The organism is Calothrix sp. FACHB-168 (assembly GCF_963889195.1).
Lineage (GTDB): Bacteria > Cyanobacteriota > Cyanobacteriia > Cyanobacteriales > Nostocaceae > Aulosira > Aulosira anomala_A.
Window position 1 is genome coordinate 57672 of sequence record NZ_CAWPNJ010000002.1, and the last position, 57671, is coordinate 115342.

A 57671-nucleotide genomic window follows, 5' to 3' on the forward strand; every position below is an offset into this window, starting at 1 on the left:
CCGCACCAACTAAGGTGTGAATTTCGTCAATCACGAGGATAATATTGCCAACGGAACGAATTTCTTCGACGATTTTCTTGATCCGTTCTTCAAAGTCACCCCGGAAGCGAGTTCCGGCGACTAGCAAGCCCATATCGAGGCTGATGACTTGCTTGTCTTGCAATACTTCGGGTACGTCTTGGTTAATTATCCGTTGCGCCAGTCCTTCCGCGATCGCAGTTTTGCCAACTCCCGGTTCGCCAATTAATACGGGATTGTTCTTACTGCGACGACCGAGAATTTGAATTGCGCGTTCAATTTCTTTATCTCGCCCCACAATCGGGTCTATTTTGCCTTCCTGCGCTAGTTTGGTGAGATTTCTGCCAAATTCTTCCAAACTCAGTGGTTGATTGCGCTTTTGGCTACCACCAGCAGCGTATACAGTGGCATTTTCACCTAAGTAACGGATGACTGCACTGCGGATAGTTTTTAGGTCAACGCCTAGATTTTGCAATACTTTGGCGGCTACACCTTCGCCTGCTTCAGTTAAACCTAAAAGTAAGTGTTCTGTATTAATGTAATTGTGCCCCAGACTATGAGCTTCTTTAAATGATTGCTCAAATAGGCTTTTTACTTTAGGAGTAAAAGGAATTTCCGGTGGTACAAAACCAGAACCCCTACCAATAATTTTTTCGACCTCGCGGCGTGCTTCTTTGAGATTTACGCCCAAATCGGTCAGTACTTTAGCAGCAACCCCAGTTCCTTCTCCCATCAGCCCGAGGAGAATTTGCTCTGTTCCTACAAAGTTATGTCCCAGGCGACGTGCTTCCTCCTGAGCTAGCATTATTACTTTAATTGCTTCGGAAGTGAAGTGTTCAAACATAGCGGGTTCTTGCTCCCTTGCTGCTTGTACTTTAGGTGAAATACTCTTCACCCTTATCTAAAGTTTCATGTATTTTCTTAATGACAATGTATCTTTATTTAAAGTTGAATGACAGTAGTGAGAGCCGTAAGATTTCGGGTGGGGTTGCCGTCGTTAATTTTTGCCAGAGAATATTGGTGAGGTGAGAAGTTGTAATTATGACAGTGACCTCTTCAGTATGAACGTTTGACTTCTCTAGGCCTGGGCTGTGGGCTAAACTAAAAACTCATTACTTGTAATTGTAGGACTAACGATGGCTGAAGCATCTGGAGGTAAAGACCAACAGCATCCTTTGCAAAACCGCGATCGCCCCACTATTGATATTCTACTAGCTCAGGAGGCGACAGACTATAACTTAGCAGAACTTGCTCGGTTGAAAATTCGCTATCAAGGGTTTCCCGGAGCTAGAGAGATTCAAGAGGACTTAGATCAAGTTTTGCAACGCTGGGGTTTAACAGAAGCCGAATTATTTGCAAAAACTCGCCAAATTCACGACATAGGCGGAATTTATAAAAGTCGCGGGAAGAAGGAAGAACAGGATTGGAACTAAAGCAGGGGGCAGGGAGCAGGGGGAAAGAAATCAAAATTCAAAATAATCCCCCTTCCTTGTGACAACTGACAACTGACAACTGACAACTGACAACTGACAAATTCTAAATACTACTTTGCGAATGTTTTGACCCTGCCTCAGCATTTAATATTACCTGTAAACTTGTGAATAGTTCCTGAAATGTATAGGGTTTGGGTAAAAATGTGGTGATACTATCATCCAATGTTGCTAGTAATTCATGATTAGAAGTTAAACCACTCACCACAACAATCTTGACTTCGGGATTAATTTTTTGCAGTACCCGAATCGCCATTGGCCCGTCCATTGATGGCATCATCATATCGATTAAAACAACACTAATTTCTTTTTGATGTTTGGTATATAAAGCTACTGCTTCAATGCCATCTTTAGCGACTAAAACTTTGTAACCATTTTTTTCTAAAGCTGTTTTCGTAATTTCCCGAATTGATTCTTCATCATCAACAATGAGAATTAATTCGCCATTTCCTGCTGGTAATTCATCATAGCTGGTTAAGGCATTATCTATTTCTAGGTTTTGACTCGCCTGGAAATAAATTTGGAATTCTGTGCCTTTACCAATTGCACTCATCACTTTCACAAAACCATTGTGGCTTCTAACAATACCCATGACTGTAGACAAGCCCAAACCTGTACCTTGTCCGACTTCTTTTGTCGTAAAAAAAGGTTCAAAAATTCTGTCAATTATTTCTTGAGGAATTCCCTTACCTGTATCGGCTACGCTAATCGCCACATAAGGCCCTACTTGGGCATCCATATTCATGCGCGCACAGTTACTATCAACCCAGATATTTCTCGCCGAAATTTTCAGCAAACCGCCCTCTGGCATGGCATCACGGGCATTAATACACAGGTTTAATAATACTTGGTGAATTTGTGTGGCATCACCTGAAATATTCCACAGACTTTGTTGAGGAATATCTATATTTACAGCAATAGATTTAGGAAAGGTTTGTTTAACAATTTGTTCAATTTCGGCAATGACATTTTTTACCTGTAAGGTGATAAATTTACCTTCAAATCCGCGAGAAAAACACAACACATGTTTGACTAAATCTGCTGCCCGTTTAATATTGGTTTCCAGGATGGCGAGCCATTGCTTACTATTTTCGTCTGCTAGCTTAATTTCTAATAGCTGGGCAATCATTAACATGGGTGTGAGCGCATTATTTAGATCGTGGGCGATTCCACTAGCTAAAGTCCCAATACTCTCCATGCGTTGCGCTCGTAAAAACTGGGTTTCTAGTAGTTTTTTCTCGGTAATATCAGTGTTGACAATTAATATTGATTTTGGCTGTCCCGCCAAATCTGGCATAACTGTCCACCGACTAGAAACGATGATTTCTTTACCTATTTTAGTTTTTTGATATAAATCACCTTGCCACAAGTCATTTTTAGCCAAACTTTTGTGGATTTCTTGGAGTTGATATAGTGTTTCTGGTTTATACAGCAGGGTATTGGCATTTTTAGCGATCGCTTCTGCTTGCGTCCACCCATACAGATGTTCTGAGCCTTGATTCCAAAAGCGAATTTGGTTATTTAAATCTTGGACAATAATGGCATCTGTGGTGATATCTAACAAAGCTGCCTGTTCTTTGATTTTATCTTCTGCTTGCTTGCGTTCGTTAATTTCTGCCGCTAAATATTCATTTTGTTCTGTGAGTTTTTTTGTCAAATTTTGCAAGCGTAAATGAATTTTAATTCGCGCTATTACTTCCTCATTATCTAGGGGTTTGGTGATGTAATCTACTGCGCCTAAATTTAACCCTTTAACTTTATCCACTTGCTCTGCAAGGGCAGTTAAAAAAATCACAGGAATATTTTCCGTAACTGGATTGCTTTTTAACCGTCGGCAAGTTTCAAAGCCGTCAATCCCTGGCATTAAAACATCTAATAAAATTAAATCGGGTGAGGCATTTTCGGCTATGTTAATAGCGCTGATACCGTTGTCTGCTACTAATACTTTAAATCCTGTTTCTTCTAAATATTCCAGTAATAAGTTTAATTTTTGGTAATTGTCATCTACGAATAATATGACATTTTGCTTGTAACTACTAGCATCCATTCATACCTCAAAAAATACTTTTCAAACTTGACTAATTTATATTAAAATTCAAATTTTATTCTTGGACATATATGCCGAGTAATCAGCATCTATTATCTATATTACTGTGCTTCGTGTATCAAAAGTCAGTTGTTAAATTTTCCCAGACCCAGTAAATTAATTGTGGCCTATAGATACATTCTCTTTGATGGAACGCCCTATTTTATACATGGCCATTACTAACCACGGTTTTGGTCATACGACGCGCATGGCCGCAATCGCTGACACAATTCAAAAATTGTGCCCGGAAGTTCTCCTCATTATGGTGACTACTGCGCCACACTGGTTACTTGATTGCTATATTGACGGCGATTTTATTCATCGTCCTCGGGCTTTTGATTTGGGTGTAGTACAAGCAGATAGCTTGACGATGGATCGAGCAGCTACTTTAGAAAAGTTATTAGAAATTAAAAAAAATCAACATTCTTTGATCGCTGGGGAAGTTAATTTTATTCGGCAAAATTTTGTCCATTTGATTTTAGCGGATATTCCCTTTTTGGCTTCAGCGATCGCGAAAGCAGCAAATATTCCTTGTTGGTCGGTGAGTAACTTTGGCTGGGATTTGATTTACCGGGATTGGGGAGGAGAGTTTTTGGCGATTGCTGATTGGATTAGTGATTGTTATGCTCAATGCGATCGCTTATATCGCCTCCCATTTCACGAACCGATGTCAGCATTCACCAATATTATAGATGTGGGTTTAACAGGTGGTTCGCCGCGTTATGATGCTGATAACCTGCGATCGCATTGGCGGATTACCGCACCTGTAGAAAAAACAATTCTGCTCACCTTTGGCGGTTTGGGTTTACAGCAATTTCCCTACAATAACCTACAGCATTTCCCCGATTGGCAATTTATTGTGTTCGATCAATCTGCGCCAGATTTACCTAACTTGGTGAAGATTACCGACCGAAAATACCGCCCTGTAGATTTTATGCCGATTTGCGGGCGAGTTGTTTCTAAACCTGGTTACAGTACTTTTGCTGAGGCTACCAAATTGCAAGTACCGCTTGTTACAGTTACGCGGGAAGATTTTGCAGAAGCCGCTTTTTTAATCACAGGGTTAGCTAATTATAATCAGCATCAAATCCTTAGCCCAACTGAATTTTTTCAAGGTAATTGGGATTTTCTGCGTCAACCTCTATTACAACCCAAACTTTCTCAACCGATAGCCAAAGATGGTAATCAAGCGATCGCAGCTGCTGTCCTAGAATATTTTCAAGCTAGTCAATCACGAAAAAATCTCTCTTAAGAGTCAACAGTCAACAGTCAACAGTCAACCGTCAACCGTCAACCGTCAACGCTATTTTCAATTTAACAATCGCAAAACTCCGATTCGTGGGTGGAGTTTTTCATTAGTTCCGAATTATTGGACAATGGACAATTGACTCTTGACTCTTGACTAACAATGATTTCCCTAAAAAATCAAATCATTCTCATCACTGGCGCAAGTAGTGGTATTGGTACTGCTTGTGCCAGAGTATTTGCTAATACAGGCGCAAAATTAATTTTAGCGGCGCGGCGGCTGGAACGCTTACAGGAACTAGCTGATACCCTTAAGGAAGAATTTAATACTGAGGTTTATTTAATACAGTTAGATGTGCGCGATCGCGCTGCGGTAGAAGCTGCGATTTCTAGCCTACCTCCCGCCTGGGCTGATATTGACATTCTCATTAACAATGCGGGATTGAGTCGCGGTTTAGACAAGTTACATGAAGGTAGCTTTGCCGATTGGGAAGAAATGATCGATACCAATATTAAGGGCTTACTTTACCTTACCCGTTATGTAGTACCGGGGATGGTAAAACGCGATCGCGGTCATGTGGTAAATATTGGTTCTATCGCCGGACATCAAACCTATCCCAATGGTAATGTCTATTGTGGAACGAAAGCGGCTGTTAAAGCCATTTCTGAAGGATTAAAGCTAGATTTAATAGGTACGCCGATTCGCGTCACTTCCGTCGATCCTGGGATGGTAGAAACGGAATTTAGCGATGTGCGGTTTCATGGCGATACTGAACGCGCCAAAAAAGTTTACCAAGGAGTTACGCCCCTAACTCCTGATGATGTGGCAGATGTGATATTTTTCTGCGTCACGCGATCGCCCCATGTCAATATTAATGAGATAGTCCTGATGCCTGTAGATCAAGCTAGCGCTACACTAGTTAACCGACGAACATGAAGAGGTGAGGGGACAAGGGGGACAAATGCCCAATGCCCAATGCCCATTTTGCGATCGCAGGTAAAAACATCTGCGATTTTTTATTTTCACAAGTTGCAACTCATAATCATTTCGACTATGATTTATTTAGAGGGACGAAATAAATAACCCCAGAGATGGAAAGCCTAGTCATTATGTTTTTAGATACTGGCTTAGAGTAGTGTCTCTAAACTTTCAACATGATGCTTAAAATCTCTTGTTTATCTGCGTCTCTACGTGAGATTTATTTAAGTTTATTTAACAGCTAAAACAATAATTATTAACCTGATTTTCTTAATTTACCGGAGCAAATTATGAACATGATTCGCTTTGAACACATTAACCTTTCTTGTAAAGATATCGACGCCACGAAAAACTTTTATCAAACACTATTCCCAGATTGGTATGTAAGAGCCGAAGGGGTATTCAATGGCGATCGCTGGATGCATTTTGGTAATAACCAATTTTATCTAGCTTTGAATGACGATTCACAACAAGAGCGAGTGCATAAACCTTATGAAAGCATTGGTATTAATCATGTCGGCTTTGTAATTGATGATGGTGAAGCAATGCAAAAATTACTAGAAGCTAACGCCATTGATTACTACACAATGACAGCCGCCGAAACCAAGCATAGAATTTATGTCAACGATCCCGATGGTAATGAAATTGAGTTAGTTGAATATCATCCCGACTATAGCTTGGCTTAGTATGTATAGGCTGCGTTACCACTTCGTGGTAACGCAGCCTATTTTGGACTAATTCACATTATTCCTAATTGGCATTAATTATTTAAATATATCTAATGGTAGATGCAAAAATAATATTCTACTAAATTATATGTCATAAGGATGATCTACCAGCTTGCAATCTATCAAAATAAATCGATTGAGGCTAAGATGATGGAACAGAAGCTTCAAAGCGTCTATTTTTAGCGTTTTAAGACGCAAGGAAAAAGTTGACAAATATCATTATTAAAAACTAAGAGTAATTCTCAAATTAATAGGAATACGATTTAATTTCTGATTTAATTTCTAAAAATATCAGTGTAGCTTGCTTTAATTGTCAGTGGTAACGCACGAAAAGCTTTGCTGCAATGGAAAAATCCCACAACTAAACATGAAAATCTCTCTTCCCTGTGCTATATTACCTATTTCAAGCTCTGAGGAAGAATTTTGATGTATTTGTAGTTTTTGCAACGAAAAAAATTAATATAGGCTGTTCATATCTGCTTGTAATCTATTGAAAAGAAAGGTGTTCATAACCATATAAATTTATGTTTTTATGGCGATACGGGATATGTTTATAACCTCAAAATTAAAGAAGTCAGAGATAGACTCAACCGGGATAAACCCTTAAAAACTCCACCTGAAAAATATTGCCAAATCACAAATTCTCTCTACCCATTTTCATGGTGACTTTTGGCGATCGCAGATAAAAACTATTGAGTATAATATGCAAAATGACCATATCTTCGCATTACCGACTCTCGCACAGGTAATCGATCCCCATCCTTTGACGGTTAAACCCGATACTACTGTAATGGACGCGATCGCTTTTATGAGTCAGGCGCGAGATAGAAGTTGTATTTTAGATGATGGAAAGTCCACATCAATACTGAGTTCTTCCTATTCAGGACTCAATAATTATGTGTTAGTGACAGAACAAGCAAATCTACGAGGTATCTTTACTGAAAGAGACGTAGTCAGACTAATTGCTACAGGGGTAAACTTAGCAAATATTAAAGTTGCTGAAGTGATGACACAACAAGCCATCACCCTGCAATACAGTGCTGCTTACAATGCGGCGATTCCCCTATCTCTGATGCGTCAGCATCAAATTCGCCATCTTCCGATTGTGGATAAGCAGGAAAAATTACTAGGAATTGTCACTCACAACAGCCTGCGTCAAGCGCTCCAACCTGCTAATTTGCTGAAATTGCGCCTAGTTCGGGAGGTAATGCTGACTCAGGTGATTCATGCACCTCATACCGCCTCTGTAATCGATTTAGCTCAATTGATGAACCAGCATCAGGTTAGCTGTATCGTCATTGTCGAACCCCAAGCAGCAGACAACAGTGAATTACTTTACCCCATAGGTATCGTGAGCGAGCGAGATATTGTGCAATTTCGGGCTTTAAATCTGGATTTAGCCCATACACAAGCAATAACAGTCATGAGTTCGCCTTTATTTACTGTCAAGCCAGAGGATTCAATGTGGGCTGCTTATCAACAAATGCAACAACGTTATGTCCGCAGATTAGTGGTAACAAGCAATGGTGGCGAACTCTTGGGAATTGTCACTCAAAGCAGTTTTCTCAATGCCATCGATCCCTTAGAAGTATCGAGTGTAATTGTCACATTACAACAGCAAATTGCCGAAAAAAGTAATGAACTTGGCCAAGTCAGTCAGCAATTGCAGCAGTTAGAAGTAGAACTGTACCAGAGTAACGAGCGTTTAAAACTAGCGCTAGAGGCTGCTCACGCTGGCTCTTGGGATTGGGATATGGTGACGAATCAGACAATTTGGACACCTTACCATGAGATTATCTTTGGCTATCAACCAGGAACCCCAAACCGCAGTTATCAAGATTGGGCGGATCGAGTTCACCCTGAAGATTGGGAGCATATTCAGGCTTGTATGCAAAAAGCGATCGCCAATCGACAAAACTATATAGGTGAATATCGAATAATTCTTCCAGATAATCAGATTCGCTGGGTGAATTCTCGTGGTAGTTTTTATTATAATCTGCATGGGCAAGCAATACGCATGGTGGGGGTAGTAGATGACATCACCGAGCGCAAACTAGCAGAATCAGTCCTCAGTCAAGCCCGTGAAAAATTGGAAATCCGGGTAGCACAGCGAACTGCTGAACTATCTCAAGAAAAACAAGCATTTCGAGCGCTAGCAGACAATGCACCCGATATTATTGCTAGATTTGATGCTAATCTTTGCCACCTCTACGTGAATCGAGTGATTGAAGCCGAAACAGGCTTACCTGCCCATGAGTTTATCGGTAAAACCAACGAAGAGTTAGGAATGCCAGTCGCTCAAGTGGCTATATGGAACGCAACTCTCACAAAAGTATTTACCACAAGACAGCCAGAGGAAATAGAATTTGAATTTCCCAGCCCCAATGGTGTGAAATATTACCAAAGTCGTTGTGTGCCAGAATTTGACCAAAATGGCAACGTCGCGTCAGTACTCACAATTGCGCGCAATATTACCAAGCATAAACAAGCAGAACTGGCTCTGCGCCAAAGTGAAGCCAAATATCGCTGCATTGTGGAAACTGCCATAGAGGGTGTATGGGCTGTAGATGCTGAGGGGAAAACAACCTTAGTTAATCAACAAATGGCCTCGATGTTGGGCTATACCATCGAGGAAATGCAGGGAAAATCGCTGTTTGAATTTATGGACACACAGGGACAAGCGATCGCCTTACAATATTGGCAACGTCGGCAACAAGGCATTAAAGAACAGCACGACTTTAAATTTTGCGATCGCAATGGTTGTGATGTTTGGGCGATTGTCTCTGGAACTCCCATGTTTGATGAAAATGGTGAATATATCGGTGGTTTAGCCATGATTACCGATATTACAGGGCGTAAACAAGCAGAACAGAAAATGCGCGAACAAGCAGCCTTAATTGATATTGCCACTGATGCGATTTTTGTCACCAATCTGCACAACAAAATCTTATTTTGGAGCTTAGGATCTGATCGCTTATATGGCTTTTCTGTCGCCGAAGCTATTAAGAAGACAGCCCAAGAATTATTTAATGATGATGCATTTCAACTCGCAACAGCAATGAAAACTACTTTAGATAAAGGCTGCTGGCGGGGAGAATTGGAGCAACGTACCAAAGCAGGTACAAAAATTATTGTTGAGAGTCGTTGGACTCTGGTGCAGGAAGAATCAGGAGAACCAAAATCAATCCTGATTGTCAACACTGATATTACAGAAAAGAAGAGTCTAGAAAAGCAATTTTTACGGGCGCAACGTCTGGAAAGTTTGGGAACTCTAGCTAGCGGTATCGCCCATGACCTCAATAATATATTTACACCGATTTTGGCAATTTCTCAACTTTTACCATTAAGAATTCAAACAGTTGATAACAAAACCCAAGAATTAGTGGAAGTTTTAACTAAAAGTGCTAAACGTGGCAGCGACTTAGTTAAACAAATACTCATGTTTGCTAGAGGAACAGAAGGTAAACCCATCTGTTTACAAATTGGACATTTACTTTTAGAAGTAGCAAAAGTTATTACACAAACATTTCCTAAATCTATTGAAATTACCACCAACATTCCTGTGAGAACTTTGTGGATGGTGAAAGGCTATCCTACGCAAATGCATCAGATTTTTATGAATATTTGTGTCAATGCTCGTGATGCAATGCCCGATGGTGGAACTCTCAATATATATGCTGAAAATCAGTTTATTGATGAAATTTATACCCGGATGGATGTTAATGCCCAGGTGGGAAATTATGTGGTTATTACCATTGGCGATACAGGTATAGGTATTCCCCCAGAATTAATGGATCGGATTTTTGACCCTTTTTTCACCACCAAAGAACCTGGTAAAGGCACAGGATTAGGGCTTTCTACTGTGATTAGTATTGTCAAAAATAGTGGGGGTTTTGTACAAGTATTCAGTCAAGAAGGTAAAGGTACAAAATTTAAAGTTTACTTACCAGCCATAGAAGAAACGATCGATGAGCAGGTATCATCGACAACAATACCCAGAGGAAACCAAGAGCTAGTAATGATTGTCGATGATGAGGTAATGATACAATTAGCCACCAAAACATCACTAGAACAAGCTAATTATAGAACCTTGATTGCTAAAGATGGTATTGAGGCGATCGCGATTTACGCCCAGCATCAGCAGGAAATTAATTTAGTATTGATCGATATCATGATGCCGAGTTTAGATGGATTGACAGCTATCCGTACCCTCAAAAAATTAAATCCTCAACTCAAAATCATCGCCACTAGCGGATTACCTACTCACAGTCGGGAAGCTTTAGCAGCCGGTGCGCAAGAGTTTTTAGCCAAACCCTACACAGCCGCAGATTTATTCAGTACTTTATCTGAGTTAATCGGCAAAAAATTGCAGTAGTTGATCCATCGATTAACCAACAGATCGCCGTCACCCTAGAAGGGTGCGGCTAACCGAACAAAGCCTGCCTCTGCAGGCTAAAGAAATTGAGCCTGCAGAGGCAGGCTTTGTAGCTTTAGCCCCAGGCTTATAGCCTGCGGGCGATCTTTCGGGCAAGCGAGACAAGTATTTAGATCAACATTGAGGGCTTTAACCCACCATTCCCCAGCAGTATCCTTCAAGAAGTCGGGGATCTAGGAACTCGCACTCTTTAGCCCAATCGCCCCAGACCAGATTAAAATCAATGTGCTGGGCTATCTCAGCTACATTGAGATATCTGGAGTTTGTCATCCTGTGCTTACTGAACTACCAAAAATCAACGCTCTCAAACAACCTACCAGTTCCGCGTGGGTAGAACAAGCGATCGCTAATTTAGATATAATTCTGCTCGATCATTCCCACTGCGAACGCAAAGCTGCGGGGGTGGCGTTAAATTTTATGTTTCGCTACCCTTCCAATGCGAAAATGGTCAGAGAATTAACTGCGATCGCTCGTGAAGAACTAGAACACTTTGAACTCGTCAATCAGTGGCTAGAACGTCGCAACATCCCCCTCGCACCCTTACCACCACCACCTTACGGCGCAGGTTTAAAAGCGCAAGTTCGTCCCCAAGAACCAGATAGATTTTTAGATTCTTTACTCGTCACCGGATTAATAGAAGCACGCAGTCACGAACGCTTAGGATTATTAGCTACACACTGTCCTGAGCCAGAATTAGCTAAGTTTTACAAAGGTTTGATGGCATCTGAAGCCCGTCATTTCGGTACTTACTGGGTTCTAGCTGATACTTATTTTGACCGTGAAATTGTCATGCAACGGCTGGATGAACTAGCAATAGTTGAAAGCGAGTTGTTATCAACATTACACTCAGAGCCTAGAATTCATAGTTAGTGAACTAACGTACTTGAATTATGAAACTTCAGTTAACACACCTCAGACTACTTGTATCCAATTATAAAGAGACTTTTTTGTTTTACCGGGATCTACTGGGATTGAATGTAGATTGGGGTGATGAAGAAACTGGATATGCCGAGTTTAATACCGGATCTATTCAGCTAGCTGTATTCAAAAAAGAATTCATGGCTCAAGTCATCCCCAGCATCAATCAGCCTTCATCCTTTGCTAGCCAAGATAAAACATCCTTAATTTTTGCTGTCGATAACGTCGATGAAGTTTATCAACGCCTCAAAGATCGTAATGGTATCCTCATGGCTCCACCTACAGATCGTCCCGACTGGGGAATCCGCACAGCTCATTTTCGCGATCCCGATGGCAATTTAATTGAGATATACACCAACTTGGGCATCCTTAGTTAAATTTTTTTTGCCAGCTACTAGCCAATGTCTGAACTACAGCCAAATCAGAGTCCGAACTTTCGCCGCTTTGCTGACTGGTGTTTACACAAAGATAGCCTCTCACCTGAAGCCAGACACACAGTTGATCTACTATTGGAGAAAGTTATTACTTCTGATTGCTACCAAGCAGAGCAACAACTTGCAAGCCTTATCAGACTGAGGCTATACAATGAGGAAATTTCCGATCTAAGTCCATTATCTACATTGACCAATCTGGCTTACTTAGAGTTAACTAGGAATAACATTTGTGACATTAGTCCATTATCTACTTTAAGTAATCTGCGTCACTTGGCACTCAGTCATAATCAGATTGCCGATTTTAGTCCGTTATCTAAACTAACTAATCTAACTAAGTTATTTGTCTGGCGTAATAAAATAAATGTGGATCTGAGTCAATTTTCCTCACTTGTTAATTTGACTCTACTAGATGTTAGTTCCAATCAAATTTCCAGTTTGAGTCCACTATCTAACCTCATTAATTTAACTCAACTTTTCCTGAACTACAATCGCGAGCCAGAAGACCAAATATCAGACTTAATATCTGATTTGAGTCCGTTATCTGGTTTACAAAACTTGACAGTATTGCATCTTGGTGACAATCAAATTTCTGATTTGAGTACCTTATCTAAGTTAATTAACCTGAAAGAATTATCTTTAGGAAAGAATTTAATTTACGATGTGAGTCATGTAGCTAATTTAACTAATTTAACTGAATTACATATTGATGATAATTTAATTTCTGATCTCAGTCACTTATTTAAATTAACTAATTTAATTTCCCTAAATATCGGTAAAAACCAAATTCGTGATTTAAATACTTTATCTAGGTTAGACAATTTAATTAAACTGAGTATAGGTGATAATCAAATTTCTGATTTAAGTCCTTTATCTAAGCTAATAAATCTTAGAGAACTACATTTAGGTGAAAATAATATTTCTGATATTAGCCCACTGTTTGAATTAGCAAATTTAACTAAATTTACTACTGATGCAACCAGACAAATAATTGACAATACATACTTGTCATCTATTTGGAAACAGTACTATTTCTACTTCACTGTACCAATTGATAAAGAAAAAGCTACGTCAGCTATCAAATCAACCTATGCAGTTCTTGGGCTTCAAGAACCAGAAGTGATTTTTTATCCAGACCCTTATATAATTAGGAATAAATTGGATGAATTTAACTCTAACAAGCAACCTCTATGGGGAAAACCATTAGCATACGAAATATATAAATTTTGTGAAAGTATCGGCAACAGATTAAGTTCAGGATTGAAAGATTTTCTATACAGTGAAATTGCTAATCAATTACCATTATTACAGGAATTTAATACAGACTTCGATCCAAAATGGGAGTCAGATTATATTACTCCTAGCCAAATGCTAATAATGATTAGCAGGGGGCAAATATTGATGAGTAAATTTAATTATGTCCTAGATGATAAAGAAAAAGAAGCTTGGCAATGCCTAAATCAACTATTTGAAAATTGCGGCTGGATATTTCCCGGTGAAAAAGTGTGTGCATTGTGCGATCGCCCCCGGAAAATTTCTCTAGATACTGACAACCGCTTACACGCAGAAGGCGAACCAGCCATTGAATTTGCTGATAGTGGGCATCCTGGATACTACTATCATGGTGTGAAACTACCAGAGAAATACGGCAAACTTCACCCCCAGCAATGGGAAGCACAATGGCTTTTAGAAGAAGACAATGCTGAACTTAGACGCATATTAATCCAAGGTATAGGCTACGATCGCATTTGTGAGCAACTACAAGCACAAGTCATCGATTTTTGGCAAGAATACACCTTACTTCGCATTGATGCTGATGTTGATGTCGAGCCAATTCATCTTTTGAAAATGACTTGCCCTAGTACGGCAAAAATTCATACATTAAGAGTACCGCCTTTGATCAACTCTGCCAGAGTTGCGATTCGTTGGGTAAATTGGGATATAGATCCAGAAGAATTTTCTGTGCAAACTTGACTCTCTTTTTGCTCCCATTCAAAATTAAAAATTATTGAAAATTTTCCGATGAGAGATTATTATCGAGACTTTTTGATTCGTAACTGGGAGCAGAGCGATCGCACTAGCACTGCCGCAGTTATCAGTTATGTATTATCAGAATACGGTTTGGGCTGGGAACCAAACGGAGCCGATCGCGATGTGGTACAAGTTGAAGAATGCTACTTAGCCACAGGCGGCGAGTTTTGGGTAATTGAACACCAAGGGCAATTAGTAGGAACCGGGGCATACTATCCGGTAAATCGCGGTGAAAAAGCCGTAGAGATAAGGAAAATGTATTTATTGCCCAGCATTAGAGGTATAGGATTAGGGAAATATTTGTTACAACAACTAGAAGATGCGATCGCCGCTCGTGGCTTCCAGCAAATTTGGATTGAAACCGCCAGCGTTTTAGTAGAAGCAGTCAAACTCTACGAAAGCAACGGCTATCAACCAGCCACAGGAGTAGAAACCCCAAGGTGCGATCGCGTTTATGTCAAATACCTCAATCAATCGCCAAGGGTTGACGGTTGACGGTTGACGGTTGACGGTTGACGGTTGACGGTTGACGGTTGACTGTTGACGGTTGACTGTTGACTCATACCCAATGCCCCATGCCCCATGCCCCATGCCCTAATTAAAGAATTACTTAATCTTTTTCTCCAGCCCCATTGTCCTTTGTGTCAACGCAGTACTTCTCGCCATCTATGTGAATACTGTGAAAGACAGCTGCAACAATGTCGCATTCAAGACCCGAAAAGGTTTTGGCAACAACCTATACCCGTGTTTAGCTGGGGGGTTTATGGTGGTGCTTTAAAAAGAGCGATCGCTGTGATGAAATATGAAAATCAACCACAAATTGCTAAACCTTTAGGTCAGTGGTTAGGTGAAACTTGGTTATTAAATTCGCCAACTAGTCATCAAAATTTGCTAGTTGTACCTATACCACTTCACCCCAGTAAACAAAAAATCCGAAGATACAATCAAGCCGCACTCATCGGTCAAAGCTTTTCTCAAACAGCTGGGTTAAAATTCAAACTAAATGGTCTAGAAAGAGTTAGAGAAACTAAAGCGCAATTTGGTTTATCAGCATCTGAACGCGAAAAAAACTTGGCAGCAGCTTTTGCTGTTGGGCAAGAATTTCGCCGCAATCCTCCCACTGTACCAGTGTTGTTAGTAGATGATATTTACACTACGGGTGCTACCGCCGCAGCTGCGGTGCAAACACTCCGTGAGTGGCAAATTCCGATTGTAGGTTTGGTAGCCCTGGCTACCGCCATTAAAAATCAATAACTCAACAACGCCAGGGAAAGCTATTCTGCTAAATAACTCTATAATTGACCATATTATCCTGTTTTTATGGAAATTTTACTTTGATGATCGGTAAAGCTTTTGTCGCGGGTTTACAACGGGTAATTATTCTTCCTGCCACCTTATTGGCAATGAGCATCAGTACAAATGCTGCCTTGGCTCAAAATAAGTTATACAGTCCAATTCCTTTAACTACCAGCAGTTCTGAATTTTCAGATACGCTCTCAGATAAAGATATTCCCACAGGTCAGGGTGGATACGCTCGCGATTACGCCGTTAAGCTCAATAAAGGCGATAATTTAGCCGTTGATTTGTCATCAGATAACTTTGACTGCATTATTACCCTACTTTCCCCCAATGGTACGACCTTAGCCGAAAATGACGACGGCCCTGATGGTACGAGTAATTCCCTATTGTTTACCCGCATAGCAGAAACAGGAACTTATATAATTCGCGTCCGTTCTTTCGGAGAAACTGGCGTTGGTAACTTTAAATTAAAAGTCACAAAGCTACAGCCGATAAAGTAATTTTGGGCATGGGGCATGGGGCATGGGGCATTGGGCATGGCTATTTCTCCTGTGCTTCGTCTGCCCCTCTGCTTTCTCTGCTGTTGTTCAAAAAGCAGTGAGAACGCAAAGAAATAGGGCTTCAGTCCATTCTACAACTGCGCCATAGGTGTCACCAGTGTGACCACCTAATTTGTGGTTAAACCAAGCACTAGTGGCAGTAGCGATCGCTATTCCCGCAACTACCATTACTAATGCCAAAAATCTCTGCTGGTTATATAGTAAAAAGAGTAATCCACTGATGCTCATCGGTAACAACAGTCCCGGTAACAAATCTTTGTAAGATTGAATGGCTTGTTTGTGAATTGCGCCTTTACCGGTTGGTTTAAGATAAGGATAACAAGCGATCGCTAGCTGTTGTCCCCAGCGTCCCCAACCACAAGCAGCCATCAAGATTAACCAACGGTTTGTTTCTATCTCTGTTAAGGCTGTTGTTTTTAGCAATAATAGAGCGATCGCAGCCATTGCGCCAAATGCACCTGTAGCACTATCTGCCATCACCTCTAGCCTTCTTTCTGGGTCACCTACCGCCAAACCGTCAGCAGTATCCATTGCTCCATCTAAATGCAGCCCTCCAGTAATGGCGATACCCATACTGACTACTAAGGCACTACGAGTTAATATTGGTATACCCAAATAACTCATCCCAATATCACATAATCCTAAAATTCCCCCAATCAACAGCCCAATTAGTGGAGCCATCCGGGCAACTTGTGCAAATACCAACCCGTTGACAGTTGGCAACGGAATCACAGTATAAAATATCACAGCAGCTACCAAATCAAGCAGCAGCTTTTTACCAAAACGAAGCTGGTCAGTCATAGAATCTAAGGGATGAGGGGCTAGGGGCTAGAGGGACAAGGAAGCAATTGTACAGACGCGATTCATCGCGTCTCTGACCAATAACCAATGACAAAATTTAGTTTGTTGGACGATCGCTCACGAAAGTTGATATTTTTTAAATGTAGGGAGTAAACAGACAGTTGACCTCAAAATATTGCGCTGTTGCACCTCACTTACGCTCATACCCCATTTCCTTATGAGTCACCATCTACCCGACACCAAGATACCAGCTCCGTGCATTATTAACACGGGCATTATTGTGAATAAGCTCGACATCCGGCGATTGTTGGCTGACTTAGGCCGAGTCCACTACATCTACACCCAAGACGGACAATTACAAAGTGAGGGTGATGGGGATGTGATGGAAGTGTTTGCCAACCCGCAAAGGTCTACTTTAGTTGCTAACCATGCACTTTACCTGAATGTTCATAGTTTTGACTATTTGGAACTCAAACAGTCCGAACAACAGGAACCCTACTTTGATTTAATCCAAGAAGGCATGTGTTTGCGGCTGATTCCCCTCTCAACGCCTTTACAAGAGCGCAGAGAGCGCAATTTGAATGTTAGTGCCATCGAAGCCATGATGGAGCAAGTACTCGCCGCCAGATGGGATGCGGAAATTGATGACGATACGACCGATTCATTTTAAATTATTTAGCTTGAAAAGACTGTTGACGGTTGACTGCGATGCACTGAAGCTCTGTCGAAGTGTTGACCGGAAAGAGAAATTTTCAAGGCTGTCTAGTTTACGAATCTTTATAGATGAATTTTTTTTATGCCTTTGTGCCTTTGTGCTGGAAAATAATCTTTTACCTATTTCAACAAGAAGGCTCACACTGAACCCGATAGGGTCAGTGTTGAGATGAATTGTTGGGCGACGACGAATTGACCCACAACCAAATTAATCCGCAGGATTAACAGGGCAGGGGGTCGATGATAGCGCAGCATTAGCGAGTCCGCGAGCGTCGGAGTCGCCAGATTTTTGGCTTGGCAAAGAGTCGATCCAATCTTCAATCAGGTGGGTGACCGTCTTTTCCCTGTTTTGTGCATAAGCCTTGAGCTTGTTTAATCTATTCTCGGAAATTCTCAAATTCAATCTTCCAGTTTTCATGTAAAGACGCACAGTGTATGTCTTTATATGGTAATATAAAAATGGTCGTTGACCCTCCCGAATGTATGGACATCAGACAGGCTAACTTCAAAGTAGTCAGACTTGCCGCAGCAACATCAGAGATCGGGGAAAACGTGAGTCCTGCTGGTCAGCTATTGCTGTAAATCCAAGACGAACGTACCGTAGAAAATTAAAGCCTCGACTCCGCTCGGCTTTAACCCTGAGCGGAGCCGAAGGGTTAAACTGCCTAGGTCAGATGGGCGGCTGCCTGGGTTCTCCCTTGAGGAGATAAAGGTCGTAAGACCAGAGACGCTGTGTAAGACCATTATCGGGTTTAGTCCCGAATATCCTTGGATATCCCCAACGTGGCAACGGCGAATGAGACGGGAAGCCTACACACAACCGTTGGTCAGTGTAGGTACTTCACCACAAAGACCCAAGGGCATACAATCTTTAAATTAACGAAATCATATTAATTTTGCCTTGAGCGCTAATTTTTCTTTTCAATGTCTTGCTTGCTGTAGCAAGACAAAAGCTAGGGCTGGCGTATTTTTCACCCCTCACGGCCCTGTGGAAACCCCTAGATTTATGCCTGTGGGGACACTAGCAAATGTAAAAACTGTTACTCCAGCCCAACTTAAGGATACTGGGGCACAAATGGTATTGTCGAATACTTACCATCTCCACCTGCAACCAGGGGAAGGAATTGTTGCGGGCGGTGGGGGACTGCATAAATTCATGGGTTGGAACGGGCCGATGCTCACAGATTCCGGTGGGTTTCAGGTCTTTAGTTTGAGCGAGATGCGCAAAATTACGGAAGAAGGCGTAACTTTTCGTTCTCCCCATGATGGACAAATCATTAAATTAACGCCAGAACGCTCAATTGAGATTCAAAATACTCTAGGGGCGGATGTAATTATGGCGTTTGATGAATGTCCCCCATATCCAGCGACTCGCCAAGAAGTAGAAGCGGCTACTGAACGTACCTATCGCTGGCTAGAACGCTGTATAGCAGCCCATAAACGCAGCGATCAGGCGCTATTTGGGATTGTTCAAGGTGGGGTGTATTTAGATTTGCGATCGCAAGCAGCTTTAGCTTTAGCTGAGTTAGATTTACCAGGATATGCAATTGGTGGTGTCAGTGTCGGTGAACCGCCAGAACTAGTGGCGCAGATTGTCCAAAACACTGCACCATTATTACCACCAGAAAAGCCCCGTTATTTAATGGGTGTGGGTACTTATAAAGAAATGGCGATCGCGATCGCCTCTGGTGTTGATGTATTTGATTGTGTAATTCCTACCCGTTGGGCAAGACATGGAACAGCAATAGTTCAAGGCGAACGCTGGAATTTAAAAAATGCTAAATTTCGTGAAGATTTTGCACCATTAGATGAAACTTGTACATGCTACGCTTGCCAAAACTTTAGCCGTGCTTACATATCTCATTTAGTGCGATCGCAAGAAATTTTAGCCTACACCTTATTGAGCATTCACAACATCACAGAACTTATACGCTTTACCCAACGCATCCGCGAAGCCATATTAAGCGATCGCTTCGCCACAGAATTTGCTCACTGGCTAGATTGAGTAGAAGGGAGACAAGGAGGACAAGGGAGACAAGGGGGAAACAAATAACTATTGTACAGACGCGATTCATCGCGTCTCTGACAACTGACAAATGACCAATGACCAAACCATGTTAAGATACCTATCAATTATGAAAGCTGTGTTGGATAGGTGGATTTAAACGAATATGGAAGCAGCACTGTTGTTAGCAAAATTGCCGGAAGCATACCAAATTTTTAATCCTTTGGTAGATGTTCTCCCAGTAATTCCCGTTTTCTTCTTGTTACTTGCTTTCGTTTGGCAAGCAGCAGTTGGATTTAGGTAAGTTAATTAAGTTTTCATCTTTGGGACAGGTTGAAAATACCTGTCCTATTTTTTGGTAAGATTAGTTTTGCAAAACTTGATATTTCTTAATAATATGTAATCTTTTCATATAGACTTAAGTTAGTATATCAAGCCTGGTTAAAAAAATATCCAAGCCACGCTGCAAGATCCTCAGGTATTAGTTATGGGTAATATCAAATTTGTTAAAGAAGATAAAGAAGTAATAGCGGCGGATGGTGCTAATCTCCGGCTGAAAGCCATGCAAAATGGCATTGATATTTATACATTGTTTGGCAAAATGACAAATTGCGGCGGCTATGGCCAATGTGGTACTTGCATAGTCGAAATTACAGAAGGATTGGAGAATCTTTCCCCCCGTACAGATGTAGAAAACCGCAAATTAAAGAAAAAACCTGCAAATTATCGCCTAGCCTGTCAAACTCTTGTTAACGGGCCTGTAAGCGTCGTTACCAAGCCTTAGTCTTGCAAATCTATTTCCGATCAATCGGCATTTACCCCATCAGAAAATTTGGGCAAACTCTGTCATCTATGATGCTATTCTAATGTTGTTGACCGGAAAATCTAGGAGAGGCTTTCTTGCCATGCAAGTTAATGACCTGGGGTTTGTAGCGAGCATTCTGTTCGTACTAGTTCCCTCTGTATTTTTGATAGTTCTTTACATTCAGACTGCTAGCCGCGAAGGTAAAAAAGATAGCTAAAACCTTTTTTAACGTAACGCGAAAGTCCCCACCCTCAGCGCAGCAGGGTGGGGATGAATAGCGGTTGACGACGATTGCATCTATGACCATCATCAACCTTGCGGTTGATAAGGGAATAGATGTATGAAGAGTCAACACTCTTTATTTGGTAATGCTTTGATGTAATCTTGAATTACTTCAGACATAGAAACACCTAAATATTTAGCGTATTTCTCTATTTTTTCTTTCTCTTGTTTGGTGAGTCTTACTATAACTTTTTCTGTTCTAGCCATAATTTTCCGAAATATGTGTTGTTCTCATTGTATATACATATAGCCAAACATAAAAGGGAAGTGATTAGACTGTGGCTACAAGGCGAATGACTTTTCGGTTATATCCAAATACTCAAATAGAAAAAACTTTGCGGTATCATCGGAAATTGCAAAAAGACTTGTACAACGCCGCAGTCAATAACAGATTTACGCAATATCAAAAATTCAATCATTCTGTTAGTTATTTTGAGCAACAGAATTGTTTACCAGCATTCAAAGAAGTCTGGACAGAGTACAAGGAAATCAACTCTCAAGCTTTACAAGCAACTCTAAAACGAGTTGATTTTGCTTTTGAAAGATGGTTCAAAGGTTTAGGTAAACGCCCTAGATACAAATCAATTCGTCATTATTCAGGTTGGACATATCCGGCTAAATCTGGCTATTTTGTAGAATCCAACGGTGAAAATGGATACCTCAATCTATCCAAGATTGGACGTATTCAGATGCGTGGTCAGTCTAAGTATTGGGGTACTCCTACTACTTGCACTATTGTTTATCGCAATGGCAAATGGTACGCATCAATTACAGTTGACGTTTTAGATCAGGTTCTCAAACCAGAAGTTTTACCAGTTGGCGCAATTGGTATTGATTTGGGTTGTAATGCAGCATTATCAATTACTGATGGAGAAAATCATCAACAAATTGAGGCTCCCAAGTTTTTAAGGAATGCTGAACAGAAAATCAAACAAGCTTCTCAGCAGAAGAGGCGAAAACGCGCACCAAATAGAAATAAGAGAATCAAGGCTTCTAGAAGATATAAAAAAGCCCAGTCTAAGGTTAGTAAAATAACTCGTAAAGTTGCTAACCAGCGTCAAAATTGGGTTCATCAGGTAGCAGTAGAAATAGTTAGCTGTAATAGCCTCATTGCTACAGAAAAACTAGAAGTCAAGAAGATGACAAGTATTGCTCAAAAAGGCAAGCGCAAAAAACAAAAAGCGGGTTTGAATAAGTCAATACTTGATGTTGGTTTTGGGATGCTTCGCAGTACCATCAAATACAAAGTAGAACAAATCGGTGGTGTATTTGTAGAAGTTCCCACCAAGAAAGTAAAACCTAGTCAAACTTGCCCCAAGTGTGGGCATCAACACAAGAAAACTCTTGATATTAGAGTTCATGATTGTCAATCTTGTGGATACAGACAAGACAGAGATATCGCTGCTGCTGAAGTCATGCTTTATTGGGCTAAAGGAAGTCTACCGGAGTCAGGAACTGGCTTCGTAGTCGCAGAGTCGCCTAGCTCTACTTCATGCACTCGCTCATCTGCGGGAGGTATGAAGCAACTAGGGGCGAAGAAGCGACAAAAACTCAATTCTACTGGGGTGAATGTAGAAACTCACCCCGATAACGTTGTAGGGGTGAGTAGTTCATAATAAAGAACCCTTACACCAATGGTGCAGGGGTTTTTGTTTATCAACCGCTAAATCTATTTAGCTGTTAACTAGTGGTTCGTGCCAACAGTACAGGACAAGTAGCATTGACGCGAACATAGTCAGATAAAGAAGAGCCAATGAGCCTATCTATATCGACAAAACTCTTTGCTACCGATGGACGGCGATCGGGAGATCCCAGTAATAATAAATCTACGCTCAACTCTTCTGCTAAACGACAGATTTCTTCACCAGGTTTACCCGAACTGCTGAAACAACGTGCTTTTACCCCTTGTCTGGTAGCTTCTGCAACAGCTGCGGCTAAAACGGGATTTTTATCTGGGGTAACTTCGTTAAGTTCAGAAGATTTACCGCGTAAATCTGTATTCACATTCGCTAAAATTAGCTGACCGCCTTCGATACCACGCAGTAGGAATAAAGCTAAATTCAAGCAGTGTTTTGCTGACTCAGAGTTATCTATTGCTACCATCACGCGGTTAATTCGTTTCACATAAATGTCATCTTTGACCAGTAACATAGGACGAGATGACAGTTGGAATACGTACTGGCTAACGGAATTCGATAAAATAGATTGTAGGCGCTTGAGTCCGCGCGAACCCATGATAATCAAGTCAGCATCGATTTCATCAGCTACCTGACAAACCACATCTTTGGGATCGCCTTGGCGCAAGATAGAAGAAACCTGGCTTGGATCTAAGTTCAAAGTTTGAATCGCATTCGCTAGAATTTTGCCACCTTCCTCCCACTTTTCGGTCATAGCGTTAGCAGTAGATTGAGAAGAAACTACGTGTAACACTGTGACTTTTGCGCTTTTGATTGATGGCACTTCTTTCAACGCCTTGAGCATCTCTTCCGCATGTCCCAATCCAGACACAGCCAGCAAAATTTTATCTATCATCATACGTCTTGTTGTTAAGATTGCTTTGGTTTCTGCTCTTAGTGATTTGACTCAACTTGGCTTGGTTACAAGCTTGCTGAACTACCTAGTAAGTTTTTTGTACTCATCCCATCACAACCAAACGATCCACAGTATGATTTTTCGGGAACGAGAAGATGAACTTTACAGTTGGGATTGTGAAGGTGATTTGCACTTCACTGAAGTAAGTACTTAACTAGGCTCTAATGATTAAGCTTACTTTCAATTTAGCCTGAACAATTTACTAAAATATGATGGTATTTATTATTTTTAATCTATGTTTACTTTTGTTCATTAAAACAGAGTTAAGTATTGCAACGATGCTCTAAAAAAAGTAAATGAACTATATGTGAATCTAATATTTATGTATAAGCCGCAAATTAGCAGAATGCTTGCAACATCGGGGGTTAGAGATTTCTTATATTTAGATATTAAATAAGATTTGTATAGCATCTTTTATGCTATGTTCGGCATTTTGCAATAATTTTTGAGAATCATTAAGCTATTTTTTTAGAAATTTTTTGGATTTAGTGTCAAAAAAATTTGCCAGATAAATCCCTAATTTTTTGTAAATACTGTATTTTTGCACTTGACTATTAATTGTCATCTGATAAATCACAACTGCAAATTATTTTCATTTTATTTTCATTTTCTTGTCGGCTCAAATATGCATAATTACGCTTAAATAGCGATCGCCTACCAGCGCGATCGCTATTTAAGTGTATACACTGAACGATTTTTTATTAACTAGCGTAAATTGTAACTAATATCCTCAAAGATAGAGTTCAAAACGAAATTCATAATCGAATTCCGGTATCAATCCCCGGTTTCCCCTTTTAAAACCCATCCCCCCCTGTACGGGCGCGGTCTCCGCGCCCTCTCCGCGCCTCTTTACTTAATTATCCCTATCCTAAAAACACACGCCCAATCAACCGTGAAATATAACCCCAATATTCACCACAGACAATCAATTCGCTTACCAGGATATGACTATTCACAACCTGGTGCTTATTTCATCACCATTTGCACCCAATATCATGAATGTTGTTTAGGCGAAATCATCAATGGGGACATGAGATTTACAATTAGAGGTGCGATCGCCTTTCGGTTGTGGTTACAAATTCCGCATCATTTTGCCAATGTTGAATTGGATGAATTTATCATCATGCCCAATCATGTCCACGGAATTATCGTAATTACCGATAAATATACAGCAACCACGGACACAGAGGGCGGGGAGACCCCGCCCCTACGACGGCGAAAACCCACATTGGGGCAAATTGTCGCCTATTACAAATATCAAACAACCAAAATTATCAATCAAATTGATTACACACCTAAAAATCGGGTGTGGCAACGTAATTATTACGATCGCATTATTCGCCATCAAAATGCATTCAACCTGATTCAACGGTATATTATCGCCAACCCCATACGTTGGCACAAAGACCCAGAAAACCCCCGTAGGGGCGCGGTCTCCGCGCCCTTGTAATATCAATAATCTCCGCGCCCTTGTAATATCAATCATCTCCGTGCCCTTGTAATATCAATCATCTCCGCCCCCCTTGAATATCAATAATCCCCGCGCCCAACCCTCTTAAATCATCGATTAAATGCAATTTAATTCCGAAAAGCGATCGCATTCACTCATCTAAGGCAATACTATGAGGATGTTTACTGAGCGAGTATTTTGATATGCGTCAATTGTTTCGGTATATGCGTACTTGGGTATTCATCAGCTTACTGTGTTTAGTTGTCAGCTGGTCACTTCCCGCACAAGCTGCTACTTCCGTCAGTCCCAAACTAGAACAGCAAGTATTACAAATCCTCCGCGAACACCCGGAGGTAATTATCGAATCTGTTCAAATATACCAGCAGCAACAGCAACAGCAACTAAAACAAGTACGCCAAGCATTTTTACAAGATTTAAAACTCAATCCTCAAACAGTAATTGGCGAATCTCCTACTACAGGCGCGAATCAGTCAAAGATTTTGCTAATAGAATTTTCCGATTTTCAATGTCCCTACTGTAGTGAAGCCCATAAAACCTTAAAGCAGTTGTTAGCCAAGCATCAAAATGAAATTACATTAGTTTACAAACATTTACCTTTAATTTCCATTCACGATCAAGCACTACCCGCAGCAAAAGCAGCTTGGGCTGCTAGTCAACAAGGTAAATTCTGGGAATATCACGATGCTTTGTTTGCTAATCAAAAACAACTTGGCGAAGCATTATATATAGATACTGCCGAATCATTGCATCTGGATCTGGAGAAATTTAAAAACGATGCTTTTGGTGCCAATAATCTGGCAGAAAAAGCCATAGCTAAAGATATTCTATTAGCAGATAAATTAGGCATTGATGGTACACCATTTTTTGTGATAAATAGCCAAAAGTTCTCTGGTGTAGTGCAGTTGTCAAATATCGAGAAAATATTAGCTAATGCTCAGTAACTCAGAACATTTAGCTAAAAATTTCTGAAAACAAAGGTACATAGAATAATTGAAAAAGAGACACGGAGATGGGAATTTTCTCTGTGTCTCTTTTGCGATCGCTCTGTCCCCTACAGGGTCTACTCACTCTTTACGTTTATGGTAATAAAGGTTACAACATACTTTGAGTGAGAATTGTAATAACGCAGAGGTTTAACGCCGGGTATTTGAGAGTTGTCTGTACTACTAGGCGTAACTCTGCGCTTTTTTTCTGAAAAAATAAGGTAAATCTACCGGAATTATACTGTTATTTAATGTATTTAAAATTCAGAAGGTTCCCCGTATAAATCACATAGTGAGATAATTTATGAATCGCTTTGGAATTTGGTTATTTTTGCCCCTAGCCCTGATAGCTAGCTGTTATCAACAATTAATACCCAATAACCAGTCTGTAGCACAATCGCCCCAGTCTTCAGTGCCAAAATCTAGCCCGACTCTGTTAGCCAAGGCGAGTTATCTTTCTCCATTAGAACAACAAGTAATTGTGGAAATGAACAAGGTACGGACAAATCCTAAATCCTACCTTCCCATCATAGAAAATTATCGCCAGCGCTTTCAAGGAAATCGAGTCAAAATTGGACAGAATACTTATTTAGTGACTCAAGAAGGGGTAAAAGCAGTTGATGAAGCGATCGCATTTCTCAAGTCGGCTCGTCCGGTGGGAGCATTGACAGCCTCTAAAGGAATGTCTTTAGGGGCGAGAGATCATGTCAAAGACCAAGGCCCTAAAGGTACAACAGGTCATAATGGTAGCGATGGTAGTAACCCGGTGACTCGCATTAGTCGCTATGGTCAATGGCAAGTGACCGCAGGCGAAAATATTAGCTATGGCCCAAACACCGCCCAAGATATCGTTATGCAGTTAATTATCGATGATGGTGTACGCGATCGCGGTCATCGCACCAACATTTTTAATGGTGCTTTTAAAGTTGCTGGTGTGGCTTACGGCACTCACAAAAAATATAGAACAATTTGCGTGATTAATTACGCTGGTGGATATCAAGAAAAATCATAATTTTTTTCACCAGGAATTCAGTAATTAATTTCCGAAAGCGTCTTTCTCTGTAGGGTGATTCATTGTGAATTACCCGCAGAAGTTGGTAAGAGTTGTTGATCCATTGTAATTAATTAGTGATGCTATCAAGTTTAGAACAAGAAGTAATTATAGAAATGAACAAAGTGCGGACAAATCCCACTGCGTATCTCCCAGTTTTACAGAACTGGAAACAGCGTTTTCAAGGATTACAAGTCAAAATCGCTGAGGGGGTTTACTTGCTGACTCAAGAAGGCGTCACAGCAGTTGATGAAGCAATTTCCTTTCTTTCTTCTGTGCGTCCTGTAGCCGCTTTGAGTACATCTCAAGGAATGTCTTTAGCAGCAAAAGATCACGTACAAGACCAAGGAACTACAGGGGCGATGGGTCATACTGGTAGCGATGGTAGCAATCCCTTTACCCGCATGAATCGCTATGGTGAGTGGCAATTTACCGCAGGTGAAAATATTAGCTATGGTTCTTATTTAGCTCAAGATATCATTATGCAATTAATTATTGATGATGGAGTACGCGATCGCGGTCATCGCACCAACATTTTTAACTCTGCTTTTAAAGTCACTGGGGTGGCTTTTGGCGTTCACCCGAAATATAGACAAATGTGTGTCATCACCTATGCTGGCGGCTATCGAGAAAAAGTAGTCTCATAGCTTAAATTTTGTTATGCGAATAAAAGGGACAAGGAGGAGCCACTGCGTTGCGCGGGTTCCCCGCGTTGTAGCAAGTGGCGTGACAAGGGAGAAATAAGTCTTTTAAGCTAGCCGCACAACGAGGGTATGAAAAATCTCTTCTCTAGCCCCTAGTCTCTATTGTCAAGTCATACCAATTTGAAAAAAGAATGCGACAGATGGTAGGGGCATGGCAGTGCCATGCCCTCTAGAATATATTGATACGCCACAAACACTATTTAAATTGGTATCAGAAAGAAAGAGGTTTTTAGTTAACATAAATAATTGTTGTCACAGCTGAAAAATGGGGAATCATGAGCGATCGCCATAGTGCTAAAGCTGCAAAATTAAATGTCTATATTCAAGGTCAAGGCTTCCCCATCTTGGCTTTACACGGCCATCCTGGTTCCGGTCGCAGTCTTTCTGTATTTACAAATCACCTATCCCAGCGCTATCAAACTTTTGCCCCTGATTTGCGTGGCTATGGCAAAAGTCGCTTTCAGGGCAATTTTGACATGGAAGACCATATACATGACTTAGAAGCTCTTCTAGACCGCTTGGGAATTGAAAAATGTCTAGTACTAGGATGGTCGCTGGGTGGGATTTTGGCGATGGAACTGGCGTTACGTTTACCACAACGGGTAACAGGGCTGATTTTAGTAGCGACAGCAGCCAGACCTCGTGGTAATCATCCCCCAATTACTTGGCAGGATAATCTCTATACTGGTGTAGCGGGGATCTTGAATTATATTAAACCAGGTTGGCGATGGAATATTGAAACTTTTGGCAAGCGATCGCTATTTCGTTACTTAATCCAACAACATACACCTACAGCTTATAGTTATCTTGCCAAAGATGCCGTCCCCGCTTATTTACAAACTTCTCCTGCGGCAACTCGTGCCCTTTATACTGCCATTCGCGCTGGCTACAACAGGCTAACAGACTTAGAGCAAATAGAATGCCCCAGCTTGGTACTTGCAGGTGCCCAAGACCGACACATCACCGTTGATGCTAGTTTAGAAACAGCTCGTCACCTGAAAAACTGTCAGTGGGAATCTTACGCCAATACAGCTCACCTCTTCCCTTGGGAAATTCCCCAGCAGGTGTTGAGAGATATTGACTACTGGCTGGAAGCAAATTCTTCAGAAATTCTCTAATGCTGATAGTAGCGGTTGGAATTATTGAAATTGAGCCGCCAGATTTCTTCAATCTGGCGTAGCTAATAATTCCCACCAGCAAATCTAAAAGCAAATTTGATTGGTTCTACCAGGAATTAGCAAGGCCAGGTGGTCTACTCTCAAAACTAGAGCAAGCAACTGGCTTCTCAATACTGAGCATTTGATAGTGAATGTTGCCTAAATTAAATCTGACCGCTAAAGGCAGGCGTTACTTTGCGGTCAATCCGTTCCCCCAGGTCTTCAGCAATTGTTAAAGAATCTGGTTTACAACGCTTGACAGTCACAGTAATTCCTTGTGCGCCTTCTGACTCCAAATCTTCTACATAACCCTTAATAGACAGATTAGCTTCGACAGCGTTAATAAACGGGCCGAAGTAGTAAGTGCAGCGAGGATTTTGGGTCACTATCTCTACCCACCAAGCCATGCCTAGATTGTTGACTGTGCTAATCAGCTTTTCCTTGAGATCATCCCAAATGGTTTTCATGGTAGTTGCCAATTTATGAATGAGGTACTGGATATTAAACTGTTTTTTGCTTTTGATTTTGCTTTACATTTCTTTATACTCTGTTATTCTGAATTTTCAAAGAGGTTTTGGTAATCTATCCAGGTAGTGTGTGTTGAGCAAGCGCTGGCGAGAAATTTCATAAAGCGCCATTCCTGCGGCTACAGAGGCATTCAGGCTAGGGGTTTTACCCTGTAGGGGGATGGATACTAAAACATCGCAAGAGCGTTGTGTTAGCATACTGAGTCCTTCACCTTCGGAGCCAATCACTAAAACGATGGGGCCTCTGAAATTGACTGTGTGCAGGGGTTCACTACCGGCGGCTGCTGTGCCATAAATCCAAAAGCCAGCTTCCTTGAGTTCTTCCAAAGAACGGCTCAGATTTACTACACGAGCAACGGGGAAGTTTTCTAAAGCACCTGCTGCCACTTTTACCACAGTTGAAGTGATCCCGGAAGCCCTTCTTTGAGGAATAACTAATCCTTGCGCACCGATAGCTTCTGCTGTGCGAATAATTGCACCTAAATTATGGGGATCGGTAATCCCATCAGCAACGATAATTACAGGATCGTTGACAGATTTTGCCTGAGCAATTAAATCTGGTAACTCAATATAGCTATAGGGAGCAATTTGTGCAGCTATCCCTTGATGATTAGCACCGTGGGTGATTTGATCTAAACGCTTAGGTTCTACTTCATCAATGACTGCACCATTATCTTTAGCTTGTAAAATCAAATGATGAAAGCGGGGATCGTAACGTAACCGAGAAGTAATCCAGATGCGGTTAAGCCCGCGCTGACTTTCTAAAGCACTTAAGACTGGATGACGGCCATAGATGATATCACTCTCTTCTGATGCTTGGTGTATATCTGTATTGGGATGAGGCAAGTGACGCTGCTGGTTGCTTCTTATCGTTACAGGTTTAGCATCACCAGTTCTTATCGTTACAGGTTTAGCATCACCAGTTCTTACCGTTACGGGTTTAGCATCACTAGATTGATGATGACGCACGGGTTTAGCATCACCAGGACGGGACTTGCGAATGGGATTAGCGAGAACGCGCTTTTTACCTTTGACTTTCACAGGTAGGCCGCGATTAGGTTCGCCAGCAGTTTTGATTTTTCTGGGTTTATCTGATGACATAGAAGTATTTGCTATTACTTATAAGGTGGGCATACTGTTTACTAAACTTACCGAAGCTTACTCGGCCTAGATTTTGCTAGCGTGAGATTAACAGCCCACTATTTTTCTAGATGGAGTTTCTGTAACAGTTCGGTTAAGCGGGTAAAGTCTGTGAGATAAAGGTAGCCAATTAAAGTTTCTAGACTAGTTGCTTGCTGGTAAATTTCTGGATCAACCCGTTTAGAGCGTCCTGCGGCCGCATTACGACCCCGTCGGACAATATCTAATTCACTATCCCTCAGATGAGGTATTAGCGATCGCAAATGTAGCGCCTGTTGTTCTGCTCTTACCTGTGCCACTACCAGACGATGGTAAGTGTCTGGTCGCTGCAATGGCATTAGATAAAACATTCTAACATATAGCTCATAAATTGCATCTCCTACATATGCTAATGCAGCAGGAGAGATTTGTTGCACTTGTGAAACAGAAATTTGTTGGGGTAGTTGAAATTTGTTTGCCAAGAGCGATTCAGTCCAAAATGAATTCTGTGTCACAGGTTCATCTTGTCCATCTAATAACTCTTCCTCCTTAGGCGTCACAAGTTAACTATTCCTTCTTGTGCTATATTTGGCAGCCATCATTGCTCTTGTGTTTACATACTTAGCATTATCTACACTATCAAAAATTACTGAATAAATTTGATCTTTTTATTGAGAACTGAAAATTTTAATAATTTTAATATTTGTTAGCTATATTTATTGGCGATCGCTTTAGCTACTTATCTATATATTGGTCATTAGTCATTGGTCATTTGTCAACACAAATGACACAAGACAAATGACTATTGACAATCTGAGCGAAAAAATGAACAATTTAGACGCTCGTTAGCTTAGAGAAGTTTGCTAGCCAACTCGGCTAAAAATTAAGCTATCCAGATAAAGCATCGGATAGCTAGATTGTTTTTTGGTCAAGCAATCAAGACGACTTGATGTTTTCTAGAGCCGCGTCAACGGATGATTGCAGGGCGAGAAACTTCTCTAAGCGAACAAGCTTGACCGTTTGAGTTACACGGGCATTAGTGACAATTTGCAAGGTGCCATTAGCGGTTTGAGCTTGCTTGGCTAGTTGTACCAAAGCACCTAAGCCAGAGCTATCAACAAAGTCAATTTGTGAGAGATCCAAAATAATATTTTTTGGGCCCTCATCAATTTTGCTACTGAGTACCTTGCGAAATGTCGGCTCAGAAAAAGCATCTAATAAACCTGTGAGGCGGAATAGCTGACAGTTATCCCGGGCTTCACGAGTACCCCTTAGGCTCACAGTTAGATTCAGTGGCTCAGCAATAACTCCCTCCTCATGGTGAAAGTGAACGCTCCAGTATAATTGGTTTTGGTGCAAGTTGTCTACAACCTGCTGGTTTAGGGTATTGGGCATGGGGCATTGAAAACAATTTTGGATTTTGGATTTGCGATTTTGGATTGTATTTGAATCTAAAATCCAAAATCTAAAATCTAAAATTCCTAGTCCCTAGTCCCTATTTTATTTAACCCCAGTTGCGGCTAATTGGCGTGCTGCTCGCATTGCTTTGACAAATTCTGCAAACAAGTAATCAGCATCGTGGGGGCCAGGACTAGCTTCTGGGTGATATTGTACTGAAAATACAGGTAGAGATTTGTGACGTACCCCGGCAACAGTGCGATCGTTCAAGTTGAGGTGGCTAATTTCCACAACTGCTTCAGGTAAAGAATCTGGGTCAATAGCAAAACTGTGGTTTTGGCTAGTAATTTCTACCCGTTGTTGTAAGCCGGCTGGCTGATTCAATCCCCGATGCCCAAACTTGAGTTTAAAGGTTTCTGCTCCTAAAGCATGACCCAAAATTTGATGCCCCATACAAATACCAAAAATGGGTTTTTCTGCCCCTAGCAGAGCTTTAGCAGTGGCAATCCCTTCTGTCACTGCGGCGGGATCGCCAGGCCCGTTAGAAAGGAAGATACCATCTGGATTATATTTGAGAATTTCCTCTGGTGGTGTATTGGCTGGTACAACAATGACTTGACAACCATAGCTGGCGAGGCGACGTAAGATATTACGTTTCACCCCAAAGTCAAGAGCGACAACAGTAAAGGATTCGCCATGATTTTCCGGTGCATTGGCGTTGAATTCCCAAGCCGGAATTGTCGGTTCTGACCATTCGTAAACCTTTGGTGTAGTTACTTCCCGCACCAGATTCAATCCTTGCATACTAGGCGCAGCCTGTACCTGCTCAAGCAACTCAGCCTCATCCAAAATAGATGTGGAAATCGCGCCATTCATCGCTCCAAACATGCGAATTTTGCGAGTGAGGGCGCGGGTATCAATACCATAAATACCTGGGATTTGGTGCTGTTTGAGGTAGTCAGGTAAAGATTGTGTAGAACGCCAATTACTAGGGCGCTGACAAATGTTGCGCGCGATCGCACCTCTTACCTGTGGTCTAGCCGATTCTTCATCTTCAGCATTGACCCCAGTATTACCCAGTTCAGGATAAGTAAAAACAACTATTTGACCGCAGTAACTGGGATCTGTTAACACTTCCTGATATCCAGTCATACCAGTGTTAAACACTACTTCCCCAATTGTGGTTCCCGTGGCACCAAAAGACCAACCACGATAAGCAGTTCCATCCGCTAGGACAAGTAGAGCAGGTATTGTGTCAGACAGAGACATAGGCAATCATGATTAGGGTTTAGGAGCTAGGGATTAGGGGCTAGGGGTTAAGTGTTTCTTGTGTTTTAGCCTTAGTCTTTATTCCCTAGTCAGCTGCGAATGTTAATTATCCCATGAGTTGGGTAATTTAGCGAGAAGATGGTTAGGGCAGGGGGCGGTCAATGGTCAATGGTCAATAGTCAATGGTCAATAGTCAATGGTCAATAGTCATTTGTCCTCCTTGTCCCATGCCCAATGCCCCATGCCCCATGCCCCATGCCCCATGCCCATTTCTTAACTTTCCTGCAAAAGATGTAGATTTCCTCCCTAAAGGGCGGGTAAAATCGAAGTTAATTATGCTCCAGTCTTTTTTATCCCGTGCAACCCTGGTTGCTGTTACAAGTGCGCTAGCGGTTTTGGGTGTTGCCTGTAGTCAAGACAAACAGAATAATGCTTATCGCGATCGCGAGCAGTCTCCGCCCGTGGACAAGGTAGCAGAAACGCCTGTTGTCGAAGCAGCAACACCATTATCCAGCCCAGAACCCCAGGCACAGTCTTCGTCGGTAGTTGAACTGAATTCTTTTGAGTTGGCGCTAGACAAGGCGGCTGGTGCGATGACGATCAGCCAATCTGCCCAGTCTTCTGATGATTGGAAATTAGTGGCGAGTCAATTCCAAGATGCGATCGCGCTGATGCAAAATATCCAGCAAGAAAGTCCCAATTTCACGGTCGCACAAATCAAAATCTCTGAATACCAGCGCCAGATTAAGTATGCTTTAGACAAGGCTAGCCCTAAACCTGTCATACCAGTAGCGGCTAAACCTCAAAGTGTGGTTGTTGTAGTTCCTTCACAAAAAAACCCGTCTAACCCTAGTCAACCTCCAGCGCCACAGGTGGTAAAACCACAACAACCAGCCGTCCAATCGGTATTAATGCCATCGCCACAAGATACCGAAGATTCAGATGTGTTTATTGCCCCAATTAAACGCCGCATTGGGGGGACACCAATTATTGAAGTTACCTTCAATGGCGAGCGGCGATTTGAGATGATTGTGGATACTGGGGCGAGTGGCACTGTGATTACTCAAAACATGGCAAATACTTTGGGTATCGTCCCTGTAGGTAAAACTAAAGCCAACACAGCCAGTTCCAAGCAAGTGGAATTTACCATTGGCTATGTTGACTCGATGGCGGCGGCTGGGGTAATGGTGAATAAAGTACCAGTAGCGATCGCCGGTTCAGACCTAGAAACAGGATTGCTAGGTCATGACTTCTTTGGTAATTATGATGTCACCATCAAGCGCAACGTCGTAGAATTTCGCCCCCAATCCCACGGGGATATCAATTCCCCAGAAACCGGACTAACTCCTCCAATTTCACCCAAGGAGCGCCAGTATTTAGGATCTCCTTAGCTACCTTAATACCTTGAGCATGGTCTAACAAGGGAATCGCACCTGCCACTTGTAGCGCTAATGAAGCATTTAACGCCACAGCATCCTGTTGCGCTTGAGTTCCCTTACCTTGAAGTACCGCTTTCAGGATTTCCGCATTTTCTCGGACATCGCCGCCTTTGAGCGTGCCTATTGTTGCAGGGGTTAAACCCACATCTTCCGGGTTAATAGTACTTAACTGCACTTCCCCATCCGATAACACAGCTAAATCGGTTACATCTCCTAATCCCGCTTCATCAAGTTTTTCCCGCCCATGTACAACAATTGCCTTTTGCTTACCTAAGTTTTGTAAGGCATGGGCAACAGTTGCTAATAATTTAGGAGTAAATAACCCTACCACTTGCCCAGTCGGATTTAAAGGATTGACTAAAGGGCCGAGTAAATTAAACACAGTCCTTACCTTCAGAGTTCGACGCAAAGCCGCAACTGCTTTGAGTGCAGGGTGCCAACCAGGGGCAAACAGAAAAGTGATCCCCACTTCTTTGACTGCGGCTTGAACTTTTTCACTAGGTGCGCTGAGATTAACACCCAAAGCTTCTAAAACATCCGCGCTTCCTGTAAGACTTGATGCCGAACGATTACCATGTTTCGCCACAGGTACACCATAGGCAGCAGCCACAAAAGCAACGGCTGTAGAAATATTAAAAGTTGATGAACCATCTCCACCAGTACCACAGGTATCAATGAGGGAATAAGGTGAGGAAAGATCCCCAATTCCTTGAGTTCCTGCATTTCCGTATCCTCCCAGGGATTGAGACTGTAGCACTTGTGCCATTCCAGTCAACTCATCAGCCGAAACCCCTTTAAAGTTCAGGGCTGTTAAAATTGCTCCCGATAATTCTGGGGGAACAGATTCACTCAGCCAACCTTGCATCAATTCCGCCGATTGATTGCGGCTTAAAGATTCACCATCAATTAATTGTTGCAGCAGGAGATACCAGCTAGTTGAGATTTCTGGCGTAGAGATGGAGGAAGTTGTCATAGATAAGTTTTGTGTGTGCGCTAGGGTCTGGGAGTTATCCTACCGGAAAATGGGAAACAGTTCGTAATCAGGAATTTAGTCTTTATATATTTGAGGATACTGATGATAAAATGTGCATCTGTTCCCTCAATTCAAATAAAAAAACTTCTCTCCCCTACCCGAAATAACGCTCGCAGGCTAGAAGCCTGGAGCTATAAGTACGAAGCCCACCTTCGTGGGCTTTGTAAGATTAGCCGCACCCTTCTAGGGTGACGGCGGGATTGTGGAATTGTCGAGGGTTGTAATTTGAGGACTGAAATCCTCACTACGAAGAAATAGGATAGTTAGTAATAAATAACTCTTTTCCTTTGGCAGCATTATTTTGTTTATAGTTATTCATCCCATATTGTAATTCCCACTCAAATATATTTGCCCAATTAAAATTTTCTCGGATTTGTGGGGAATTGTCGTAGGTAATTAACCATTGGTGATGGCATTGTTTTAATAATTCAGCAAATTTCTGATGTGCAAACGAGGTATGTAAATTCCCATCTTTGCCATATAGCTTAGATTTGGTAGCGATAAAATAAGGTGGATCTAAAAATAAAAATACTTGCTCCCCTGGTGCATGTAATAATTCACTGTAATCTAAATTTGTAATCAGAATATCTTTTGATAAAATAGTTTCTAATTTTTCCAATCTGTCTATAGATGAATTAGTAAAGCGTTTATGAAAAGCTTCTTGGGAAAATCCACCAGATTCCACAGTTCCCGAAAATGTGATTCTGTTTAGTACAAAAAAGCGGACTGCTCTTTCCAAATAAGATAATTTATTGATATCTATTCTGGTCAATTCTGTAAATAGTAATTTACCATTTGTATATTCTTTTTTAATCCCCCGAATTTCTGTGACTAGTTGAGATATATCAGCTTGGGCAAATTTCCAAAATAGATATAATTCACGGTTTAAATCATTAATCCAAATTTTTAAATGTGGGTATTTTTGTTTTAAATAGATAAATACAGAACCACCGCCTACAAATGGTTCTCTAAATTCCGAGAAATTTTCTGGTAAGTATTCAATTATTTGATTGATTGCTTTTGATTTACCGCCGGGATAACGGAGGGGACTTTTAAGCATGATTTTTTGGCGATCGCAAAAATCTTATTGTAAGTATAAAAATACTCATGCATCCAGTAAACCATAAAAACGACTGATGCAAAATCTCTATGGGTGAGTGCGAATTACATTTATGCTACCTTTGTCAAGAAAATGTTGCATTTCGCTAAAAATCTGTTACATTACTTTACAGGCAGTTACAACTGTCATCACATAAAAGCTCGGAGTGTTATTTATGGCAGACACGAAGAATCCTACAACTACAGTTTCTGAAGATCCTAACGCTTTACGCTGGGGCTTCACTCCTCAGAGCGAAAACTGGAACGGTCGTTTTGCAATGATTGGTTTTATAGCGGCGATTCTAGTGGAAGTTTTTTCGGGCCAAGGAGTTTTACACTTCTGGGGTATCCTCTAGATTTAGCTAGGCTTGATGTTTTGGGAAGGCTGCGATGTGTAGAGTCGTCTAGCTTCTTTTGACTTCAAGACTCATTCAGACTGCGATCGCAGTTGCAATACATTCAGATAAATATCATTCTTTCGATAGTTGTAGAAAATGCAAGCTTATGCATTTTTTACTTGAAGGCAAAGCTGAACATTAATTGTTCAGCTTTGCCTTTCTTCTATTTAGATTCAGTTTGTTAAAAAACAAATTTTGTTACAGTAGGCTCTAGCTTCGCGTTCCAAGCTTTCAATTTCTATTTTCCATCGTGCAAGGCTTTTCTCTCGTGTCTGTAATTTATCTGCTGTAAGATATCTAGAAGTACGGGTATTTGTATTAGGTAGAATTTGATGTTTTTCAAGCCATTTAGGAGAAAATTCTTGCCAAAGAAATACATGATCGTGTCTATCGCCACCCAAACAACGAATCCGTTTGACTGAAAGTCTAGATTCACCAAAAAGAATTTGCTGATTTTTGGAATTATTAGGAAGCAGGCGTGTCTCACTACCTCTTCCCCGAAAAAACTCAACTACAAACCACTCACCAAAGTCAAATATACACACCTCTGTGGGATCGCTCCCATCATCCTCTAGTAAATCAACATCTCCTTTAATTTGCGAGCCTATAGCAAGTTGTGATGTTTTGGGTAAGAGGATGCGCAATCTCTCAAAGCGATTACTGTAATTTATCCAAAATTCCCTGCGTCTACGTAGCTGATTTGACTCAAATTTTTGTAAATTGAGCCTGTTTAATATCAACTCTACTAAGTTTTGGAAATCACTATAATTAATTCCACCAATCCACTCTTTTAGTTTCTGCTTTGCTGGCTCAGAAAGTTGATACCATTTATCAACATTTCGATAATTTTGTCGTAACCATTCAACTAATACTGGATGATTACTTACTATATTATTAGCAACATTGACTAATAAATTATCAACTGCTTTTAACTGCTGCTTTTCTGACATTTCATCTAAACAGCTTAATAGCCATTTAACCTGCTGCCGAGTTGGAGAAGTAATTTTAGAGAAACAGGGAGAGATATATTTTACAAAATCGCTAAAAAATGGTATCCAAACAGGTAAATCATCCTTGATTCTGTTAATCAATTCGCTTTGAGTTAAAAGCTGTTCACAAGCAATCTTTGCTAACCTGATACGAGGTTTTTGACTACGAATTGCTTGAATAATTTTCACTGTTAGCAGTTTATTAACTGACTCAGAATTAGCAAGAACATCAAAAGATTCAGCAAGAGATTGTGCAAAATTATTCTCTTCTTGCCCACTATAATAAAGAGCTATATGCCAGAGCAAATGATGTTGCAACCATGAGTGAGAAATTGCTGCTTTCCAAATTGCTGCTGATGTTGTCTGAGAAAGTTCAAGATTTTGCTCATCCCATTGTGCTTTAGCATGGATGCAGTAAACCCATTCTAAGGTACTGACTTGATCGGCTTTACCTTGTTCAATAGCTTCCAGTACTTTATCAACAGTTGGTATGGATATTGTTGTATCTGGTAAGTTGCTTGCAAGCTGAATTAGTTTATTAGGACTAAACTGGGGAGTTTCAAGTAGGGGAGGAACGGAAAACTGAAAATTCAAGACTATTGCTCCTTTAACGAGAAGTTTTGACGATATCTTTGTTCAATTCATCACTACGAAACTGAAAGCGAAAAAGTACCTTGCGATCGCCTGGATTATCAATCTTCTGATCGGCTTCAATTTCTCCACGACCTGCTGCTAATATTTTCTGGCTTAAAGGTGCTTTAGTTGGGAAATTCATGTCATAGAAAATGTATTTATAAACTGATGAAGAGCGCAGTACGCTAAGTTGTAAATTACTCTTATCATCTCCATCAGAGCTAGTGTGACCTTCTATAATTACGCGACTAATTTCTCTTTCAAATTCTGGCTTTGAAAAAATTACTCCACTGTAAACAGGAATAAATCGGCGGAGGAAAGCTTTACCTTCTGGTTTTAGTTCAGTACTTCCCTTGGCAAATAGAATTGATTCTTGTATACTTACATCTCCGGTTTCTGGGTTGACTTTAACATTGATGTTGTTACTTTTCATCTGTCCTACAACATTACCAATAACTACTCGTTTTGGCACATCTTTTTCTGCCAGTTGAAGTAAAGCAGTGATGAATAATAGAGCAAAAAACATTAGCAATCCAGACATTAAATCGCCAATAGACAGATAAATACTAGAGTCATCATCATCTGTAAGTTCTGCGTCTATTTCACTGGGCATAAAATCATCCATGATAATTTCTCCCATTTATAATTTTATTGCTATCATTGGCAGCAATTAGAACTTTTGCTGTCTCTAGTAAACCTCCACAAACTTTAGCCATAGAACTATCAGCTTCATTGAAAAATTGCATTTGTGATTTATCAAAATGATTTTGCCAAGCTATCAAAGAATCACGGAAACTATTAGATAGTTCTCTGTATTCTCGTCTTACACCTTGCACTTGCTCACCAATACCATGAGCAAGTTCTTCTAGTTGTATTAATCTTTGGCTAGAATTGAGTCCTACAGCTGTCACAAGTTCGCCAACTTCTCTAGCAGCTTGACGAATTTGCGTCATACTCCTGTCTACTTCTTGAGTTAATTGAATTCGCCTCTGAGCTTCTTCTTGAAAAACGCGATCTAAATTCGTCACTACCCTAGCTAATCCATCTCGTTGTTCGCCTAGCGTCCCCTCCAAGAGGTTATTTTGTTCTGTGAAGAATTTATGTAAATTAGTTTGGTATTCTTCTCGGAATTTTGTTAAATCATTTTGTACTGTTTCACGAGTAGCAGTGAGAGTTGTATCGATATGTCCTAAAGTTGCTAGCAGGTTATTTTTAGCATCATTCATCAATATAGATGCTTCATTTCCTACTGTCTGAAGAGTATTAGTCTGATCTTGAAATGCTCTATTTGCTTGGGTGAGAATTTGGATAATTCCAGTTCGAGTAGCTTGGAGAATTTCTTGTTCTACTCTTGCGCGTTCTTGTAGCGCTGTCTGAAGTTCTTCACGAATTCCCCGAAAGGTAGCAGCAGCTTGTTCTGCGCTTGCTTCAAAGGCGCTGCGCTGGGCTGTCATTCCTTGGATACTTTGCTCTACAGCTCGATTAATTTCCTGGGATGTTAGTTGCAAAACACCTTTTGTATCTGTTTGGAATTGACTTAAAGTTTCTCCTAAATTGTTAGCAAATCCTTGAAGTTCTACTAAAGTCTGTTGTTGAAAATTTTGAATTGTCAGAATAGAATTAGCCAAACTTTGAGAGATACCACCCAGTTCCTTATGCAGAGTCAGCACTGCGTCGGAAGCTTGCTGAGTTAATTCAGCACTTTTATCTAGTCGAACTGCTATCGGTTCAAGTACCTCAACTCGCAAATCTTTGATCAGTTCTTCTAAAACTCTTTGTCCTTGATTTTGTTGGAGTTCTCGAAGTTGCTGCTGCTCTTTAAATATTGCTTGCATTCCTGGTAGAATTAGGGTTCGCATTTGCTGTCCAACAGCTTGACCAATGGCTTCAGCACTCAACTGATTTAGCCCTGTAAATTGATCTGCTAAACGGCTCAAAATTGGAACTAATTCAGCATTAGTATTATCTGTTGTTGGTAAAGTTGCGATCTTTTCGAGTCTGTGACGTAAACTATCACGTCGTTTCTGTTTTAGCGAATCACTGATAAACAAAACTAAAGTGAACAAGCTACCAGAACCTAAGCCCATTAAGGAAGTAGAAAATGCTGTTTTCATTCCTTCTAGTAAACCAGTACTAGCTTCCATTAGTTCGCTAGAGTTATTTATGGAAGATAGATTGATACCTTGTAATCCGTCTTGAATACCGTAAAATGTTCCCAAAACACCAATAGCAGTACACAAGGTAGTCACAAAACGTAGGGAACTGCGCGGTATTGGACGAGCTAAAACAGAGGGGTACTTTATTAGTAAAAATTTTTTACCTTCTTTGCTAAATTTGCTTGGCTCATCCGTTCCTAAATGCTTTTTAAACCAGATACGATACTTATCTGAAGGAGTTGCATTTTTAACTTTTTCCAATTTACTCAAAACTTCAATTGCGCCTTGAGTTTTACTACAATACTGCCATACTGTGTAACACTCTACAGTTACTGCAACTATGAATACAAAAGCAGTAGCCCAATGAAAAGGCCCGTTATCCCAAATAATGTCCCAAATTTTTGCTATTCCCACAACAACACCCCTGTTTTTATTGCTTCTTAAATTGCGCTAATTCTTGAGAAGAAAGAACATCTTCTGCTACCCTCACAGGAAGATGTTCTGCATACTGACGGTTGTTTATAGGTTCGCGGAGATATAAGCTATAAAGACGCTCACCTTCTGCATTTTTGTCTTCTATTAAATAAACCTGTTTTGGTGCATAGCTTCGCAACAAACGCACTTGTAAACAGGTTTTTAAATCTCGTGAGGAGGTAGATAGGGGCGAATCTTCGCCAAATAATTCACAAGCCACTTTCCAAGCGTGATTAACCGCGACAATCTCCCTCACCATCTGCTCAACAGAGGGATTCCATGCATCAGTATTTTCATGCATAATTGCAGTTTTATTATTTACCTATTTTTCTACATACTTATTATTCCCAAATCTAAAGAATAATTTAATTTTTTTCTCAAAATATCGTTTTATTGAACGGAAAATAGGACTCAGGAGCTGATCTCAATACGCTGTGTAGGTTGGGCTTACTGTGTGAAAACCCAACAAACCCCCAAAAATGTTGGGTTTCGTTCCTCAACCCAACCTACTATTATCCTTAATTGAACCGTATTGGAGCTTGTGGAACAGCCTACGAAAAACTGAACTCTCTACGGCGTGTTCAGCAATTAGCGGTAAATTTAGGCGAAAATAAGCACAAATTACCTTGATGGGCGAAATATTACGCGCCCTGGCGATTCTTCTTGATTAATTCGCGCATAGACTCGCAGACAAGCTAAGACTTCCCCAGGATTACCGCCACAATCAAGTTGCAAGTCGTCTTTGGTTAAGGCGCAAATATCGGCGTAAAGTCCTGATAATTGGCGTATTCTGACATCATTACCTGCATTATTTGCGTTATCGACAAATTTTTTTAGCATTCGCCGTGATTCTTGTTGTAGTTTACCCCACCAGGAATAGCGATCGCTTGGTGGGATAAAGACTAAGGAATGGATGGCTTCATCTATGTCAATCCAAGCACGTAGAGTTAATAAGGCGTCAGTGTTTTCCACGGCTTTTTGGGTGCGTTGAAAGCGTTCTGTTAAGGCTTCAATATATTGATTTTGCTGTTCTGGTTTGGCGTGTAAGGAGACAATATCAAAGCTGAAAACGCTTTTTAAGGCATGATGTAAGTCTGGTTCTATTTCAATAAAATTAATACAAAAAAATAAATAACCTGCGAGTAAGTTTATATCTTTTGATTCGGTATTTTGTTTGGTTTGGGTATAAGATAACGCTTTTTGAGATAGGCTTAAACCTTTGGTTTGAATTGTACCGCTAAGTCCGGGGTAAATAATTTCGTCGCGGATGAAGGGTAAGGGGTAGAGGTTGGAAGTGTCTTCTACTGCACCAATTTCTTGGGCTAAAGTCAAGGCGCGTTGACGCCACGTTGCTGCTAGTTCTTCGGGAATTCGTAGGAGTTTACGTTGTATTTCGTTCCATAATTCTGCATCGGTTTGGCTTTGCAGTGGGTTATTTCCTAGATATAATTTGAGGTCTTTATCGGTGTCGAATTCTTGTTTAAGTTGGCTGAGTTTTAATTGATTATTGGGGGTGGGTTGGGGAGATTTGGGTTGTAATAATTTATGGATTTCTTGAAGTATTTCATCGCATAATTTAACGCCTGGATCTAGGGGATGTTCTGTTTGGGCTTGGTTTAATGTGGCGGCGATTCCGTGGAGGCTATAGCGTAATATTTGGGCTATTTGGGAGTTTTCTGTTTGTAAGAGTTGGCGTAGGTTTTCCATGAGTGTCGCCTCCAGGTTATTTATTTTTTATCGCCTACCAATTGGGTATTTAAAAACGAACCGCAAAGACGCGAAGAACGCTAAGGAAGAGGTTTTCTCTCTGCGTCTCTGCGCCTCTGCGTGAGGTAATTCTTAATGAATTCCGCAGAAGGGATCGCGTTCTTTATCTACTTCGTTGGGTTGCAGTTCTAATTCGGCGCGATAAACACATCCTGGTTGTTTGAGGCTTTCTTGGATGTTTGATGTCCAGTAAGGTACTTCACCAGCGTGCATTCTTAAAATACCTTTGTTGTCGAGGGTGACGCGATATTGGCAAGGGTAATCTGTGGTGACATCGGGTTTAGTTAATGCGCCGATACGTATCCATTTTTTTGTGTTGGTTTCTGCGTCTGTTTGTACTACATAAAATGTATGTTCTCCGTTTTTAGGGAAGGGTGGTAAGGGGTTACTAATTAATCCTTTTCCTGGTTCGGGTGAACCATCGCGGATGTAATGAAATTCTTGCAGGGATTTACTAATATCTTTGCCGGCTTCAAAGACTAAATGATAAGCGTCTGGTTGATCTACGGTGGCTGATTCGATGACGTTGATGGCTATATCGCCATCGTTTAAGTCTTTGTTGGGGCGTTCAACGGCTATATTCCATTTCAATTTACCATCAGCAAATAATGTAAATGTTTCTGAGGCGGCGGAGATGACGGAGGTGACATCAATACCGGGAACATCTATTAGGTAATGGGGGTTTCCTTGGCATAGTAAAACGCTAAATTGCAGGGTTTGATCGATTTCAAATTGAACTTTGATTTTTTTGAGAAAGTCGGGTTCTAAAAATCCAAGTTTCTCCATTAAGGTTTTACCGTCGAAGCTACCCCAAAGTCGTAAATCGCCGTCTTCGTAGTCTTGGCGATAAATAATGTTTGTTAATTGTATCCCTTGCCATTCTGTGCGGACTTTGGCGACGTTTTCATCTGCTGCTAGTTGATAAAGTTCTTGTCCGGCTTTAAATATTGTTAGGAGTTCGTTGCTTTGGGTTTTGCGTTTGAAGTTGCAAGGTAAGTAATAAAACAGGTTTTTGACATCAATTTCTAGTTGATTTGCCCCTTTACGAAGTAATCCTTTTGACTCTTCGGGGTCGAATCTCAATCTACGTAGTTTCTCGGCGTAGCAAGCACCGGCTGAGGTGGCTAGTTTGGTAAATTCTAATACAAAGGTGATGCGTTCGGGGTTCCAGACGAAGTAGGGAGATTTGCTAAATTCTTGGTAGATGGAGCGCTGTACGAGGTCGAGGCTGCAAGTTTTACCGGATAAAATTAGCCAGTCTACTTTGTGGGTATTCCAGGGGTCTATGGTGCTATCCTGGGGACGGAGGCGGCTATCCATGAGTCCTTGGGCAATACCGATCGCTTCTTTGATGGCTGATGATGCGGCGCGATCGAATTGTTGGCTATCGATGGTGACGCAGATACTACTGGGGTCTTTTACTTGGTATCTAATAGCACTTTGGTTGAGTAGTTCGGAAATCTGCTGTTCGGAGAGGGTAAAGGTGATGGGTGAAGCGTCTGCTGGCTTTTGTCCGAGTTTGATTTTGGCAGCTTCGGCATGATCCCACAATGTATAAAATGTTTGTAGGCGTTGGGGTGCTTGTTGCCAGCGAGTAGGTAAAACTTTTTCGGCTGTATCTAAAGCGTCTTTATAAGCGGCGTCGCCTTCGGGGTTTTCTTTATCTAAGCATTTCAAAATACTACCGCTTTTGAATTGTCCGTTTTCGAGAAAGCGTTCGTTTAATTCGGAGTTGATTAAGTCTTCTAGCTTGTCGCTTTCTAAATTTCCGGTGGAAACTGCTGTTAATAAAAAATCAGCGATCGCAATTTTTAACAGCCTAAATATTCTCAGGGTAATTAATTCGCCGCCAAGCTGTAAATGTCCCGATGAACCTAATAGTTTGGGGGTGAGTTTATAGTAACGTCCGCCTAAACCTCTGTCTTCATTATCGGCAAAGAATGGGGTTTTATCTTCTAAAGTAAGTTCAATTAAAGCTAAGTCTGTAGTTCCCCCACCAATATCTAAAACTAAAACATTTTGTGACCATTTATTTCCGACTTGACGACAGCGAGTTTTAAAAGATTCAATCCCAATATTCAGATTCCCGCCAAATTCTCGCCAGAGGAAAAATATCGCTACAGAAACGGCTTCATCATAAGCGGTTTGGACATCATCAATTCCTAATTTTTCAACTAATTCTTTAACTTCTTTGCGCACTACAGGCGGCGCAACGGTGGGATAGGTAACAACGGCGGAAAGGAAATCCCCTTCAGAAAATCTGCGTCTGGCGCGTTTGCGATAGTCTTCGGTTAATTCAATTAAATGTCCCCAAGCTGCTTGTACTAATTGGTTTACATTAATTGTTTCTTCTGTGTCATCTAAGATAACGGGAAAGGAACGATCCTGTCCAAAATAGCGTTTGGGGGAGTGATGAAAGCGGCTGATAATTTCCTTTAAAGCGCTGCTAGTTCCTTGGGCGATCGCTTTTTTTCTATTATCGCTGGCTTCTCTCCCCATCTTCAGTTTTAAAGCGGCTAATTTAGCGATTTCTAACTCGCTTTTAATTTCGGTGCTGCGCCTATCGATATCTAAAACAACGGGGATGAGATTTTGCGATTCGAGAGTAGGAACCCGGAAGACTTCATGATATATCTGATAAAGCTTTTTACTTACAGCACGCCGAAAGCGATCGCTTGTTCCTAAGCATAGTTCAATTTGGCGCAGTGCTTCTAAAAATCGTTCCCGGTTATCGCTGGCAAACACTTCGCTTAAGCGGCTGGGTTCTATTTCGAGGTTTTTACTGATGTCAGCAATAAACTTTTCCCAGTCGCTAGCACTGACATCTGGTAAAGCATCTGTAGCGGGAGAACTTAACCATTGTGCCATGCGATCGCGCAATCGCATTTCTTGTTCTTTGGGTAATACTTCGGCAATCGGTACTTCAATGGGATCGAAAAGTGTGACTGTAGAATTGGATGTGCCAAAGTCTAAAGCAAACCATCCGGGGAATCTTTTTTGTTGTTGGTTATTGGTTTGGGAGGAGTTCATGGTGTTGAAGGGTTATTTTTTTTTACGCAAAGGGGCGCAAAGGTTGGCGCGGAGGTTCGCAAAGTTTTTTCTCTGTGTTACGCCAGTTGCTACAACGGGGGAAACCCCCGCAACGCACTGGCTTCTCTGCGTCTCTGCGGTTCATTTTCCTAATAATCAATTTCAGAAACATCGGACAGAATTTGTAACCAAGTAGGAATTGCTAACTGTGAGGATTCACCAGCAGCTAAATACCTCAGCAATTCTTCCTTCTTAGAAAGATTTTGCAAACTGGGAATAATTTGATCCAAAACTCCAGCTAATTCCCCATTTACTTGCTGATTAACTTCACTCACATATTGCACTAAATGCAGACTCGCACTAGCAGTAATTTCATCCCGCAAGCGCAATACAAAAAGCTGATGATTGTTCGATTTGGTTAAACCATTCCTTTCAGGTGCCCAATCAAATATTTGCCCTACATTATGTTTTTCGTCTTGATGCGCCAAGGGAAAGATGACTTCAGCAGCAATATTTTTTTCTCTATTTTCAATTTCCGAAATAATCGCTTCTTGCCATTTATTTGGATCGCAACCTAACAGCAGTTTATAAAATAACTCTGCTTCCTCAATACCAAATTTCGCTTCTATTTCGGCTTCTATCTCTGGGTTAAGATTTGCTTGTAAATAATCCCGTTCTTTGGCGACAATATTTGATAACTTACTCAATAAATCTCCAATGGCTTGACGAATGCGATCGCGGGCGAATTCTTCTACTTCTTGAACTGTCTTAGCAAAGGTGGGGTAAAAATCATCGCTTTTGGTAGGAATCGCTGTATTTACTCTATTTCCTCTATCAAATAATTTCCCGGCTGCACCTTTGGATTCAGTTAAGGAAATTGTGCCGTTGTTAGCTTTATTAAATAGTAAAGTCCATTGATTCCAATTGAGAATACGGTATGTTAGCTCATCTTTAACAACATCGCTAACACCAATTCCCCTTCTATCTTTCAGTGGTTCCTTACCTAAATCTTTCTGGAAATTTCTGTAGGTTTTATCTAAATTTTCAATTGCTGCTCGTAATTCTAGCAAAGCTGGACTATCGGCTGTAGGCATACCTTGTTCTTGCATTTCATCCAGGATATTTTTTAAATTATCCTGTTGTAGACGCACGTTATCAGCAGCCCTTTTGGTATCTTCATGAAGTTGCTTTAAACCGTGATTAGCTACGTGTTTTTGAATCAATTCGCGCAGCTTACTAATCCCCCCATCTTGAGCAAAGTAGCCTAATTGTCTACCTAAATAATTACGTGCATCGGTTGCTAATAAATTCTCGCTTAACTGTCCCCATTTATCTTGTAAGCGCTTGGAACGGTCTAAATAATCGGGATAATCGAGATTAGCTAGAAATTCCGGCGAACCTGCTTTCACCGAAGTGGAACGTTTCGCTAAATCTGCTAGCCCTAAAAGTGGTGATAGTAAAACAATTCTATCTTTTTGGCTGGTAAATGCGTTAGCAGCATCAAGGGTAGTTTGCAGAACTTTGAGCTTTTGAAAAACCTGGCTTTCACGTAAAGGATTATCGATGCTATCTTGAATTAATTGGTCTAATTCTCTTTCTCCCCCTTCACTATCTAGAGGTAGTTGATCGAAGCGTCCCACACCTACTAAAATTAAATCTTTTAAGTCTTGTCCCGGACGCTGTTGTTGCATCATGGTAAAGATTTTATTAGCGCGATCGCTTCCTGGGGATTTACCATTTAACAACACTAAAATTGTCTGTACTTCCGCTAATTCGCGCAATGATAAAAAGGTATCTCTAGCGCCAGAATTCGCCGCACCTAATCCAGGAAAGTCAAGTAATATAAATTCCGATGCACCATTTACATCCCAAATTTCCCGCGAGATTTTCACATCAATATCTACACGGCGAATTAGGGGGAAACTATTCTGTAATAACTTGGCTGGTAATCTTTGCGGGGGACTGGGTAACTTGATATGTGCTGGCGGTAAATCGTCAAAGCTAATGGTTTGAATCGCCATTGGTTGCTCGACCAGCTTTAATCCTTCCCTGGCGGTGGTAGCATCAATTTGATAGGAACCACCACACATGACTTCGCCGTAGGCTTGGTAAGCGCGAACAAAAATGACTAATTCACGCAAAATGTAACGCAACTCTAAATTATTGCTATTTTTCCAGGTTTCCTCGCACCAATTGAGAATATCCTTTGGTTCCTTCAGCTTAGTCACCAGCGCAGGTAAAAGTCCAGCCGCTACTGTGCGCCGATTTGCTTCCCCAATCATGAACCGCAGACAATCATTCACTCCTTCATGGGAAAGATACTCAACTGTAAAGTTGCCCAACTGTGTAGTGGCAAACCCATCCTGGGGTATGATGTGAATCGCTGTAACATTGCCCGTCGTAGGATTTTCGCTCACTGGTAAAGCATCAGCGTAGCCAATCAAGCTGCCTAACAGCAAAGTTTTCCCGCTACTAAATTCACCCATCACCCCGATTTTCACTGGTGAAGTAGCAAGTTCTACTGTTTTCTCCGCAGCTTCCCGGAGGCGAAACAGACTCTCATCAAGACTAGCTGGTACCCAATCTTCTTGCTTGGAGGGATATTCAGGCACAGAGTCCAATTTCTGGAGGATGAATTCGCCATATTTTTTATAACGCTCCAGTTGTTCTGTTTCCATAGAGTATTTTTTGCTCTAAGATAAATTGCTGTGAGTTTTATAACACAAAAAACCTGACCTTCGCCGTAGGTAAATTTCAACTCACCACAGGTAGCGATCGCCACGAAACCCGCTCATGCTTGCCAACGTCAATAAAAAAATTAACTATTTTTTAATAAAAAGATTTGTCTTAATAAACTATAAAATTGTGCTTTTTGTTAATGATTTTCTGGATAACATATCAGATAATTAAACTCCAGCATTCTCAAAAATTAAGTGCATCTCACATAACTGCTTAATAGTGGCATAAAAGGCAGAAAGCATAGATTAAGGTGCTGCATAGAGATTGATTTGGCAAACATGATTGGTGAGTTTCGCGATCGCTCTTAGCGCAGAAGAGTGCGATCGCGATTATTTATGTTTGTCATTAGAGACGCGATTAATCGCAAGAGACGCGATGAATCGCGTCTGTACAATTGTCGTCTCCCTTGTCCCCCAATGAGGGGAGTAAACCCTCTCCACAGCCATAGTTTTCCGTGTGAAAATCAGTTTCTACATATTTATACGGAGTCGAAGATTCCTCAAACCCCTGGCTGTCATGTATTCCATGCGGTGAATACTGGTTTACCAGTTGGGATTTATGAATCTTTGACAGATTCTTTACGTAAACTTAACTAAACTTTATTGAAAAAATAACCAGAAAGCTGTTTACTGAATAGTAATTCACTTTTTGCTGCAACATTTGAACCCCTCAAACACCCTGTTCTGCAGGCATTGAGGGGATTCTTTATTATGGGGCATGGGGCATTGGGCATGGGGCATGGGGCATGGGGCATTGATTATTTCGCCCTTGTCTCTAGTCGGCGTTTTCTTGCAAAACTAACTTGCCTCCTGGAATTAGCTGCAATTGTTGACCTCGCCAGGTAATAGCTTTACCAAAAAAGCCATAACACCAAATTGCAAAATGCATGAAATCACGGACAGGGATTAGCCAAAAATATTGTTTGGTAACGGGATCTTTGAATACGCTAACGCCAATTACCCAAGCCATAATTAAGCGTAATATCCAAGTAATAACTAAGCTAGTCCAACCTAAGATTGAGCCTTTTGTCACTAACAATAAAAGTAAACTGGTAACTGTTCCATAGGTAAATAGCAATCCTAAATAACCCCAAGGACGAGAAACCCAAATACAACGCAGCCAACGGATTTGGCGTTGAATGACATCTGCTAGGGTACTTTCATCTAAAATATGGTCAACTATATAGTTAGACAAAAAGACGCGATAACCGGCTTGAGCAGGTAAATAGCCGAGTTGAAAGTCATCTGCGAGATAATCTGCGATCGCATTAAATCCACCAATTGCTTCTAAGGCTGATTTGCGGATAACGATGGTAGAACCAAAAGCAAATTTTATCTCTTCTAATTGATTGCTGACTAACACCCCCGGATGAAAGCTGGTAGAAATTCCCAGCGCTTCAAAAGAGGTTACCCATCCTTGAGCTAAGGAACGATATAAACAGGTAACTACACCTACCTTTTCATCTTGTAATGGCTGGACGATGCGTTGTAAATAATCTTTACCGACGCGAATATCACTGTCAGCGATGAGGAGAATTTCGTATTTAGCTGCTGTAACAGCATTAGCGAGATTACTCACTTTTAGGTTAGCGCCAATAATGCGATCGCTCACCACAAGCTGAATATCTACATTGGGAAACTGCTGGATTAATTTATCAATAATAGCGATCGCTGGATCTTCGCGATCGCGTACCGCAAAGATAATTTGGTATGCTGGGTAATCTTGCTGACAAAATGAAGCTAAGTTTTCCTCAGCGTCGCGATCCACACCACATATCGGTTTGAGAATCGTCACCGGGGGAAGGAATTCCGGATTTATAGTGCGGGGTTGGGTAAAAAAGGCGATCGCTGCATATATGCTGTAACAGTAGAAACAGATAGCCGCTAGACACAGTATTAACAGCAACCACTCAATGACTAACATCATGCTCACTTTGGTAAATATCTGCTGGACTCAAACGCTGATAAATCCTACTTATACAATGAGATAATAAGACTAAAGCTCATAGTTATTCCTGTCCCCTAGACGAGCGCATCCGATAAAATTGCTCATTACATCTTCATGAATCTGATTTACTTTCTTTTACGTTCAGCATGGGGGATGGTAGCGATCGCGATCGTTACCGGATTCCTGAGTGGTGGTAGCAGTGCGGGGCTAATTGCGCTCATTAGTTCAGCCGCAAATCCTAGCAACCAGTCACCCCTGACATCGATTGCTTGGGGCTTTGTCGGATTAGTCATAGTTGCATTAATTACCAGCATCATCTCCCAAGTGATGCTAGTTCGCCTCTCCCAAAACGCCATCTTACAATTACGGATGGGTTTAAGTAATCAAATCCTCGCTTCTGAGTTAAGTCATCTAGAACACTTAGGTAATCCCCGCATCTTAGCCACCCTCACCGAAGATGTTCAAGCTGTCGCTAATGCTGTGTATTTAATTCCCTTTCTCTGCATTGATTTAGCGATGGTTGCTGGTTGCTTGGTGTATATAACTTGGCTTTCTTGGTTGGTATTTTTGCTAGTTGTCATCTTAATGGTAGTCGCTCTAGGTAGCTGTAATTTGTTGTTACGCGGTGGGGGAGAATTACTAGCTCAAGCGCGAGACGATCAAGATGTATTATTTCAGCATTTTCGCACAGTTACCGAAGGGATTAAAGAATTAAAACTTAATTATCAACGCCGTCAAAGTTTCTTAGAAAATCAACTTAAATCAACGGCTGTTAGATACAGAAATCATAATGTTAAAGGCTTAACTTTATTCGCCGTCACTACCAGTTGGGGTAGATTTATCTTTTTTTTCGCGGTGGGTTTTCTGTTATTCGCCTTACCCAATTTAATTACTATTAGTCCCCATACACTTTCTGGCTTCATCTTGACATTTACTTATTTGATGTTGCCAATGGACAATATAGTTAATAACCTACCGCAAATTATCCGCGCTAATGTTTCTTTTCAAAAGATAGAATCATTAGGTTTAGCTCTGGCTAGTAAAGAAGAAACTTCTACAGTACCGCCAAATATTAACCCGATTTGGCAGAGTTTACAACTCAAGGGTATTACTCACACTTATTACAGAGAGCAAGAAGATAATAGCTTTATTCTTGGCCCTATTGATTTGACATTATATCCGCAAGAAATAATATTTATTGTTGGTGGAAATGGTAGCGGGAAATCGACTTTAGCTAAACTAATTACTGGGTTATATATCCCTGAAAAAGGAGATATTTATTGGGATAAAGAGCTAATTACAGACAGTAATCGCGAATGGTATCGCCAACATTTTTCTGTGGTGTTTTCTGATTTCTATCTATTTGAGGAACTTTTAGGTTTAGAAAATGCTGATTTAGATAATAAAGCCCAAAAGTACCTCAAACAACTCCAGCTAGAGCATAAAGTCAAAATTGAAAATGGTAAACTTTCTACTACTGCGCTTTCTCAAGGACAGCGTAAAAGATTGGCTTTACTCACAGCGTATTTAGAAGATAGACCGATTTATCTATTTGATGAATGGGCAGCAGATCAAGACCCTATTTTCAAAGATATATTTTACACCCAATTATTAGCAGAATTGAAAAAGCAAGGTAAAACAATCATAGTCATTAGCCACGACGATCGCTATTTTCATTTAGCAGACCGAATAGTTAAATTAGACTACGGTAAAGTTGAGTATGAAAATAGTCAGTAGTCAGTAGTCAGTAGTCATTTGTCATTTGTCATTTGTAAAAATGTAGGTTGGGTTGAGGAACGAAACCCAACAAACCGATGGAAATGTTGGGTTTCACTTCGTTCAACCCAACCTACTAGCGCAGCAAGTCTAAAATGTTGGGTTCAAACCATCTAGAAAATGGATAAACAATAAACATAGTCTATGATTACTCAACCCAATAAATTAGGCTTGCCGCGCTACTACAATTATCTTTAACTGAACCGTATTAGGCTTTAATTGGGTTGCGGCTGCGAATTATTTCTGACTGGATTATTTTCTTTAATTGGCTGTAGAGGATCAACCTTGAGAACGGGTTCATCATTAGAAACTTGTCTTTGTCTGAGAAGTTCAATTTCTCGTTCCATTAATTCTTGTCCTTGGCGGAAAAAGTCTTGAGAACTATGGGGAACTAAATCACGAGATAACTGTTGAGTTTGTGCAGGAGTCAAGCTAGGTAGCTGTTGTTGCGCATTCACAGCAGTGTTTCCCAACATAAATAAAGCAGTGGAGAAACCAAACACTGTAGTTTTAATGTAACGAGAACATCTGAGTAACAACATGGTTTATACCTCTCTTGCTGCTTTTAACTACTAGAAAGGTACAACAATTAATTTGCTCATTACCTCCTACAAATGGGTTAATTATTTTCAGTCAAAAGCTTGATATCAAGCACATCTATAATGTTACGCAGCAATTAAGAGTAGTATAGGAATCCGATTTGATTTCTGAAAAAATATATGTATTTGTAGGGTGTGTTATCGCGTAGCGTAACGCACCAAAGCCTTCGGACGGTGCGTTATGCCGGAGGCATAACGCACCCTACGTATATTTCAAAAATCAAATATGAGTCCTATATATATAGATTGCATTACAGCAAAGCCCGTAACCTCAGCATTAACACACCATACAAATTTATACTAATTCAAATATTATTTGCGATATATCAATATATTCTTAGAGGGCAAGGCATTGCCTTGCCCCTACAATTTGTTGCATTCTTGTTTCAAATTGGTATTATATTTATGCATCAAAATATATTGAATTTTGAGCTTTGACTCAATTAACAATTAACAGTCAACCGTCAACCGTCAACCGTCAACCGTCAACCGTCAACAAAAAAATAAAGAGACATTGGCGGCAATGTCCCTTTATTTCATAATTTGCTATAGGCTTTTGTAATAATTAATGGTGGCGTTTGAGAACACCAACTTCTTGCTGTATGGGTAATACATCTAAAATATCGGTTTGGGAACAATATTTTAGATCTTCATCACATTCTAGACGCAGCAGACGTTTGCCGTGACTGGCTTGGTGTAAGAGTCCTAACAAGTTATCTTGCCATTGAGTGTAGAGCGCGATCGCACTAATCACTTCATCATTACCAGCTATTTCCTCCGGTGATAACTGAGTTTGTTGCACAATACTATGCGCGATCGCACCTGCACATACAGTATCTTCTAAAGAAAAACTGCCTTCCCAACCTGAACCAACAATCCAGACAGTCTCTGGTTGCTTTTCTAGCAGAAATTGAACTACCGCAGCACGGTTGATTAAAGCAGCTGCTAAAACAGTAGGCGCATCTTGTATCCGCTTTAAGGCACGAGTGCCATTGGTGGTACTAATAAATAAGCGCCGTCCTTCTACAAGTTCTGGGGTGCAATCTAGGGGAGAATTACCCAATTCAAAACCAGCTACTTTTCCGCCTCCGCGTTCTCCAGCTCTTAGCCGTTTTACTGGGGGCCATTTTTCACTGACTTCCATGAGTTGATCTAAATCGCTGAACACTTGTACAGCTTCGCCCCCAGCCGCCAAAACTGTGGCCATTGTGCTAGTAGCCCGCAGAACATCAACTGCGATCGCACATTCTGGGGCTTGATCGGTTGGAGTCAATTCCGGGGTATGGTAAACGAATAGCTTCACGTTATAGATAAGCCTGATTAATGCTGTCGAGAAACATTTTAACCAGTTGATGACATATAAAGTAAGTAAGAATTCTCAAAGGTTAAAACAGAGGATGCTCTATGGTTTGGGCATGGGGCATGGGGGAGGCAGTGCGTTGCGGGGGTTCCCCCCGTTGTAGCAACTGCCGTCATGGGGCATGGGGCGTTAGGGAACTCTAAAAAATAAATTATGCCAAATTGTAGGGGCGGGGTTACCCCCATACGTGTCAACTTAAGTATCTCTAGCTTACCCAACAGACCGCCCACAGGCTGTAAGCCTGGGGCTAACGTTACAAAGCCCACCTGGGTGGGCTAGATTTTCTTAGCCCACGCAGGTAAGCTCATGTTCAATTAGCCGCACCCTTCGAGGGTGACGGCGGTTTATTGGGTAAGCGAGGGGTTGGGGATGAGGACAAAACCTTATCAACCAAAAGGGTTTCACGTTACAGCAGTTTTCATGCATTTGAACCACAATCGTAGTAGGGGCACGGCATCCACAATCTTCTCATATATACAATAATCTTACTGGTGCCGTGCCCCTACAGTGTGGTCTATTTACCTGAAAATTGCTGTAATTTGACACCTATGGGTAACCCCGCCCTTACAAGGGACTTCCAATTTTTTAAATACCCAATAAATAAATTTGTAGTGCGTTCGCGTAGCGTGTCCGAAGGACAAACGTCTCGCTCGCTGGTGTTCAAAAGCGAGCAAGACTTCGGCGTGAGCGCTCAGTCGAACGCTGCTCGCACTACGAAATATGGGTAATTTATTTTTTGGAAGTCCCCAAGTTGCAGGTTTGGTAAGTTCTAGATCGCAATATTTTTATTTGGAAGTCCCTTAATGAGGCTTTTTTTCTCGTCGTTGAGTCTTTGAGACTGGTTAATGAGTCTTTGATACTCGTCAGCGAGTCTTGAATACTCGTCGTTGAGTCTTTGATACTGGTTAACGAGTCTTTGATACTGGTTAACGAGTCTTTGATACTGATTAATGAGTCTTTGATACTGGTTAATCAGTCTTTGATACTGGTTAACGAGTCTTTGAGACTGGTTAATGAGTCTTTGAGACTGGTTAATGAGTCTTTGAGACTGATTAATGAGTCTTTAATACTCGTGAATGAATTAGAACTTATGCCAATTTATACCAACAATTAGATAAACCCGTAGGGGAAAGGCACTGCCTTGCCCCAAAAAATGATTTAGGTATCGCCAAGATTATTTAAATTGATACAACGACTTCACAATTTGTAATCCTTGGGTAGAGCATCAGCCAAAGTCAACAAAGCCGCAAATACAAGCAGTAGAGTTTTAGCATTGCCTTGACCTGAAAATGATTTAGGTATCCCTAACCTTATTTGATACCAATTTAAATAATGTTGGCGGCGTGTTGATATATTCTAGAGGGCATGGCAGTGCCAATGCCCCTACCTGTTGCATGATTTTTTATATTGGTATGAATTGGTACCACACATTCACTATTCTTTGAATTACGAATTAGATAGACGCAAGCCTTCCCCCAGGGAATTACGAACTTGTACTGAGCTTGTCGAAGTATTACGAATTAGTTTGGCATTACCCACCTGTGTCAACTTAATGTGAAACCCGCTTTGTGCAAAAGTTTTACCCTCACCCCCAGCCCCTCTCCCTCTCAGAGAGGGGAGCAAGAGATTCAATTCCCCTTCTCCCTGGGGGAGAAGGGGTTAGGGGATGAGGGCGAGGGATTTGTACAACACGCGCCGTGATAGCTTTTAGCTTAAGTTGACAGGTATGGTGCAAGGCAAACCCCTACGGTTTATGGGAATTTTTTGATGTAATTGGCAATTTAGTGAATTTCTTCCCCTAAAAACTGCATAACCCCCACCCTGCTCAGAGCTATATAACAATAAGCCAGCAAATAACGCTGGTGTTGCAGTTAAATTATGCAAAATTTAGCCAAATTCACCAACTATTTAGCATATTCCTTGACAAAACAGCTTAACTTAATTACTTAACCCCATACTTCCCCACCCAATCTTAATTTCATCATTCCCTATGCGCTTTCCTAACCTTGGTCTAAGTTTCCTCGCCCTAGTTATCGCCACAGCTTCCACGCCAATAACTTTCAGCCTTTTTGCCTCACCGGGAGAGTTACGAGTACTGGCGCAAACATCAACCGACCGCAAAGCCGAAGCAGATAGATTGTTACAGCAAGGTATTAAGCAATATCAAATCAGTCAATTTGAAGCCGCATTACAGTCTTGGCAACAAGCATTGATTATCTATCGCCAAATCAAAGACCGTAAAGGTGAGGGAAATGCTCTGGGCAATCTGGGAGTTGCTTACGATGTACTAGGAGACTACACCAAAGCCATTGACTACCACTCAAAAAGTTTGGCGATCGCTAGGGAAATCAAAGACCGTAAAGGGGAGGGAAAATCTCTGGGCAATCTGGGAATTGCTTACTATGTACTAGGAGACTATACCAAAGCCATTGACTACCACCAGCAGAGATTGGCGATCGCTAGGGAAATCAAAGACCGTAATGGTGAGGGACAATCTCTGGGCAATCTGGGAAATGCTTACCGTGCATTGGGAGACTACACCAAAGCCATTGACTACCAGCAGCAGAGTTTGGCGATCGCTAGGGAAATCAAAGACCGTAATGGTGAGGGAAAATCTCTGGGCAATCTGGGAAATGCTTACTATGCACTAGGAGACTACACCAAAGCCATTGACTACCAGCAGCAGAGTTTGGCGATCGCTCTTGAAATCAAAGACCGTAATGGTGAGGGAAATGCTCTGGGCAATCTGGGAAATGCTTACCATGCACTGGGAGACTACACCAAAGCCATTGACTACCTCCAACAGACATTGGCGATCGCTAGGGAAATCAAAGACCGTTTAGGTGAATGGCTGTCTCTAAACAATCTGGGATTAGCTTACCAAAAATCTGGCAAACTCCCAGAAGCTGAAAAAATCCTGCTTGCTGGTATTGAAGTATTAAAATCTATCCGAGGAGACTTGGGTAACAACGATGCTTATAAAATCTCAATTTTTGAACAACAAGCTCGCACCTACCGTCTATTGCAACTAGTGCTGATTGCTCAGAATAAAATCAACGATGCACTCTTAATCTCCGAGCAAGGACGTAGTAGGGCGCTGGTGGATTTGTTAAATTCACGTTTGTCTGGTAAAAA

At 41.1% G+C, this 57671-nt stretch carries 49 protein-coding genes (2 of these 49 cut by a window edge); 26 read left to right on the forward strand and 23 right to left on the reverse strand.

Translation table 11 applies throughout. From position 1 onward, the window contains the following. Positions 1-862, reverse strand: the start of a protein-coding gene (locus AACW45_RS03200) for an ATP-dependent Clp protease ATP-binding subunit (protein WP_190631280.1). Its footprint begins 1586 nt before the window's first position; only the first 862 of its 2448 coding nucleotides appear in the window; it begins with the start codon at positions 860-862; its stop codon lies beyond the left edge, outside the window. Positions 863-1154: 292 nt separating this feature from the next. Here AACW45_RS03200 and AACW45_RS03205 point away from each other — a divergent pair, with 292 nt between their 5' ends. Further along, positions 1155-1451, forward strand: a complete 297-nt coding sequence (locus AACW45_RS03205; protein WP_190631091.1) for a DUF3288 family protein — start codon at positions 1155-1157, stop codon at positions 1449-1451. 103 nt (positions 1452-1554) lie between these two features. Here AACW45_RS03205 and AACW45_RS03210 read toward each other — a convergent pair whose 3' ends face one another. Beyond that, positions 1555-3555: an ATP-binding response regulator gene (locus AACW45_RS03210; protein WP_190631092.1), complete on the reverse strand. Its 2001-nt coding sequence runs from the start codon at positions 3553-3555 to the stop codon at positions 1555-1557. Positions 3556-3742: 187 nt separating this feature from the next. Between AACW45_RS03210 and AACW45_RS03215 the strand changes: the two genes are divergently transcribed. The 10 genes from AACW45_RS03215 (at position 3743) to AACW45_RS03260 (ending at position 16160) form a co-directional block, all read left to right on the forward strand. Beyond that, on the forward strand, positions 3743-4846 hold the full coding sequence (locus AACW45_RS03215) for a glycosyl transferase (RefSeq protein WP_190631093.1): 1104 nt from the start codon (positions 3743-3745) through the stop codon (positions 4844-4846). Between the two features lie 156 nt (positions 4847-5002). After that, the gene (locus tag AACW45_RS03220; RefSeq protein WP_190631094.1) at positions 5003-5776 is read left to right on the forward strand and encodes an SDR family oxidoreductase; all 774 of its coding nucleotides are present in this window, start codon (positions 5003-5005) and stop codon (positions 5774-5776) included. A gap of 332 nt (positions 5777-6108) precedes the next feature. Beyond that, a complete protein-coding gene (locus AACW45_RS03225) occupies positions 6109-6504 on the forward strand; it encodes a VOC family protein (RefSeq protein WP_190631095.1) in 396 nt (131 codons plus the stop codon). A 745-nt stretch (positions 6505-7249) separates the two neighbouring features. Next, a complete protein-coding gene (locus AACW45_RS03230; protein ID WP_190631097.1) occupies positions 7250-10921 on the forward strand; it encodes a PAS domain S-box protein in 3672 nt (1223 codons plus the stop codon). Between the two features lie 333 nt (positions 10922-11254). Continuing rightward, positions 11255-11851, forward strand: a complete 597-nt coding sequence (locus AACW45_RS03235) for a tRNA isopentenyl-2-thiomethyl-A-37 hydroxylase MiaE (RefSeq protein WP_190631282.1) — start codon at positions 11255-11257, stop codon at positions 11849-11851. 20 nt (positions 11852-11871) lie between these two features. Next, positions 11872-12276 (forward strand): VOC family protein, encoded by a 405-nt coding sequence (locus AACW45_RS03240; protein ID WP_190631099.1) that lies wholly within the window; start codon positions 11872-11874, stop codon positions 12274-12276. Positions 12277-12300: 24 nt separating this feature from the next. Beyond that, entirely contained in the window at positions 12301-14304 is a 2004-nt protein-coding gene (locus AACW45_RS03245; protein ID WP_190631101.1) for a leucine-rich repeat domain-containing protein, read from the forward strand. A gap of 48 nt (positions 14305-14352) precedes the next feature. Further along, complete coding sequence (locus AACW45_RS03250) at positions 14353-14856, forward strand: GNAT family N-acetyltransferase (RefSeq protein WP_096641839.1); 504 nt, start codon at positions 14353-14355, stop codon at positions 14854-14856. An 87-nt stretch (positions 14857-14943) separates the two neighbouring features. Beyond that, positions 14944-15615 carry a ComF family protein gene (locus tag AACW45_RS03255; RefSeq protein WP_190631103.1) on the forward strand — a complete coding sequence of 224 codons (672 nt, stop codon included), beginning with the start codon at positions 14944-14946 and terminating at the stop codon, positions 15613-15615. A gap of 83 nt (positions 15616-15698) precedes the next feature. Continuing rightward, positions 15699-16160, forward strand: a complete 462-nt coding sequence (locus tag AACW45_RS03260) for a PPC domain-containing protein (RefSeq protein WP_190631286.1) — start codon at positions 15699-15701, stop codon at positions 16158-16160. Positions 16161-16247: 87 nt separating this feature from the next. Here the strand turns inward: AACW45_RS03260 and cobS are convergent, their stop codons facing one another. Then, positions 16248-17021, reverse strand: a complete 774-nt coding sequence (gene cobS / locus AACW45_RS03265; RefSeq protein WP_190631105.1) for an adenosylcobinamide-GDP ribazoletransferase — start codon at positions 17019-17021, stop codon at positions 16248-16250. Positions 17022-17238: 217 nt separating this feature from the next. Here cobS and AACW45_RS03270 point away from each other — a divergent pair, with 217 nt between their 5' ends. From AACW45_RS03270 to psbM, 5 genes are all read left to right on the forward strand, one after another. Then, complete coding sequence (locus AACW45_RS03270) at positions 17239-17691, forward strand: hypothetical protein (protein ID WP_096641836.1); 453 nt, start codon at positions 17239-17241, stop codon at positions 17689-17691. Positions 17692-18636: 945 nt separating this feature from the next. Continuing rightward, positions 18637-19740, forward strand: a complete 1104-nt coding sequence (gene tgt, locus AACW45_RS03280; RefSeq protein ID WP_190544641.1) for a tRNA guanosine(34) transglycosylase Tgt — start codon at positions 18637-18639, stop codon at positions 19738-19740. 166 nt (positions 19741-19906) lie between these two features. Continuing rightward, positions 19907-20044, forward strand: a complete 138-nt coding sequence (locus AACW45_RS03285) for a photosystem II reaction center protein K (protein ID WP_015199278.1) — start codon at positions 19907-19909, stop codon at positions 20042-20044. A 183-nt stretch (positions 20045-20227) separates the two neighbouring features. Beyond that, positions 20228-20524: a 2Fe-2S iron-sulfur cluster-binding protein gene (locus AACW45_RS03290; protein WP_096641834.1), complete on the forward strand. Its 297-nt coding sequence runs from the start codon at positions 20228-20230 to the stop codon at positions 20522-20524. Between the two features lie 121 nt (positions 20525-20645). Next, positions 20646-20762, forward strand: coding sequence for a photosystem II reaction center protein PsbM (gene psbM / locus AACW45_RS03295; protein ID WP_096604004.1), 117 nt, complete (start codon positions 20646-20648; stop codon positions 20760-20762). 131 nt (positions 20763-20893) lie between these two features. Here the strand turns inward: psbM and AACW45_RS03300 are convergent, their stop codons facing one another. Further along, positions 20894-21034 (reverse strand): plasmid mobilization protein, encoded by a 141-nt coding sequence (locus AACW45_RS03300; RefSeq protein WP_190631107.1) that lies wholly within the window; start codon positions 21032-21034, stop codon positions 20894-20896. A gap of 86 nt (positions 21035-21120) precedes the next feature. On the opposite strand from AACW45_RS03300, the gene AACW45_RS03305 reads away from it, so the two are divergent. Continuing rightward, entirely contained in the window at positions 21121-22443 is a 1323-nt protein-coding gene (locus AACW45_RS03305) for an RNA-guided endonuclease InsQ/TnpB family protein (RefSeq protein ID WP_199331034.1), read from the forward strand. 64 nt (positions 22444-22507) lie between these two features. Here the strand turns inward: AACW45_RS03305 and AACW45_RS03310 are convergent, their stop codons facing one another. Further along, on the reverse strand, positions 22508-23359 hold the full coding sequence (locus AACW45_RS03310) for a universal stress protein (RefSeq protein ID WP_190631288.1): 852 nt from the start codon (positions 23357-23359) through the stop codon (positions 22508-22510). A gap of 952 nt (positions 23360-24311) precedes the next feature. Here AACW45_RS03310 and AACW45_RS03315 point away from each other — a divergent pair. The 5 genes from AACW45_RS03315 to AACW45_RS03335 all read left to right on the forward strand — a co-directional run bounded on the left by AACW45_RS03315 (position 24312) and on the right by AACW45_RS03335 (position 28746). Next, on the forward strand, positions 24312-24869 hold the full coding sequence (locus AACW45_RS03315; protein ID WP_190631110.1) for a transposase: 558 nt from the start codon (positions 24312-24314) through the stop codon (positions 24867-24869). A 203-nt stretch (positions 24870-25072) separates the two neighbouring features. Further along, positions 25073-25831, forward strand: a complete 759-nt coding sequence (locus tag AACW45_RS03320) for a DsbA family protein (protein ID WP_190631111.1) — start codon at positions 25073-25075, stop codon at positions 25829-25831. Positions 25832-26177: 346 nt separating this feature from the next. Next, the gene (locus AACW45_RS03325) at positions 26178-26885 is read left to right on the forward strand and encodes a CAP domain-containing protein (RefSeq protein WP_190631113.1); all 708 of its coding nucleotides are present in this window, start codon (positions 26178-26180) and stop codon (positions 26883-26885) included. A gap of 119 nt (positions 26886-27004) precedes the next feature. Further along, positions 27005-27571 (forward strand): CAP domain-containing protein, encoded by a 567-nt coding sequence (locus AACW45_RS03330; RefSeq protein ID WP_190631115.1) that lies wholly within the window; start codon positions 27005-27007, stop codon positions 27569-27571. Positions 27572-27903: 332 nt separating this feature from the next. After that, the gene (locus tag AACW45_RS03335; protein WP_190631117.1) at positions 27904-28746 is read left to right on the forward strand and encodes an alpha/beta fold hydrolase; all 843 of its coding nucleotides are present in this window, start codon (positions 27904-27906) and stop codon (positions 28744-28746) included. 203 nt (positions 28747-28949) lie between these two features. On the opposite strand, the gene AACW45_RS03340 is transcribed toward AACW45_RS03335, so the two are convergent. From AACW45_RS03340 to carA, 5 genes are all read right to left on the reverse strand, one after another. Continuing rightward, positions 28950-29252 carry a DUF1816 domain-containing protein gene (locus tag AACW45_RS03340; protein ID WP_096641827.1) on the reverse strand — a complete coding sequence of 101 codons (303 nt, stop codon included), beginning with the start codon at positions 29250-29252 and terminating at the stop codon, positions 28950-28952. 96 nt (positions 29253-29348) lie between these two features. Continuing rightward, positions 29349-30413, reverse strand: a complete 1065-nt coding sequence (gene rlmB / locus AACW45_RS03345; protein ID WP_190631119.1) for a 23S rRNA (guanosine(2251)-2'-O)-methyltransferase RlmB — start codon at positions 30411-30413, stop codon at positions 29349-29351. A 98-nt stretch (positions 30414-30511) separates the two neighbouring features. Continuing rightward, complete coding sequence (locus AACW45_RS03350) at positions 30512-30991, reverse strand: ribonuclease III domain-containing protein (RefSeq protein WP_190631121.1); 480 nt, start codon at positions 30989-30991, stop codon at positions 30512-30514. A gap of 376 nt (positions 30992-31367) precedes the next feature. After that, positions 31368-31826 (reverse strand): STAS domain-containing protein, encoded by a 459-nt coding sequence (locus AACW45_RS03355; protein ID WP_242045598.1) that lies wholly within the window; start codon positions 31824-31826, stop codon positions 31368-31370. 105 nt (positions 31827-31931) lie between these two features. Next, the gene (gene carA, locus AACW45_RS03360) at positions 31932-33098 is read right to left on the reverse strand and encodes a glutamine-hydrolyzing carbamoyl-phosphate synthase small subunit (protein WP_190631123.1); all 1167 of its coding nucleotides are present in this window, start codon (positions 33096-33098) and stop codon (positions 31932-31934) included. A gap of 335 nt (positions 33099-33433) precedes the next feature. Between carA and AACW45_RS03365 the strand changes: the two genes are divergently transcribed. Next, positions 33434-34489 (forward strand): retropepsin-like aspartic protease, encoded by a 1056-nt coding sequence (locus tag AACW45_RS03365; protein ID WP_190631292.1) that lies wholly within the window; start codon positions 33434-33436, stop codon positions 34487-34489. Here the strand turns inward: AACW45_RS03365 and trpD are convergent. Further along, entirely contained in the window at positions 34419-35510 is a 1092-nt protein-coding gene (gene trpD, locus AACW45_RS03370) for an anthranilate phosphoribosyltransferase (protein ID WP_190631126.1), read from the reverse strand. The two genes, AACW45_RS03365 and trpD, sit on opposite strands and share 71 nt — an antisense overlap. 304 nt (positions 35511-35814) lie before the next feature. Then, positions 35815-36630 carry a DNA adenine methylase gene (locus tag AACW45_RS03375; protein WP_190631128.1) on the reverse strand — a complete coding sequence of 272 codons (816 nt, stop codon included), beginning with the start codon at positions 36628-36630 and terminating at the stop codon, positions 35815-35817. 214 nt (positions 36631-36844) lie between these two features. On the opposite strand from AACW45_RS03375, the gene AACW45_RS03380 reads away from it, so the two are divergent. Beyond that, complete coding sequence (locus AACW45_RS03380) at positions 36845-37024, forward strand: high light inducible protein (RefSeq protein ID WP_190544681.1); 180 nt, start codon at positions 36845-36847, stop codon at positions 37022-37024. Between the two features lie 215 nt (positions 37025-37239). Here the strand turns inward: AACW45_RS03380 and AACW45_RS03385 are convergent, their stop codons facing one another. From AACW45_RS03385 to hpnI, 9 genes are all read right to left on the reverse strand, one after another. Continuing rightward, complete coding sequence (locus AACW45_RS03385; RefSeq protein WP_190631130.1) at positions 37240-38649, reverse strand: EH signature domain-containing protein; 1410 nt, start codon at positions 38647-38649, stop codon at positions 37240-37242. Between the two features lie 13 nt (positions 38650-38662). After that, positions 38663-39313: an OmpA/MotB family protein gene (locus AACW45_RS03390; protein WP_190631132.1), complete on the reverse strand. Its 651-nt coding sequence runs from the start codon at positions 39311-39313 to the stop codon at positions 38663-38665. After that, entirely contained in the window at positions 39306-41258 is a 1953-nt protein-coding gene (locus AACW45_RS03395) for a hypothetical protein (RefSeq protein ID WP_190631134.1), read from the reverse strand. Before AACW45_RS03395 ends, AACW45_RS03390 begins: the two co-directional genes overlap by 8 nt. Positions 41259-41274: 16 nt before the next feature. Further along, positions 41275-41619, reverse strand: a complete 345-nt coding sequence (locus AACW45_RS03400) for a hypothetical protein (RefSeq protein ID WP_190631136.1) — start codon at positions 41617-41619, stop codon at positions 41275-41277. Positions 41620-41939: 320 nt separating this feature from the next. Beyond that, a complete protein-coding gene (locus tag AACW45_RS03405; protein ID WP_190631138.1) occupies positions 41940-43025 on the reverse strand; it encodes a hypothetical protein in 1086 nt (361 codons plus the stop codon). A 132-nt stretch (positions 43026-43157) separates the two neighbouring features. Continuing rightward, positions 43158-46115: a virulence factor SrfB gene (locus tag AACW45_RS03410; protein WP_190631140.1), complete on the reverse strand. Its 2958-nt coding sequence runs from the start codon at positions 46113-46115 to the stop codon at positions 43158-43160. Between the two features lie 149 nt (positions 46116-46264). Then, on the reverse strand, positions 46265-48793 hold the full coding sequence (locus AACW45_RS03415; protein WP_190631142.1) for a proteasome protein: 2529 nt from the start codon (positions 48791-48793) through the stop codon (positions 46265-46267). A gap of 653 nt (positions 48794-49446) precedes the next feature. Continuing rightward, a complete protein-coding gene (locus AACW45_RS03420) occupies positions 49447-49587 on the reverse strand; it encodes a hypothetical protein (protein WP_190631144.1) in 141 nt (46 codons plus the stop codon). Between the two features lie 41 nt (positions 49588-49628). Further along, positions 49629-50777, reverse strand: a complete 1149-nt coding sequence (hpnI, locus tag AACW45_RS03425) for a bacteriohopanetetrol glucosamine biosynthesis glycosyltransferase HpnI (protein WP_199331038.1) — start codon at positions 50775-50777, stop codon at positions 49629-49631. 138 nt (positions 50778-50915) lie between these two features. Here hpnI and AACW45_RS03430 point away from each other — a divergent pair, with 138 nt between their 5' ends. Further along, a complete protein-coding gene (locus AACW45_RS03430) occupies positions 50916-52538 on the forward strand; it encodes a cyclic peptide export ABC transporter (RefSeq protein ID WP_190631148.1) in 1623 nt (540 codons plus the stop codon). Positions 52539-52792: 254 nt separating this feature from the next. Here AACW45_RS03430 and AACW45_RS03435 read toward each other — a convergent pair whose 3' ends face one another. Continuing rightward, entirely contained in the window at positions 52793-53119 is a 327-nt protein-coding gene (locus AACW45_RS03435; RefSeq protein WP_190631150.1) for a hypothetical protein, read from the reverse strand. Positions 53120-53741: 622 nt separating this feature from the next. Next, positions 53742-54479 carry a 2-phosphosulfolactate phosphatase family protein gene (locus tag AACW45_RS03440; RefSeq protein WP_190631152.1) on the reverse strand — a complete coding sequence of 246 codons (738 nt, stop codon included), beginning with the start codon at positions 54477-54479 and terminating at the stop codon, positions 53742-53744. Between the two features lie 2047 nt (positions 54480-56526). Between AACW45_RS03440 and AACW45_RS03445 the strand changes: the two genes are divergently transcribed. Next, on the forward strand, positions 56527-57671 hold the 5' portion of the coding sequence (locus AACW45_RS03445; RefSeq protein WP_190631154.1) for a CHAT domain-containing protein. The gene runs 1171 nt beyond the window's last position; 1145 of the gene's 2316 nt are visible here — the first part of the coding sequence; its start codon is at positions 56527-56529; the stop codon falls past the right edge of the window.

Coding starts and splice junctions, on each gene's coding strand:
- AACW45_RS03215 (WP_190631093.1), top strand. CDS start 3,743: ATGGAACGCCCTATTTTATACATGGCCATTACTAACCACGGTTTTGGT.
- AACW45_RS03410 (WP_190631140.1), bottom strand. CDS start 46,115: ATGAACTCCTCCCAAACCAATAACCAACAACAAAAAAGATTCCCCGGA.
- AACW45_RS03255 (WP_190631103.1), top strand. CDS start 14,944: ATGCCCCATGCCCTAATTAAAGAATTACTTAATCTTTTTCTCCAGCCC.
- hpnI (WP_199331038.1), bottom strand. CDS start 50,777: ATGTTAGTCATTGAGTGGTTGCTGTTAATACTGTGTCTAGCGGCTATC.
- AACW45_RS03400 (WP_190631136.1), bottom strand. CDS start 41,619: ATGCATGAAAATACTGATGCATGGAATCCCTCTGTTGAGCAGATGGTG.
- AACW45_RS03225 (WP_190631095.1), top strand. CDS start 6,109: ATGAACATGATTCGCTTTGAACACATTAACCTTTCTTGTAAAGATATC.
- AACW45_RS03300 (WP_190631107.1), bottom strand. CDS start 21,034: ATGGCTAGAACAGAAAAAGTTATAGTAAGACTCACCAAACAAGAGAAA.
- AACW45_RS03260 (WP_190631286.1), top strand. CDS start 15,699: ATGATCGGTAAAGCTTTTGTCGCGGGTTTACAACGGGTAATTATTCTT.
- AACW45_RS03285 (WP_015199278.1), top strand. CDS start 19,907: ATGGAAGCAGCACTGTTGTTAGCAAAATTGCCGGAAGCATACCAAATT.
- AACW45_RS03435 (WP_190631150.1), bottom strand. CDS start 53,119: ATGTTGTTACTCAGATGTTCTCGTTACATTAAAACTACAGTGTTTGGT.
- AACW45_RS03380 (WP_190544681.1), top strand. CDS start 36,845: ATGGCAGACACGAAGAATCCTACAACTACAGTTTCTGAAGATCCTAAC.
- AACW45_RS03270 (WP_096641836.1), top strand. CDS start 17,239: ATGAGTCACCATCTACCCGACACCAAGATACCAGCTCCGTGCATTATT.
- AACW45_RS03290 (WP_096641834.1), top strand. CDS start 20,228: ATGGGTAATATCAAATTTGTTAAAGAAGATAAAGAAGTAATAGCGGCG.
- AACW45_RS03230 (WP_190631097.1), top strand. CDS start 7,250: ATGCAAAATGACCATATCTTCGCATTACCGACTCTCGCACAGGTAATC.
- AACW45_RS03340 (WP_096641827.1), bottom strand. CDS start 29,252: ATGAAAACCATTTGGGATGATCTCAAGGAAAAGCTGATTAGCACAGTC.
- AACW45_RS03320 (WP_190631111.1), top strand. CDS start 25,073: ATGCGTCAATTGTTTCGGTATATGCGTACTTGGGTATTCATCAGCTTA.
- AACW45_RS03240 (WP_190631099.1), top strand. CDS start 11,872: ATGAAACTTCAGTTAACACACCTCAGACTACTTGTATCCAATTATAAA.
- trpD (WP_190631126.1), bottom strand. CDS start 35,510: ATGACAACTTCCTCCATCTCTACGCCAGAAATCTCAACTAGCTGGTAT.
- rlmB (WP_190631119.1), bottom strand. CDS start 30,413: ATGTCATCAGATAAACCCAGAAAAATCAAAACTGCTGGCGAACCTAAT.
- AACW45_RS03305 (WP_199331034.1), top strand. CDS start 21,121: ATGACTTTTCGGTTATATCCAAATACTCAAATAGAAAAAACTTTGCGG.
- AACW45_RS03420 (WP_190631144.1), bottom strand. CDS start 49,587: ATGCCCAATGCCCCATGCCCCATAATAAAGAATCCCCTCAATGCCTGC.
- AACW45_RS03430 (WP_190631148.1), top strand. CDS start 50,916: ATGAATCTGATTTACTTTCTTTTACGTTCAGCATGGGGGATGGTAGCG.
- carA (WP_190631123.1), bottom strand. CDS start 33,098: ATGTCTCTGTCTGACACAATACCTGCTCTACTTGTCCTAGCGGATGGA.
- AACW45_RS03245 (WP_190631101.1), top strand. CDS start 12,301: ATGTCTGAACTACAGCCAAATCAGAGTCCGAACTTTCGCCGCTTTGCT.
- AACW45_RS03415 (WP_190631142.1), bottom strand. CDS start 48,793: ATGGAAACAGAACAACTGGAGCGTTATAAAAAATATGGCGAATTCATC.
- AACW45_RS03205 (WP_190631091.1), top strand. CDS start 1,155: ATGGCTGAAGCATCTGGAGGTAAAGACCAACAGCATCCTTTGCAAAAC.
- AACW45_RS03330 (WP_190631115.1), top strand. CDS start 27,005: ATGCTATCAAGTTTAGAACAAGAAGTAATTATAGAAATGAACAAAGTG.
- AACW45_RS03390 (WP_190631132.1), bottom strand. CDS start 39,313: ATGGATGATTTTATGCCCAGTGAAATAGACGCAGAACTTACAGATGAT.
- psbM (WP_096604004.1), top strand. CDS start 20,646: ATGCAAGTTAATGACCTGGGGTTTGTAGCGAGCATTCTGTTCGTACTA.
- AACW45_RS03375 (WP_190631128.1), bottom strand. CDS start 36,630: ATGCTTAAAAGTCCCCTCCGTTATCCCGGCGGTAAATCAAAAGCAATC.
- AACW45_RS03250 (WP_096641839.1), top strand. CDS start 14,353: ATGAGAGATTATTATCGAGACTTTTTGATTCGTAACTGGGAGCAGAGC.
- AACW45_RS03405 (WP_190631138.1), bottom strand. CDS start 43,025: ATGGAAAACCTACGCCAACTCTTACAAACAGAAAACTCCCAAATAGCC.
- AACW45_RS03210 (WP_190631092.1), bottom strand. CDS start 3,555: ATGGATGCTAGTAGTTACAAGCAAAATGTCATATTATTCGTAGATGAC.
- AACW45_RS03310 (WP_190631288.1), bottom strand. CDS start 23,359: ATGATAGATAAAATTTTGCTGGCTGTGTCTGGATTGGGACATGCGGAA.
- AACW45_RS03355 (WP_242045598.1), bottom strand. CDS start 31,826: ATGCCCAATACCCTAAACCAGCAGGTTGTAGACAACTTGCACCAAAAC.
- AACW45_RS03365 (WP_190631292.1), top strand. CDS start 33,434: ATGCTCCAGTCTTTTTTATCCCGTGCAACCCTGGTTGCTGTTACAAGT.
- AACW45_RS03325 (WP_190631113.1), top strand. CDS start 26,178: ATGAATCGCTTTGGAATTTGGTTATTTTTGCCCCTAGCCCTGATAGCT.
- AACW45_RS03220 (WP_190631094.1), top strand. CDS start 5,003: ATGATTTCCCTAAAAAATCAAATCATTCTCATCACTGGCGCAAGTAGT.
- AACW45_RS03335 (WP_190631117.1), top strand. CDS start 27,904: ATGAGCGATCGCCATAGTGCTAAAGCTGCAAAATTAAATGTCTATATT.
- cobS (WP_190631105.1), bottom strand. CDS start 17,021: ATGACTGACCAGCTTCGTTTTGGTAAAAAGCTGCTGCTTGATTTGGTA.